General features: G+C 63.3%; 55 protein-coding genes and 1 tRNA gene (1 of these 56 cut by a window edge). 23 read left to right on the top strand and 33 right to left on the bottom strand.

Going from position 1 to position 55,034, the window contains the following annotated elements:
• Together BMI88_RS18270 and cysQ are read right to left on the bottom strand one after the other, a co-directional pair.
• On the bottom strand, positions 1–464 hold the 5' portion of the coding sequence (locus BMI88_RS18270; RefSeq protein WP_078550962.1) for a manno-octulosonate cytidylyltransferase. Its footprint begins 337 nt before the window's first position; 464 of the gene's 801 nt are visible here — the first part of the coding sequence; its start codon is at positions 462–464; its stop codon lies off the left edge, out of view.
• Positions 464–1,258 (bottom strand): 3'(2'),5'-bisphosphate nucleotidase CysQ, encoded by a 795-nt coding sequence (gene cysQ / locus BMI88_RS18265; protein WP_078522200.1) that lies wholly within the window; start codon positions 1,256–1,258, stop codon positions 464–466. Before cysQ ends, BMI88_RS18270 begins: the two co-directional genes overlap by 1 nt.
• 131 nt (positions 1,259–1,389) lie before the next feature.
• Here cysQ and BMI88_RS18260 point away from each other — a divergent pair, with 131 nt between their 5' ends.
• Positions 1,390–2,211, top strand: a complete 822-nt coding sequence (locus BMI88_RS18260; RefSeq protein ID WP_078550961.1) for an ABC transporter permease — start codon at positions 1,390–1,392, stop codon at positions 2,209–2,211.
• 33 nt (positions 2,212–2,244) lie between these two features.
• Here BMI88_RS18260 and BMI88_RS18255 read toward each other — a convergent pair whose 3' ends face one another.
• Positions 2,245–3,273 carry a LacI family DNA-binding transcriptional regulator gene (locus tag BMI88_RS18255; protein ID WP_256376242.1) on the bottom strand — a complete coding sequence of 343 codons (1,029 nt, stop codon included), beginning with the start codon at positions 3,271–3,273 and terminating at the stop codon, positions 2,245–2,247.
• 329 nt (positions 3,274–3,602) lie between these two features.
• On the opposite strand from BMI88_RS18255, the gene BMI88_RS18250 reads away from it, so the two are divergent.
• Positions 3,603–3,679 (top strand) — tRNA-Arg (locus tag BMI88_RS18250).
• A gap of 56 nt (positions 3,680–3,735) precedes the next feature.
• Here BMI88_RS18250 and BMI88_RS18245 read toward each other — a convergent pair.
• From BMI88_RS18245 to BMI88_RS18230, 4 genes are all read right to left on the bottom strand, one after another.
• Positions 3,736–4,983: a saccharopine dehydrogenase family protein gene (locus tag BMI88_RS18245; RefSeq protein ID WP_078550960.1), complete on the bottom strand. Its 1,248-nt coding sequence runs from the start codon at positions 4,981–4,983 to the stop codon at positions 3,736–3,738.
• 51 nt (positions 4,984–5,034) lie between these two features.
• Positions 5,035–6,129 (bottom strand): carboxynorspermidine decarboxylase, encoded by a 1,095-nt coding sequence (nspC, locus tag BMI88_RS18240; protein ID WP_078550959.1) that lies wholly within the window; start codon positions 6,127–6,129, stop codon positions 5,035–5,037.
• A 62-nt stretch (positions 6,130–6,191) separates the two neighbouring features.
• Positions 6,192–6,896, bottom strand: a complete 705-nt coding sequence (locus tag BMI88_RS18235) for a hypothetical protein (RefSeq protein ID WP_078550958.1) — start codon at positions 6,894–6,896, stop codon at positions 6,192–6,194.
• Positions 6,868–7,149 (bottom strand): hypothetical protein, encoded by a 282-nt coding sequence (locus BMI88_RS18230; protein WP_078551126.1) that lies wholly within the window; start codon positions 7,147–7,149, stop codon positions 6,868–6,870. The genes BMI88_RS18235 and BMI88_RS18230 overlap by 29 nt, the downstream gene beginning before the upstream one ends.
• Before the next feature lie 169 nt (positions 7,150–7,318).
• Between BMI88_RS18230 and BMI88_RS18225 the strand changes: the two genes are divergently transcribed.
• The 3 genes from BMI88_RS18225 (at position 7,319) to BMI88_RS18215 (ending at position 9,826) form a co-directional block, all read left to right on the top strand.
• Entirely contained in the window at positions 7,319–7,870 is a 552-nt protein-coding gene (locus BMI88_RS18225; protein WP_078522204.1) for a hypothetical protein, read from the top strand.
• Positions 7,871–7,973: 103 nt separating this feature from the next.
• Positions 7,974–8,609 (top strand): ribonuclease HII, encoded by a 636-nt coding sequence (locus tag BMI88_RS18220; protein ID WP_078550957.1) that lies wholly within the window; start codon positions 7,974–7,976, stop codon positions 8,607–8,609.
• 113 nt (positions 8,610–8,722) lie between these two features.
• Entirely contained in the window at positions 8,723–9,826 is a 1,104-nt protein-coding gene (locus BMI88_RS18215; protein ID WP_078550956.1) for a site-specific DNA-methyltransferase, read from the top strand.
• A 240-nt stretch (positions 9,827–10,066) separates the two neighbouring features.
• Here the strand turns inward: BMI88_RS18215 and BMI88_RS18210 are convergent, their stop codons facing one another.
• Genes BMI88_RS18210 through BMI88_RS18195 form a run of 4 tightly spaced genes read right to left on the bottom strand, consistent with a single transcriptional unit; the run spans position 10,067 to position 12,393 of the window.
• Positions 10,067–10,456, bottom strand: coding sequence for a MarR family transcriptional regulator (locus BMI88_RS18210; RefSeq protein WP_078541755.1), 390 nt, complete (start codon positions 10,454–10,456; stop codon positions 10,067–10,069).
• Positions 10,457–10,509: 53 nt separating this feature from the next.
• Positions 10,510–11,337: a carbon-nitrogen hydrolase family protein gene (locus BMI88_RS18205; RefSeq protein WP_078550955.1), complete on the bottom strand. Its 828-nt coding sequence runs from the start codon at positions 11,335–11,337 to the stop codon at positions 10,510–10,512.
• 4 nt (positions 11,338–11,341) lie between these two features.
• Complete coding sequence (gene grxC / locus BMI88_RS18200; RefSeq protein ID WP_078550954.1) at positions 11,342–11,599, bottom strand: glutaredoxin 3; 258 nt, start codon at positions 11,597–11,599, stop codon at positions 11,342–11,344.
• A 35-nt stretch (positions 11,600–11,634) separates the two neighbouring features.
• Positions 11,635–12,393: a ComF family protein gene (locus tag BMI88_RS18195; RefSeq protein WP_246831928.1), complete on the bottom strand. Its 759-nt coding sequence runs from the start codon at positions 12,391–12,393 to the stop codon at positions 11,635–11,637.
• Between BMI88_RS18195 and BMI88_RS18190 the strand changes: the two genes are divergently transcribed.
• Positions 12,392–13,228 carry a methyltransferase domain-containing protein gene (locus tag BMI88_RS18190; RefSeq protein ID WP_078550952.1) on the top strand — a complete coding sequence of 279 codons (837 nt, stop codon included), beginning with the start codon at positions 12,392–12,394 and terminating at the stop codon, positions 13,226–13,228. The genes BMI88_RS18195 and BMI88_RS18190 overlap by 2 nt on opposite strands.
• Here BMI88_RS18190 and BMI88_RS18185 read toward each other — a convergent pair.
• Both BMI88_RS18185 and otsB read right to left on the bottom strand, forming a co-directional pair.
• Positions 13,220–14,566, bottom strand: coding sequence for a trehalose-6-phosphate synthase (locus tag BMI88_RS18185; RefSeq protein ID WP_078550951.1), 1,347 nt, complete (start codon positions 14,564–14,566; stop codon positions 13,220–13,222). The genes BMI88_RS18190 and BMI88_RS18185 overlap by 9 nt on opposite strands.
• Before the next feature lie 14 nt (positions 14,567–14,580).
• Positions 14,581–15,312, bottom strand: a complete 732-nt coding sequence (otsB, locus tag BMI88_RS18180; protein WP_281480477.1) for a trehalose-phosphatase — start codon at positions 15,310–15,312, stop codon at positions 14,581–14,583.
• Between the two features lie 128 nt (positions 15,313–15,440).
• On the opposite strand from otsB, the gene hemH reads away from it, so the two are divergent.
• Positions 15,441–16,496, top strand: coding sequence for a ferrochelatase (gene hemH / locus BMI88_RS18175; protein ID WP_078550949.1), 1,056 nt, complete (start codon positions 15,441–15,443; stop codon positions 16,494–16,496).
• A gap of 147 nt (positions 16,497–16,643) precedes the next feature.
• A complete protein-coding gene (locus BMI88_RS18170; RefSeq protein WP_078550948.1) occupies positions 16,644–16,952 on the top strand; it encodes a hypothetical protein in 309 nt (102 codons plus the stop codon).
• Between the two features lie 77 nt (positions 16,953–17,029).
• Here the strand turns inward: BMI88_RS18170 and BMI88_RS18165 are convergent, their stop codons facing one another.
• Complete coding sequence (locus BMI88_RS18165) at positions 17,030–17,635, bottom strand: L,D-transpeptidase (protein ID WP_078550947.1); 606 nt, start codon at positions 17,633–17,635, stop codon at positions 17,030–17,032.
• Between the two features lie 168 nt (positions 17,636–17,803).
• On the opposite strand from BMI88_RS18165, the gene BMI88_RS18160 reads away from it, so the two are divergent.
• On the top strand, positions 17,804–18,319 hold the full coding sequence (locus BMI88_RS18160) for a CAP domain-containing protein (protein ID WP_078522216.1): 516 nt from the start codon (positions 17,804–17,806) through the stop codon (positions 18,317–18,319).
• A gap of 70 nt (positions 18,320–18,389) precedes the next feature.
• Here BMI88_RS18160 and BMI88_RS18155 read toward each other — a convergent pair whose 3' ends face one another.
• The 6 genes from BMI88_RS18155 to BMI88_RS18130 form a co-directional block, all read right to left on the bottom strand.
• Complete coding sequence (locus BMI88_RS18155; RefSeq protein WP_078522217.1) at positions 18,390–18,890, bottom strand: L,D-transpeptidase family protein; 501 nt, start codon at positions 18,888–18,890, stop codon at positions 18,390–18,392.
• A gap of 62 nt (positions 18,891–18,952) precedes the next feature.
• Positions 18,953–20,173 carry a class I SAM-dependent RNA methyltransferase gene (locus tag BMI88_RS18150; RefSeq protein WP_078550946.1) on the bottom strand — a complete coding sequence of 407 codons (1,221 nt, stop codon included), beginning with the start codon at positions 20,171–20,173 and terminating at the stop codon, positions 18,953–18,955.
• Between the two features lie 39 nt (positions 20,174–20,212).
• Positions 20,213–22,039, bottom strand: a complete 1,827-nt coding sequence (locus BMI88_RS18145; protein ID WP_078522219.1) for an ABC transporter ATP-binding protein — start codon at positions 22,037–22,039, stop codon at positions 20,213–20,215.
• Between the two features lie 43 nt (positions 22,040–22,082).
• Positions 22,083–23,222 carry a CCA tRNA nucleotidyltransferase gene (locus tag BMI88_RS18140; RefSeq protein WP_078550945.1) on the bottom strand — a complete coding sequence of 380 codons (1,140 nt, stop codon included), beginning with the start codon at positions 23,220–23,222 and terminating at the stop codon, positions 22,083–22,085.
• Positions 23,219–23,812 (bottom strand): CoA pyrophosphatase, encoded by a 594-nt coding sequence (locus BMI88_RS18135; RefSeq protein ID WP_078550944.1) that lies wholly within the window; start codon positions 23,810–23,812, stop codon positions 23,219–23,221. The genes BMI88_RS18140 and BMI88_RS18135 overlap by 4 nt, the downstream gene beginning before the upstream one ends.
• Entirely contained in the window at positions 23,805–24,833 is a 1,029-nt protein-coding gene (locus BMI88_RS18130) for an Hsp33 family molecular chaperone HslO (RefSeq protein ID WP_078550943.1), read from the bottom strand. The genes BMI88_RS18135 and BMI88_RS18130 overlap by 8 nt, the downstream gene beginning before the upstream one ends.
• A 97-nt stretch (positions 24,834–24,930) precedes the next feature.
• Here BMI88_RS18130 and BMI88_RS18125 point away from each other — a divergent pair, with 97 nt between their 5' ends.
• Positions 24,931–25,371 carry an NUDIX hydrolase gene (locus BMI88_RS18125; protein ID WP_078550942.1) on the top strand — a complete coding sequence of 147 codons (441 nt, stop codon included), beginning with the start codon at positions 24,931–24,933 and terminating at the stop codon, positions 25,369–25,371.
• A 55-nt stretch (positions 25,372–25,426) separates the two neighbouring features.
• Here the strand turns inward: BMI88_RS18125 and BMI88_RS18120 are convergent, their stop codons facing one another.
• The gene (locus BMI88_RS18120; RefSeq protein WP_348638899.1) at positions 25,427–26,746 is read right to left on the bottom strand and encodes a SpoIIE family protein phosphatase; all 1,320 of its coding nucleotides are present in this window, start codon (positions 26,744–26,746) and stop codon (positions 25,427–25,429) included.
• Between the two features lie 141 nt (positions 26,747–26,887).
• On the opposite strand from BMI88_RS18120, the gene BMI88_RS18115 reads away from it, so the two are divergent.
• Complete coding sequence (locus BMI88_RS18115) at positions 26,888–27,217, top strand: histidine kinase (protein ID WP_078550941.1); 330 nt, start codon at positions 26,888–26,890, stop codon at positions 27,215–27,217.
• A 214-nt stretch (positions 27,218–27,431) separates the two neighbouring features.
• On the opposite strand, the gene ilvA is transcribed toward BMI88_RS18115, so the two are convergent.
• Positions 27,432–28,679: a threonine ammonia-lyase IlvA gene (gene ilvA / locus BMI88_RS18110; RefSeq protein WP_078550940.1), complete on the bottom strand. Its 1,248-nt coding sequence runs from the start codon at positions 28,677–28,679 to the stop codon at positions 27,432–27,434.
• Positions 28,680–28,717: 38 nt separating this feature from the next.
• Positions 28,718–29,521 (bottom strand): hypothetical protein, encoded by an 804-nt coding sequence (locus BMI88_RS18105; RefSeq protein WP_078550939.1) that lies wholly within the window; start codon positions 29,519–29,521, stop codon positions 28,718–28,720.
• Between the two features lie 224 nt (positions 29,522–29,745).
• On the opposite strand from BMI88_RS18105, the gene BMI88_RS18095 reads away from it, so the two are divergent.
• The 3 genes from BMI88_RS18095 to mog all read left to right on the top strand — a co-directional run bounded on the left by BMI88_RS18095 (position 29,746) and on the right by mog (position 32,717).
• The gene (locus BMI88_RS18095) at positions 29,746–30,849 is read left to right on the top strand and encodes a hypothetical protein (protein WP_146673625.1); all 1,104 of its coding nucleotides are present in this window, start codon (positions 29,746–29,748) and stop codon (positions 30,847–30,849) included.
• Between the two features lie 105 nt (positions 30,850–30,954).
• Entirely contained in the window at positions 30,955–32,184 is a 1,230-nt protein-coding gene (locus BMI88_RS18090) for an argininosuccinate synthase (protein WP_078550936.1), read from the top strand.
• Positions 32,181–32,717 carry a molybdopterin adenylyltransferase gene (gene mog / locus BMI88_RS18085; RefSeq protein WP_078550935.1) on the top strand — a complete coding sequence of 179 codons (537 nt, stop codon included), beginning with the start codon at positions 32,181–32,183 and terminating at the stop codon, positions 32,715–32,717. Before BMI88_RS18090 ends, mog begins: the two co-directional genes overlap by 4 nt.
• A 130-nt stretch (positions 32,718–32,847) precedes the next feature.
• Here the strand turns inward: mog and ubiG are convergent, their stop codons facing one another.
• Entirely contained in the window at positions 32,848–33,591 is a 744-nt protein-coding gene (ubiG, locus tag BMI88_RS18080; protein ID WP_078550934.1) for a bifunctional 2-polyprenyl-6-hydroxyphenol methylase/3-demethylubiquinol 3-O-methyltransferase UbiG, read from the bottom strand.
• Between the two features lie 67 nt (positions 33,592–33,658).
• On the opposite strand from ubiG, the gene pip reads away from it, so the two are divergent.
• The 6 genes from pip (at position 33,659) to infB (ending at position 40,641) form a co-directional block, all read left to right on the top strand.
• Positions 33,659–34,630, top strand: coding sequence for a prolyl aminopeptidase (gene pip, locus BMI88_RS18075; protein ID WP_078550933.1), 972 nt, complete (start codon positions 33,659–33,661; stop codon positions 34,628–34,630).
• Between the two features lie 29 nt (positions 34,631–34,659).
• A complete protein-coding gene (locus BMI88_RS18070) occupies positions 34,660–35,127 on the top strand; it encodes a TspO/MBR family protein (protein WP_078550932.1) in 468 nt (155 codons plus the stop codon).
• Positions 35,128–35,266: 139 nt separating this feature from the next.
• The gene (gene rimP, locus BMI88_RS18065; RefSeq protein ID WP_078541597.1) at positions 35,267–35,848 is read left to right on the top strand and encodes a ribosome maturation factor RimP; all 582 of its coding nucleotides are present in this window, start codon (positions 35,267–35,269) and stop codon (positions 35,846–35,848) included.
• Position 35,849: 1 nt separating this feature from the next.
• On the top strand, positions 35,850–37,469 hold the full coding sequence (gene nusA / locus BMI88_RS18060; RefSeq protein WP_078522235.1) for a transcription termination factor NusA: 1,620 nt from the start codon (positions 35,850–35,852) through the stop codon (positions 37,467–37,469).
• A gap of 29 nt (positions 37,470–37,498) precedes the next feature.
• Entirely contained in the window at positions 37,499–38,128 is a 630-nt protein-coding gene (locus BMI88_RS18055; RefSeq protein ID WP_078522236.1) for an RNA-binding protein, read from the top strand.
• Positions 38,125–40,641: a translation initiation factor IF-2 gene (gene infB, locus BMI88_RS18050; RefSeq protein WP_078541599.1), complete on the top strand. Its 2,517-nt coding sequence runs from the start codon at positions 38,125–38,127 to the stop codon at positions 40,639–40,641. The genes BMI88_RS18055 and infB overlap by 4 nt, the downstream gene beginning before the upstream one ends.
• A gap of 80 nt (positions 40,642–40,721) precedes the next feature.
• On the opposite strand, the gene BMI88_RS19945 is transcribed toward infB, so the two are convergent.
• The 4 genes from BMI88_RS19945 to BMI88_RS18035 all read right to left on the bottom strand — a co-directional run bounded on the left by BMI88_RS19945 (position 40,722) and on the right by BMI88_RS18035 (position 43,709).
• Positions 40,722–40,850 carry a hypothetical protein gene (locus BMI88_RS19945; protein ID WP_281480475.1) on the bottom strand — a complete coding sequence of 43 codons (129 nt, stop codon included), beginning with the start codon at positions 40,848–40,850 and terminating at the stop codon, positions 40,722–40,724.
• A gap of 149 nt (positions 40,851–40,999) precedes the next feature.
• Positions 41,000–41,398 carry an 8-oxo-dGTP diphosphatase MutT gene (gene mutT, locus BMI88_RS18045; RefSeq protein ID WP_078522238.1) on the bottom strand — a complete coding sequence of 133 codons (399 nt, stop codon included), beginning with the start codon at positions 41,396–41,398 and terminating at the stop codon, positions 41,000–41,002.
• Positions 41,395–42,774 carry a bifunctional glutamate N-acetyltransferase/amino-acid acetyltransferase ArgJ gene (gene argJ / locus BMI88_RS18040; RefSeq protein ID WP_078550931.1) on the bottom strand — a complete coding sequence of 460 codons (1,380 nt, stop codon included), beginning with the start codon at positions 42,772–42,774 and terminating at the stop codon, positions 41,395–41,397. The genes mutT and argJ overlap by 4 nt, the downstream gene beginning before the upstream one ends.
• Positions 42,775–42,794: 20 nt before the next feature.
• On the bottom strand, positions 42,795–43,709 hold the full coding sequence (locus BMI88_RS18035) for a peptidylprolyl isomerase (RefSeq protein WP_078550930.1): 915 nt from the start codon (positions 43,707–43,709) through the stop codon (positions 42,795–42,797).
• A 181-nt stretch (positions 43,710–43,890) separates the two neighbouring features.
• Here BMI88_RS18035 and secA point away from each other — a divergent pair, with 181 nt between their 5' ends.
• Both secA and BMI88_RS18025 read left to right on the top strand, forming a co-directional pair.
• Entirely contained in the window at positions 43,891–46,602 is a 2,712-nt protein-coding gene (secA, locus tag BMI88_RS18030) for a preprotein translocase subunit SecA (protein ID WP_078550929.1), read from the top strand.
• A gap of 234 nt (positions 46,603–46,836) precedes the next feature.
• Positions 46,837–47,799, top strand: a complete 963-nt coding sequence (locus BMI88_RS18025; protein WP_078550928.1) for a hypothetical protein — start codon at positions 46,837–46,839, stop codon at positions 47,797–47,799.
• Here BMI88_RS18025 and radC read toward each other — a convergent pair.
• The 3 genes from radC to dnaK form a co-directional block, all read right to left on the bottom strand.
• A complete protein-coding gene (radC, locus tag BMI88_RS18020) occupies positions 47,790–48,530 on the bottom strand; it encodes a DNA repair protein RadC (protein ID WP_246831927.1) in 741 nt (246 codons plus the stop codon). The two genes, BMI88_RS18025 and radC, sit on opposite strands and share 10 nt — an antisense overlap.
• A 115-nt stretch (positions 48,531–48,645) precedes the next feature.
• Positions 48,646–49,809: a molecular chaperone DnaJ gene (dnaJ, locus tag BMI88_RS18015; RefSeq protein WP_078550927.1), complete on the bottom strand. Its 1,164-nt coding sequence runs from the start codon at positions 49,807–49,809 to the stop codon at positions 48,646–48,648.
• A 74-nt stretch (positions 49,810–49,883) separates the two neighbouring features.
• Entirely contained in the window at positions 49,884–51,800 is a 1,917-nt protein-coding gene (gene dnaK / locus BMI88_RS18010) for a molecular chaperone DnaK (RefSeq protein ID WP_078550926.1), read from the bottom strand.
• Between the two features lie 182 nt (positions 51,801–51,982).
• Here dnaK and BMI88_RS18005 point away from each other — a divergent pair, with 182 nt between their 5' ends.
• Positions 51,983–52,618 (top strand): alpha-ketoglutarate-dependent dioxygenase AlkB, encoded by a 636-nt coding sequence (locus BMI88_RS18005; protein WP_078550925.1) that lies wholly within the window; start codon positions 51,983–51,985, stop codon positions 52,616–52,618.
• Between the two features lie 122 nt (positions 52,619–52,740).
• On the opposite strand, the gene BMI88_RS18000 is transcribed toward BMI88_RS18005, so the two are convergent.
• Complete coding sequence (locus tag BMI88_RS18000) at positions 52,741–53,883, bottom strand: alkane 1-monooxygenase (protein WP_078550924.1); 1,143 nt, start codon at positions 53,881–53,883, stop codon at positions 52,741–52,743.
• A 58-nt stretch (positions 53,884–53,941) separates the two neighbouring features.
• Positions 53,942–54,994, bottom strand: coding sequence for an A/G-specific adenine glycosylase (gene mutY, locus BMI88_RS17995; protein WP_078550923.1), 1,053 nt, complete (start codon positions 54,992–54,994; stop codon positions 53,942–53,944).
• Positions 54,995–55,034 lie beyond the last annotated feature (40 nt).

The following is a 55,034-nucleotide window of genomic DNA, read 5'->3' as shown; positions in this document are numbered from 1 at the left end:
CCGCCGACGCGCCCGTTCTGGCGATCTTCCAGCAGGCTGTTGAGCATCGCGCCTTCGCAGCGCAGCACCGGGGTGGCCAGCTCGGCCCAGTCATTCGCGCGCAGGCCTGCAACGAGGTCTTCGATGAACCACGCGGGGGTCAGCGGCGCGTCGCCCTGAAGGTTCACGACGATGTCGAAATCACCGCCAAGGGTCGCGGCCGCTTCGGCGCAGCGCTCGGTCCCGTTGCGGCAGCTCTCGGAGGTCATCACCACCTCGGCGCCGAAGGCTTCGCAGGCCTCGCGGATACGGGAGTCATCGGTCGCTACCACGACCCGGTCGACGCCGCCGACCTGCGTCGCGGCCTCCCAGCTGCGCTGGATCAGGGTCTTTTTCTCGCCCGTGGCGCCGGTCAGTTCGACCAGAGGCTTTCCGGGATAGCGGCTCGACGCGTAGCGCGCCGGGATGACGATCAGGACCGACATTACTTCACCAAGAGAACGCCGGGGGCATAGGCGATGAAGAACGGGTTCTCGAAGCCCGGCTTGCCATAGGTGAAGGGCGCGTGATCGTCGAAGCGGATCATTTCGCCGCCCGCGCCGCGCAGAACCGCGTCACCGGCTGCCGTATCCCATTCCATCGTGCGCCCGAGGCGCGGATAGAGATCGGCCTCGCCGGTCGCGACAAGGCAGAACTTCAGCGACGACCCGGCCGAAGCCATGTCCTTCACCGCGTATTTGCCGATGTAATCGTCGGTCGCCTGATCGCGATGCGATTTCGACGCGACGACCATCAGGCCGCGATTGTCGGGCATCGAGACGGTGATCGGATGCTGCTTGCCGGGGCGTTCCTTGTCGAAGGGGCCATCCTCTTCGACCGCGCGGCCCTCGGCAAGCGTGTAGAACAGACGTCCCTTGGCGGGGGCGTAGACCACGCCGCGCACGGGCTTGCCATTCTCGACATAGGCGATGTTCACCGTGAAATCGCCGCGGCGCTTGACGAATTCCTTCGTGCCATCGAGCGGATCGACGATGAGGAAGGTCGATACCTCCTGCGAATGGCTCGCGGCCTGCTCTTCGGTGACGAGCGGCATATCGGGAAATTCTGCGCGCAACCCTGCGGAAATCAGCGCGTCGGCGGCCTCGTCGGCCTCGGTCACCGGCGAGTTATCCGACTTCGACTTCACCTCGAAATCGGGCGAGTCGTAGATCTCCATGATCTTGTCGCCTGCTTCGAGCGCCAGCCGCCGCATCACTCGCATCAGATGTTCGAAATCCATCGTCACGCCTCTCCCGGCCTTGTTCTGGCCCAATTGCTATGCTCCAACTCCCCCCTTATGATGCGGCGATAAGGGTTGAGCAAGCAATCCGACCTAGCTTGGGCCGCAACGATGCCCGAATCGGCAGGGACATGTTCAGACCAGAGACGAAATCGACCAAGCTCGGCACGACCTTCAGCCTGCTGGAGCTGATCTATCACGCCACCGTGCGCAATCTGCGCAAGAACCACGGGAATGCGTTGATCGGTCTGTTGCTGAATATGTTTCAGACGATGCTGCTGGTTATCTCTTTCTACATCATGTTCAGCGTGCTCGGGATGCGGTCGAGCTCGGTGCGGGGCGATTTCCTGCTCTACATCATGACGGGCATCTTCCTTTACATGACCCACACCAAGACCCTTGGCGCGGTCTTCGGGTCGGAAGGGCCCACATCGGCGATGATGAAACACGCGCCGATGACCACGGCGATCTCGATCGCGTCGGCGGCGCTGAGCGCGCTCTATATTCAGGTGCTGTCGATGGTGACGGTGCTCTACGTCTACCACGCGGCCTTCAAACCGATCGAGATCTACGACTGGGTCGGCGCGTTCGCGATGGTGTTGCTGGCGTGGTTCACGGGGCTCGCGGTCGGAGTCGTGCTGCTCGCCGCGAAGCCATGGGCGCCCGAAGTGGTGAGCGTGATCCAGCAGGTCTATACCCGCGCCAACATGATCGCCTCGGGCAAGATGTTTCTCGCCAATAATCTGCCGCACAAGATGCTGATCCTGTTCAACTGGAACCCGCTGTTTCACACGATCGATCAGGCGCGGGGCTACACCTTCATCAACTACAATCCGCATTTCTCGAACTGGGAATATCCGCTCTATGTCGGGCTTGCGATCCTGATGATCGGCCTTCTGGGCGAGTTCTACACGCGGCAATACGCGTCGCTTAGCTGGGGCGCGCGGCGCTAAAAGGCAGGCGGTGCTTGCGCTGCCGCCTTGGGATCAACGTTTACGGATCGTGTCGCCCGGATCGAGGGTCGGCTCCAGCTCGATCACTTCGCCGCCGATCATCCCGCTTTGCGAGCGCCCCGAAATGATCTGCGCCGCCTTGCGGCCGATTTCAGCCCGGCAGGCATTCATCGTGGCGAGTCGCACCGACAACCCGTCGAGCAGTTCCAGCCCGTTGAACCCGGCCAGACCCATCTTGTTCGGCACGTCGATGCCGTTATCGAGGCACCAAAGCAGGCCGCCCGCGCCGATCATGTCGTTGGAGTAATAAAGGAAATCGAGATCGGGCGAGCGCTTGAGCATCGTCTCCGTCATCTCGCGCCCTTTCGCGAGCGCAGAACCGCCCGCGTAGAACTCGGTATCGGCCAGTTCGATCCCCGCCTTGGCGAGCCCTTCCTTGAACCCTTCGAGCCGTTTGCGCGCCCGATGATCCTCGGGCATTTTCGTGCCGAGGAACCCGATCTTGCGATAGCCCGCGGCGATGATCGCCTCGGCCATATGCAGCCCGGCGCGGCGATGCGAAATACCCACGACCGAGTCGATCCCCTCGCCATCGACATCCATGATCTCGACCACCGGAATGCCTGCATTCTGCAGCATCGCGCGCGAGGCGGGCGTGTGCTCGACCCCCGCGATAATTACCCCCGAGGGGCGCCACGAGAGCATCTCATAAAGAACCTGCTCTTCTTTCTCGGGCGAGTAATTCGTCACGCCGACGACCGGTTGCAGCCCGGTATCCTCGAGCTCGTCGGACACGCTCGACAGCACTTTCGGGAAGACGAGGTTCGACAGTGACGGGATGATCACGGCCACGAGGTTCACCCGCTGAGAGGCCAGCGCGCCCGCGATCTTGTTGGGCACATAGCCAAGCGCTTTCGCGGCTTGCAGGACTTTTTCCCGTGTCGCATCAGACACATCGCCGCGATTGCGCAGCACGCGGCTGACGGTCATCTCCGAGACGCCGGAGGCTTCGGAGACATCGCGCAGGGTCAATGGACGGCGGGTTTCGATAGGGCGAGACAAGGGCGGTTCCTCAAGGTTCTCCTCTTGTTAGCGCCAAACATTTCCCTTGCGCAAGCGAATGATGCCAAGTATGTTAGCGTTAACGGTCGTAGGGTCGGATAATCTCCGCCCGATACCTGGAACGACCCGCGCCGGTGTCGGATTCGTCACGGCGAGGGATGCGAAAGGGGGCGCAGTGGGCCAATTTGCGCTCCCTTTTCTTTCCTTCCCCCCGAAATCCTGAAATTTCTGCACGACCCGCATGCATAGGAATATGCGCGCGGTTTTCTGTTGCAGCGCAGCGATGGACTTGCGCCACAAGCTCTTTGGCGGCATCAAAGGCGCAGCGCGGTCCCGTGGCTCAACTGGATAGAGCAGCCCCCTCCTAAGGGGCAGGTTGCAGGTTCGAATCCTGCCGGGATCGCCAATCAGACATGAAAAAGGCCCGCGCGATGCGGGCCTTTCGTGTTTCTGGCAAGTCGATCAAACTTCGGTCCAGGCCTTGTCCTCGCCCTTGAGCCCACCGACCATCACGCGGGTCGGAAGGCCGATGCGGTCGAGTTCGGTGAAGAAGGGCTTGGGGTCCATCTCTTCGACGTTCTTCATCGTCTTCGCATCCCAGTCGCCCTGCGCGATCAGGATCGCGGCGGCGACCGGCGGCACGCCCGCGGTGTAGGAGATGCCCTGCGAGCCGACCTCTTCATAGGCCTCTTTGTGATCGGCGACGTTATAGACGAAATATTCTACGTCCTTTCCGTCCTTCGTACCTTTCACCAGATCGCCGATGCAGGTTTTGCCGGTGTAGTTCGGCGCGAGGCTCGACGGATCGGGCAGCACGGCCTTCACCACTTTCAGCGGCACGACTTCCAGACCTTCCGCGGTTTTCACCGGCTGCTCGGAGAGAAGGCCGAGGTTCTTCAGCACGGTGAAGACGTTGATGTAGTGATCGCCGAAGCCCATCCAGAAGCGCACATCGGCCTGCGGATAGTTGGTCGCCAGCGAATGCACCTCGTCATGGCCCGACTGATAGGCCTGCGACGGACCGACGACGGGCAGATCCCACTTGTGGCCCGAGGCGAACATGCTCGTCTCTTTCCACTGCTGGTCTTCCCAGTAATAGACGACGCCGGTGAATTCGCGGAAGTTGATCTCGGGATCGAAATTGGTCGCGAAATACTTGCCGTGCGAGCCCGCGTTGATGTCGACGATGTCGATGGATTTCACCTCGTCCATCTGGTCGATGGCGAAACGCGCATAGGCATTCACCACGCCCGGATCGAAGCCCGCGCCGAGGATCGCGGTCACGCCATGCTCGGTGCACAGGTCGCGCTTCTTCCACTCGTAATTGGCATACCACGGCGGGGTTTCGCAGATCTTGTCGGGCTCTTCGTGGATCGCGGTGTCGATATAGGCGGCGCCCGTCGAGATGCAGCCGTCGAGCACGTGCATATTCACGAAAGCGGTGCCGACGTTGATCACGATCTGCGCGCCGGTCTCGCGGATCAGCGCTGCGACGGCCTCGGAATCGGTCGCATCCACCTCATGCGCCTCGAACGTGCCGTCCACTTTCATCGCGCCCTTTTCGCGCACGCTGTCGATGATCGCGTCGCATTTCGATTTGGTGCGCGAGGCGATATGCAGGTCGCCAAGGATGTCGTTATTCTGCGCGCATTTATGCGCCACGACCTGGGCGACGCCGCCCGCTCCGATGATGAGCACGTTCTTTTTCACTTCGGCTGTCTCCTTTTTCTGCGGACAGGGGAAGGGGGCTCTTGTGGGCCCTCAGGACAATGAGGCGCGATAATCCTCATAGGTGAAGTCGCGAATCCGGTCGATGTTCCCATTTTCGCGGCGGATGGCGATGGCGGGCATCGCCACGCCGTTGAACCAGTTCTTCTTGACCATCGTGTAACCGGCGGCATCGGCAATCGAGATACGGTCGCCGATTTCGAGCGGTTTGTCGAACCGCGCCTCGCCGAAGATGTCACCCGCGAGGCAGGTCTTGCCCGCGATCTGGTACTCAAACTCGCCCTGCTGCGGCAGCTTGGCGGTCTCGCGATAGATCAGCAGATCGAGCATATGCGCCTCGATGCTGCTGTCGACGATGGCGATCTTCTTGCCGTTATCGAGAATGTCGAGAACCGTCACCTCGAGCGAGGCTGTCTGCGTGATCGAGGCCTCACCGGGCTCTAGATAGACCTGCACGTCGAAATCCTCGGAGAATTTCTTCAGCCGGTCGGCGAGCGCGTCCAGCGGGTAATCGTCGCCGGTGAAATGGATGCCGCCGCCGAGGCTCACCCATTTCAGACGCTTCAGGATATCGCCGAACTCCGCCTCGATCCGGGAAAGCTGATGATCGAACAGCGCGAAATCCGCGTTCTCGCAATTGTAGTGGATCATCACGCCCGAGATGCGGTCCATCGCCGCTTCCAGCCGCTCGGCATCCCATTCGCCCAGACGCGAGAACGGCCGCGCCGGGTCCGCGAGATCGAAGCCGGAGGTCGAAAACCGCGGGTTCAGGCGCAGGCCACGTTCGATATGCGCGGCCTTGTCGCCAAAGCGATCCAGCTGGCTCAGCGAGTTGAAGATGATCTTGTCGGCATAGCCGATAGCCTCGTCGATCTCGTGATCGGCCCAGGCGACCGAATAGGCATGGGTTTCCTTGCCGAATTTCTCACGACCCAGATGCAGCTCGAACAGCGAGCTGGAGGTCGTGCCATCCATGTAGGGCTTCATGATGTCGAAGGCCGACCAGGTCGCGAAACATTTCAGCGCCAGCAGGGCTTTCGCGCCGGACCGCTCGCGCAGACGCTCGATCTTGCGCATGTTCTCGCGCAGGCGCGCCTCGTCGATCAGGTAGAAGGGCGTGTCGGACATGGCTCTCCCTCGGGTCAACAGACCCTGCGATATAGGGCGCATGTGACAGTGGCGCAACCGGATCAGTCGACTCGGATCGCATCCTTGGCCACGCTAAGTGCATAGCCTTTGCGGGAAATGTTGCGCACGAGAAGCTCGCTGACGAGCTGATTTCCGAGACTGTCGCGCAGGCGTTTGATCCGCGTGGCGCCCGCCGCCTCGTCGCAATCGGCCTCGTCCCGGCCCGAGATCATCGCCTCGATCTGCACGCCGGTGAGGATGTCGTCGTCCATCCGCGCCTCGGCCAGCACCGACAGCGTCTCGATCGCCGCCGGGGTCAGGGTGAAGCCCATATCGTTGAGCATCACCGCGTTTTCGCCCCGCAGGATGCGTAAGGACTGCACTTCGATCCCGGCGCGGCGAATCTCGGTCATCCGCTTGTTCAGCGCGATCAGCAGCAGAAGGAAGACGATCGTAGCGATCAGAAGGGCGGCGGCGAAGATCAGCAGGATGAAGATGATCACCCGGTAGTTCGCCAGAACGTCCGAGAACGCCGTGCCCGATTGCGCCAGAACCTCCAGCAGCTTGATCTCGGCTTGCGAGGTCAGATTGTCGTTCTGCACGAAGATCTGCTCGACCCGGGCATTGAACGCATCCGCGTTCGGCAGATTCGCGAACAGCAGCACCGCGGCCACGGCGAGAATCGCGACCACGGCCACGATGCCGCCCACGACCGCGCGCGAGCCGAGTCGTAAACTATCAGTAACGGAGGAAATATTGTCCGGCACTGGCCTTCCTTTGCTCCAAGCCTTCCGCGCCGAATGTGGAGAGAACCGTCAGCAAGGTCCACCCATCGGCTTTCAGCTTCGGCGCCAATTCGCGCGCCGCCGCCTTTTTCGAACAGGCCGAGTCCGAGACCTGCGCTACCCCGTATTGCAGCTGCAACGGGTTGTCGCGCTTGGCCTTGTAATCGGCATAGCACTCGGCCTGCGCGGCCGAGGCAGAGGCGAGAAACGCCAATATGAGGACTACGTGTTTCATGTGGAACACGCTGCGCCCAACGCCCGTGTTATTCAATAGCCAAAGGGGGTTGGCCCGCCTGTTATCCGATAGCAGGGGGCCGTTATTGCCTGACTTTCGCCCCTCGGCCCAATCTCGCTTCATCGACGTCATGCGGCCTTCCGGGCTGCCGAGTGAAAGGACCGAAGCCATGAGCCTCAAGACCAAGGCCACCGCCGCCATCACCGCCCTCGCCCTCGCGTTGGGCTCCGTCGCGATCAGTGCTACGCCCGCCGCCGCGCTGGGCAAGAAGGACCGTCAGGCGCTGAGCATCCTGCTTGGGGTCGGTGCCGCCGCGCTGCTCCTCGACGGGATGAACAAGAAGGATCACAAAGCGAAGAAGGCGCAGCCGCGCTACGAGAGCTGGCAGGACCGCCAGCGTCGTCTGGAACGTGAACGCCGCGAGCGCGAGCGCCGCGAAGCCGAGGCCCGCCGCCAGCGCGCGCAGGAGCGTTACGACCGCGACCACCGCCGCTATAGCCATGACCGCGACCGCATCCGTCTGCCCGCGCAATGCGTGCAGCGCGTGAAGACCGGCCGGGGCTGGGGCGAGGTGGTTTCCGCCTCCTGCCTCGATCGCCGCACCGAACGCCGCCTGCCCGCCAATTGCGCCTTCACGATGAAGACCGGCCGTCACGGCGTCGAGAAAGTCTATGGCAGCAACTGCCTCGAGGATCGCGGGATCCGTCTCAGCCGGCGTTAAGCCATGCGGCAGACGCCATAAGAGCGTCGTCGAGCAGTGCGGGGGCCTTCGGGTCCCCGCTTTTTCATTGAATAGACCTGCCGTTCCGGGGCATTTCGAAGAAATGGCACAGAACCCCGATTTCTCTTTCGAAGAAGCCGCCTTCGCGCGCGGCCTGACCATCGTTGCAGGCGTGGACGAGGTGGGCCGCGGTCCGCTTTGCGGTCCGGTGACGTCAGCGGCGGTCATTCTCGATCCCGCCCGCATTCCCGAAGGTCTCAACGACTCGAAGAAGCTCACCGCAAAGCGCCGCGCCGATCTGGCCGCGCAGATCATGGACTGCGCCGAGTTCTGCGTGGCCCATGCCAGCGTCGAGGAAATCGACGAACTCAATATCTACCACGCCTCGCATCTCGCGATGTGCCGCGCGGTCGACGGGCTGGCCCGGACCGCCGATCATGTGCTTGTCGACGGTAACCGCGTGCCGCGCGACCTGAAGTTGTCCAGCGAACCGATCGTGAAGGGCGATGCCCGCTCTTTGTCGATCGCGGCGGCCTCGATCCTCGCGAAAGAGGCCCGCGATTTGCTCATGGTGGATTTGGCGCAACAGTATCCGGGCTACGGCTGGGAGCGGAATGCGGGCTACCCGACCAAGGACCATCTGCAGGCGCTTCTAGATTTAGGGGTCACCCCCGTTCATAGACGAAGCTTCAAGCCGGTCCACAATATCTTGTGCCAAGCGAATTATATAACCCCTTGATTCAAAAAAGAAATTGACGATGAATCGCCTTTGACTCATTTTTATAGCCATAGATCGGCACAAAGCCGGCTCCCAGATATTGGGCCCTGAGGCGGGCAGTTAAGAGGCTAAAAATGGCAAAGACCAAGACTCCGGTGGTGCGCAATGCACTGCCCCTGAACGAAATTCTGGATGGCGATTGCATCGAGATGATGAACTCGCTGCCCGAGGACAGTGTGGACCTGATCTTCGCCGATCCGCCCTACAATCTACAGTTGCGCGGTGACCTGCACCGCCCCGATAATTCCAAGGTCGACGCGGTCGATGACGCGTGGGACCAGTTCGGCTCCTTCGCGCATTACGACAATTTCACCCGAGACTGGCTGAAAGCCGCGCGCCGCATCCTCAAGCCGAACGGCGCGATGTGGGTGATCGGCTCCTATCACAACGTGTTCCGCATGGGCGCAGAGCTGCAGAACCAGGGCTTCTGGATTCTCAACGACGTCGTGTGGCGCAAATCGAACCCGATGCCGAACTTCCGCGGCAAACGCCTGACCAACGCGCATGAGACGCTGATCTGGGCGTCGAAATCCGAAGGCGCGAAATACACCTTCAACTACGAGGCGCTGAAATCGCTCAATGAAGGCGTGCAGATGCGCTCCGACTGGGTGATCCCGATCTGCAATGGCGGCGAGCGTCTGAAGGATTCGAACGGCGAGAAAGCCCACCCGACCCAAAAGCCCGAGGCGCTGCTGCACCGTGTCCTCGTCGGTACCACCAATCCCGGCGACGTGATCCTCGACCCGTTCTTCGGCACCGGCACGACCGGCGCCGTGGCGAAGATGCTCGGCCGCGATTTCATCGGTATCGAGCGCGAGGAAGCGTATCGCGAAGTCGCGCTCAAGCGCCTCGCCAAGATCCGCAAATTCGACAAGGAAGCCCTTGAAGTTTCCACGTCGAAACGCGCCGAGCCGCGCGTGCCCTTCGGCCAGCTGGTCGAACGCGGGATGCTGCGCCCGGGCGAGGAGCTGTATTCGCTCAACGGTCGCCACAAGGCCAAGGTCCGCGCCGATGGCACGCTGATCGGCGACGACGTGAAAGGCTCGATCCATCAGGTCGGCGCCCATCTCGAAGGCGCGCCGAGCTGCAATGGCTGGACCTACTGGACGTTCAAGCGCGATGGCAAACAGGTCCCGATCGACCTGCTGCGCCAGCAAATCCGCGCCGAGATGAACTGAGGCTCGGCCCTCTCTCAAGAATTAGAAGTTACCGCCGGTGCCGAGGGCCGCTCCTCGGCACGCGCCTTGCCCCGCCGTGCGAAACGGCGGGGTCTTTTCGTTTGTGCTGACGATGAAAAGGGGCCTGCCCCACCGCGCCCCCGGGGATATTTGAACAAGAACAAAGAGCCGGATTTCGGCTTGGCGGAAATATCCCGGGGTGAATGGCCGCAGGCCAGAGGGGCAGCGCCCCTGCCGCATTCAGGCCTGGCCGAGGCGAGCGCGCAATTCGCGCAGCACCGGCAGGGTGGCGCGGACCTTATCGGGGCCGAGATCGCGCACGATCCCTCCGATGATCGGCATCAGCGAGGCCAGAGCCGCATCGCGCGCCCGCCGACCGGAGGGCGAGAGCGACACCCATTTGCGCCGCGCATCGTCCCAGTCGGGCCGGATATGCACATGCCCCGCCCATTCCAGCTTGGCGAGCGTGTTGGTCATCGCACCGCGGGTCACATGCAGCGCCTCGGCCAGTTGGGCGGGCGTGCGCTCTTCGTTGATATGGGCTAGCAGGTTGAGCACCGAGAAATGCGAGATTTCCATGCCCTTCGGCAGGGCACGGCTCACCACGTTGCGCGCCAGCTGATCGGCCATGAAGACCTCGGCGAACAGCGTCGCGGCAAGCGGATCGTTCTCGGGCGGGGTGCTCACGGCGCTTCGAAGCTCCGGTCATGGAAGAGGGACCGCAGGCGCGAGCGCACCGCGTCCACCTGATCGAGATCGAGTTCGACGTGCGTCACGCCTGGCTCGGTTCCGCCATCGGCCAGCACCTTGCCCCACGGATCGACCGCCAGCGAATGGCCCCAGGTCCGGCGCGGCCGACCGCCATGCGCGGCATGGGTGCCGCATTGCGCGGGGGCCAGCACGAAGCAGGTATTCTCGATCGCGCGGGCACGCACCAGAACCTCCCAATGGGCGGCCCCGGTCGTGTCGTTGAACGCCGCCGGGATCGTCAACACCTGCGCCCCGGCCTGCGCCAGCGTCCGGTAGAGATGCGGGAAGCGCAGGTCGTAGCAGACCGACAGGCCGAGCTGGGCGTATTTCGTGGCGCCCAGAACCGCCTCGCGCCCGGGGCGGTAGGCTTCGGATTCGCGGTAGCGTTCGGTCTCGGACACGTCCACGTCGAACATGTGGATCTTGTCGTAGCGGGCTTTGATATTGCCCTTGCGCCCGATCAGGAAGGAGCGATTGGCGAAGCGCGCATCGTCTCCGGATTTCAGGCAGAGCGAGCCGATCAGGATATAGACGCCAAGGCGCTCTGCCTCGTTGCAAAGCGCCTCAAGCGTCGGGTCGTGATGCTCGTGATGCAGGACCGCGTTCTGATGGGCGCGATCCGACGAGATCAGGTTGGTGCATTCCGGCGTCGCGATCAGCTGCGCACCTTTCGACGCGGCATCGCGGATGAAGTCGAGCGTGACCGGCAGGTTCTGTGCCGGATCATCCGTGACCGAAAGCTGAACGAGCGCCGCCTTCATCGCGTCAGCTCGCCAGCATCTGATCGAGCTTGCCCGAATGTTCGAGCGCATGCAGCTCGTCGCAGCCGCCGATCGGCTCGTCGCCGATGAAGATCTGCGGGACGGTCCGGCGGCCATTGGCGCGCTGGGTCATCGCGGCGCGCAGTTGCGGTTCGCGCCCGACATCGGTTTCCTCGTAGGAGATGCCCTTCTTGTCTAACAGGCGCTTGGCCATGATGCAGAAGGGGCAGGTTCTGGTGACGTAGATTTCGACGCGTTTCATTCTCAATTCCCTTTGGTCTGCGAGACTATAGGGATTTAGGGTGCCTTCGCAACGCGTGCCAGTGTCACAGTGCAGATCGGCTCTGCGCCTGCGCTCAACGCCGCCTCCGTCGCGGCGGAAAGCGTCGCCCCCGAGGTCATCACGTCATCGACGATCAGGAGCGGACGCCCGTGCAGCAGCGCGGCGCGGCGCGGCGTGACGGTGATCGCGCCGTCGAGGTTGGCGTGCCGCTCATCGCGAGTTTTGCCCTTCTGGCTCGACGTCGGGCGGGCGCGGGTGAAGAGATCGGCGCAATAGGCGTGCCCGGTGCGGCGGGCCAGCGCGCGGGCCAGCTCCGCCGCCTGATTGAAGCGCCGTCGCAGCAGCCGCAGCCGATGCAGCGGGATCGGCGCGATCAGCGTGTCGGGCGTCAGGAGCGGTCCGGCCGCCCGCGCCATCCAGTCGGCCAGCGGCGGCACCAGATCGAGCCGGTCGCCATGTTTCAGCGCTAGCACAAGATCGCGCCCGGTGCCCGAGTAATGCATCACCGTGCGGCCCTGCGCCCAGGGTCGCGGATGGGCGAGGCAGTCGTCACACAGAATGGCCGTGTCGCTTTCGCCGGGGAGCGGCGTGCCGCAGGCGTCGCAGACCGTGCCGCGCGCGAAAGTGGTCTCGGACCAACAGGCGCCGCAAAGGCCGAAATCCGTGCCGACCGCGTCGCCGCAGGCGATGCAGCGCGGCGGAAAGAGAGCGCGCAATCCCAGACGTCCCGCCGCTAGCATCCGGCTTCGAACCTCGTTAAGGGTTTCTGCCATGGATACGCCGCCCCTTCTGACCGACCGCGCCGCGCTCGAGCGCCATAGACTTCGCGCCGCCCGTGCGCCCGAACTGTTTCTGCACGAGGACGCGGCGGCTGAACTTGAGGAAAGGCTGCAAGAGGTTAACAGAACCTTTACGGCCCCCGCGCTGATCGCCGCTTTTCCCGAGCCGTGGCGCGAAATTCTTCCCGACGCGAAGGTGGTCGCGGATACCGATGTGCTCGATCTGGAGGAAGGCGCGCATGATCTGGTGGTCCACGCGCTCTGTCTGCATTGGGCGAATGATCCGGTCGGGCAACTGGTGCAGGCGTCGCGCGCGCTGAAACCCGACGGGCTGTTCATCGGCGTGATGTTCGGGGGCCAGACGCTGAGTGAGCTGCGCGCGGCGCTGGCGCAGGCCGAAGCTGCGATTACGGGAGGCTTGAGCCCGCGGATCGTGCCGATGGGTGAAATTCGTGACCTCGGGGCGCTGATCCAGCGGGCGGGGCTGGCGCTGCCGGTCGCCGATGCGGTGACGCGCAAGGTGACCTACGAGACGCCGCTGCGGCTGCTGTCGGACCTGCGCGCGATGGGCGAGACCAATGCGCTCGCCGCCCGCGATCGTCGCTTCCTGCGCCGCGATGTGCTGACCGAGGCTCTGCGCCTTTACATGGAGACCTATCAGGAGCCCGATGGCCGGGTGCGCGCAACCTTCGACATGGTCTGGCTCACCGGCTGGAAGCCGCATCCCGATCAGCAGAAACCGTTGCGTCCGGGATCCGCGGCACAGCGGCTCGCCGATGCGCTGGGCACCACCGAGCACCCGAGCGGCGACAAGCCCGGCTCAGCCTAGCGCGTCGAGGAAGGACTTCGACCACCAATGCACGTCATAGGTGGTCAGCCCCGTCATCAGCGACCGATAGCGTTCCCGCCGTTCGCCGCGCGACATCATCAGAGCGGTCAGCATCGAAGTCGCGACCTGTTCCGGATCGTGCGGGTTCACCATCAGCGCCGCATCCATCTGCTCGGCCGCGCCCGCGAATTGCGACAGCATCAGAACGCCGGGATCGTCGGGGTTCTGCGCCGCGATGAATTCCTTCGCGACGAGGTTCATCCCATCCATCAGCGGCGTCACCAGCGCCACATGTGAGGCGCGATAAAGCCCCGCCAGCACTTCGCGCGGTACCGAACGGTTGATGAAGCGGATCGGGACCCACTGGATGTCGGCGAATTGCCCGTTGATCCGGCCCGAGAGATGCTCGGTCTCTTCGCGGATATCGTCATAGGCCTGCACGCCCTCGCGGGTCGGTGGCGAGATCTGCAAGAGCGAGACGTAGCGATGCCAATCCTCGTGCCGCTCGAGAAACTCGCCGAAGGCGCGGAAGCGATGCGGCACGCCTTTGGAATAATCCAGCCGGTCGACGCCGATCATCAGGCGGCGATGATCCTTCACGATCCCAGCGGGCAGTTTGTCGAACTCGGTCTCCGCCAGTTCCTGAAACTCCCGCGCATCGATCGAAATCGGGAACGCGGCGATCCGGCATTGGCGGGGTGAGAGATGCACATAGCCCGCGCCCAGATTGGAGGCGTCGGCGATCTCGATCATCGAGTGGAGACAGGCGCGCACGTCGCGCTCTGCCTGAAGGCCCACGAGGTCGTAATTCGCGATCCACTGGCAGACCTCGCGCCCGTTGGGCAGGGCCTGCATCGCGGTCGGGCCGGGGAAGGGCGTGTGCAGGAAGAAGCCGATCGGATTGGTCACGCCCATCAGGCGCAGCTCGTAGGCCAGCGGCAGCAGATGGTAATCCTGCACCCAGATCCGGTCGTCGGGTTTCAGGAACGGGGCCACGAGCTTCGCGATCCGCCGGTTCACCTGCTTGTAGACGCCCAGATATTCCTGATGAATATCCATCAGATCGGCGCGGCCGTGGAACAGCGGCCAGAGCACCGAATTCGAATAGCCCGCGTAATAGTTGTCCTGCTCGTCCTGAGTCAGATCGAAGCAGTAGCGCCTGAACGGCCCGCCCTCGATCTCGCGCAACTCTGCGGCAGGCGTGTCGGCAATCTCGCCCGAGGTGCCGATCCAGATGCCGCCGGTTTCCTCCAGCACATCGCCAAGCGCCACGACCAGCCCGCCCGAGGGGTTGGCCCCGGTGGGAATGCGGTTCGAGATGCAGATCAGGCGGCCCATTCGTCGTTCCTCATTCAGCGTGCCACGGCAGAGGCGAGCCAGGCGCGCACATCCATCGGTTCGTCAAGGTGATAGCGCGCGACGCTCTCTCCGTCACCGACCTTGATGCCGAAGCCGCCATGCGCCTCGGCCCAGGCCAGCGCGGGCTCGTCGGTCGTGTCGTCGCCGGCATAGACCGGATTGCGCCCGCCGAACTGCACGAGGTCTGAAAGGATCGCCAGAGCGCCATCCTTCGAGAAGCCCTCGGGACGAATTTCGACCGCCATTTTCGCAGGTTGGATCGTGAAGCCGTCATAGCGCGCGGTCAGCTCTTCGGTGAAGGCTTCGACCTGACCTTGCTTGTCGGGGTTGGAGCGGAAATGGACCGCGGCGCCGTGGCTCTTATCCTCGAAGATGAGATCATGATCCTGCGCGAACCCGGCCATATCCTCTTTCAGCGCGCTCAAATGTCGGGGCGTCTCGGCCATCGGCGGCTCCATGCCGCGCGCCTCCGAGCCGTGCGAGCCGACCATCAAACCGTCAAAGCCGTCCAGGAAACGTTCCAGCTCGTGCAGGGATCGCCCCGAGACAACCGCGAGCGCCCCGTTGAGCGCCTCCGAGAGTTGTTCGAGCAAACGCGGCAGATTTTGCGGCACGATCACCGCATCCGGGCGGGGCGCTATGTCCACCAGACATCCGTCGAAATCTAGGAACAACGCGTCTCGCGACGGGTCGAGAGCGGGCGGGGCCGGTTTTTTCCCGGTCATGTCATCCATTGCCATGTGAAGACCGTAAGTGATCCTGTCCCGGTTGAATAGGCCGCATTGGCACAGATCGGGAAACCCGTTAAGTCGGGTGGAAGTTCCGCGATAAATGACGACAGGACAGTGACACGATGACCAACGCCGCAAATACGCGCCTTGCCCATGCCCCCGCCGATCACCCGCCCGTCAAGGAAGCGAAGATCGGCCTGCTCGTCGCCAATCTTGGAACCCCGGACAACACCGATTACTGGTCGATGCGTCGCTATCTGAACGAGTTCCTCTCGGACCGGCGCGTGATCGATTACCCGGCATGGAAATGGCAGCCGCTGCTGCAACTCATCATCCTGTCGAAGCGGCCCTTCACCTCGGGCGCGAACTACAAGACGATCTGGAACAACGAGGCGGGCGAGAGCCCCCTGATGACGATCACCAAGCAGCAGGTCGCAAAGCTGCGCGAGGCTGTCTCGGCGCGCTACGGTCAGGAGGTCGTCGTCGATTATTGCATGCGCTACGGCAATCCCTCGACCCAGTCCGTCGTCGACCGGATGGTCGAACAGGGCTGCGAGAAGATCCTGTTCCTGCCGCTTTACCCCCAATACGCGGGCGCCACCTCGGCCACCGCGAACGATCAGTTCTTCCGCGCGCTGATGAAGCAAAAGCGCCAGCCCGCCGCGCGCGTGGCGCCGGAATATTTCGACAAGCCCTCCTATATCGACGCGCTCGCGCAATCGGTGGAGCGGGTCTATGCCACGCTCGACGAGAAGCCCGACGTGCTGGTCGCCTCCTATCACGGGATGCCCAAGCGCTATCTGATGGAAGGCGACCCCTACCATTGCCAGTGCCAGAAGACCTCGCGCCTGCTGCGCGAACGGCTCGGCTGGGACAAGGACGGGATCGACACGACCTTCCAGTCGGTCTTCGGCACCGAGGAATGGCTCAAGCCCTACACGGTCGAGCATGTCGCGGAGCTGGCGAAGCAGGGCAAGAAGAACATCGCGGTGATCTCGCCCGCCTTCAGCGCGGATTGCATCGAGACGCTCGAAGAGATCAACGGCGAAATCCGCGAGGCGTTCGAGCACGCGGGTGGTGAGAAATTCACCTATGTCCCCTGCCTCAACGACGACGATCTGCACATCAAGGCGCTGATGGAGGTGGTCGGAGAAAACCTCGCCGGTTGGATCGACTGATAAAACTGTCGCGATCTGCGACGTCCTGCCTCACAGATTCGTGAGTGTCTTTTCTTATAAGTTCTGACGCGGGGGCAAGGGATCGCCGTGAAGGCGTACCCTGCGGACCGGCAACGACCGGGCCGCTCAGAGCAGAAAGGAAAGAGAATGCTCAAGACTATGGGACTGGTCGCCTTGGCGGCTCTCTATGCTGGCGCTTCCTGGGCCGGGCACGCAAATCCGTGGGCGACCGAGGATGACGTGATTTACAACCAAGAGCACGAGGACAACCTCGTGAAATCCATCGATACGCCCGGCGAAGACGAGATGCTCGGCGTCATGGTGCGAAGCGCCCATGGCAAGCTCGACGGCTTGACGGGCGGTTCGGGATCGGGCGGCGGCACGGGTTCGGGCAGCGGCGCTGGTGGTTCGGGCGGCGGGTCCGGCCATGGCGGCGGCAAAGGTGGTAACCACTGATCGCTGTCCCATGAATTGAAAACCCCCGGGGCTGCGCAGTCCCCGGGGGTTTTACTTTGTCCGATCGGCGGCGCGGCTCAGATCAGCAGCACCTGCGTGCCGATCTTCGCGAAGCCGAACAGCTCCTGGATATGTTCGTTGTAAAGACCAATGCAGCCGTTCGAGCTTTTGCGGCCGATCTTGCGCGTGTCATGCGTGCCGTGGATGCGGTAATAGCGCCACGACAGATAGAGCGCATGGGTGCCCAGCGGGTTATCGGGGCCCGGCGGGACGTAATCGGGCCATTCCGGATTGCGCTTCTTCATCGAGGGGGTCGGCGCCCAGCTCGGCCCTTCGACCTTGCGGATCACCGAGGTCCGGCCCCGCCGCGTCAGCTCTTCCGAGACCGGTACCGAGGTCGGATAGAGACGGTAGATCGACTGATCCGCCGACCAGTAATGCAGCGCCCGCGAATGGGTATCCACAAGGATCGCCCCACCGCGGAGGTTCGAGAAATAGGGCTGCCAGTCGCGGTTCTGGAAGCTCGAAATATTGCGGCGCTGGTTCGTATAGGCGTTCGTTTCGAACTGCTCCTGACCGTAATCGGGTGTCTGCGCGCGGGCGGGAAGCGCGAGCCCCGCACCAAGGCAGGCGGCGGCGCCGAGGAAGGCGCGGCGATCGAAAGGCTTGCGCGTATGGGACATCTCAGGCTCCGGGTTCGCGACGGGGTCAATTGCGATAAATATAATGTGATCGCGCGGCGGCGGCAAATCAAACTGGCGGGGATGTGCCCGCAAAGCGACAGAGGGGTTTGCGCGGCTGGGGACAAGCGTGTAATGCAGATTGACGTTTTAACGAGGGACGGACCAAAGATGTTGCGCGCTTCTGTATTTGCGGTCTCCGCGATTGTGGCTCTGGCGGCTTGCCAGCCGACCGACACGCAGCCCAAGCTCGGGCCCGATGGCCTGCCGCTGCCGAAAGTCTACAACATCACTGCGAGCGATCGCTCGGTGATCCCGCAGCGCGTGCTGGAATCGGTGAACAGCCTGCGTTCGGCGCGCGGCGCCGCGCCGCTGGTGCTGAACGACGCGCTGACCACGGCGGCGCTCGCGCATTCCAAGGACATGGCCGTGCAGAACCGCCCGTGGCACTGGGGCTCCGACGGCTCCTCGCCGCTGAGCCGGGCGCAGCGCGCCGGCTATCCGGGGCAGGTGCTGGGCGAGAATATCTCCGAGACCTACGAGACCGAGATGGAGACCCTCTCGGCCTGGATGAAGGTCGCCGATACGCGCGACGTGATCCTGAACCCGGCGGCGACGCAGATGGGCTTCTCCTGGTATCAGGAGCCGTCCGGCAAGATCTGGTGGACGATGGTCACCGGCAACTGAGCCGAAGACCCGCCGCAAGCAAAAAGGGCCCCACGTGGGGCCCTTTGTCATTTCCGGGGGGACGCTGCGATCAGGGGAAGATGAAGATCGGCGTGCCGTCGCGGACCATCGCGTAGATGTCGCGGATTTCCTTGTCCTTCACCGCGATGCAGCCCGCGGTCCAGTCGCGACCCTTGCCTTTGTTCTTCCCGTCGCGGCCATGGATGAAGATGTCGCCGCCCGCCTTTTTGCCCTGCGATTCCGCGAAGGCCACCTGCTGCGGATTCGGATAGCTGATGCCGATCGACAGGTAATAGGCCGAGTTCGGATTGCGCCGATTGATGTAATAGAGCCCTTCCGGGGTCTTGCCGTCGCCCTCGAACCGCTTTGGCCCGACCGGATCGCCGCCCAGGCCGATCTTGTACTTCTCCAGCACCTCGTCGCCATGCAGCAGATACATCATCCGCTGCGACTTGAAGATCTGGATCTGGGTCACGGCGGGGCCGTTATAGGATTTGAATTTGCTGGAATCGCCACAGGCGGCCAGCGTGGCAAGGGCGCATCCGCCCAAGAGGAGGGTTCGACGGTTCATGTTCGGCCTGTATTCGGAGACTGCTGTTTTGCAGCCTTTCTACCCGATTTTCGCCGTCGCATCTAGCGGGTGAAAAGGGCCGCAAGCTCCACATGAGCGGAAAACCGGAATTGATCCACCACCAGCAGCTTGTCGAGCGTGAAGCCCGCCGCGATCAGCGTCTCGGCGTCGCGTGCGAAGGTGACCGGGTTGCAGGAGACATGGACCAGCCGCTTGAGCTTCGACGCCGCGATCTCGGCGATCTGGGCCTGCGCGCCAGCCCGCGGCGGGTCGATCACCACCGCGTCGAACTTCGCCAGCTCGTCGGGCAGAAGCGGACGGCGGAACAGGTCGCGCGCCTCGGTGGAGACCCGGTGCAGACCCTGCGACTGACGCCAGCCCTGATCGAGCGCCTCGGTCATCGCCGCGACCCCTTCGACCGCGTGGACCTCGGCCAGTTCGGCCAGCGGCAGCGAGAAGGTGCCGCAGCCTGCGAAGAGATCGGCCACCTTTTTCGCATTGCCGATCGCCGCTTTCGCGAAGGCGGTCAGCACCGCTTCGCCGTGATGGGTCGCTTGCAGGAAAGCGCCCGGTGGCGGCACGACTTTCGCTTTTCCGAATTGCTGGATCGCCGGGCGGCGGCCCGCGATGACCTGTCCGTTCCAGCTGAGCCGGGCGAGATCGTGGCTGCGCGCCAGACCCGACAAAGCCTCGAATTGGGCCGTATCAGGGTCTTTTCCGCCCTGTGCGGCCAGTTCCAGCCCGGCCTCCGACAGGGTCAGGGTGAAGGCGATTTCGCCTTTGCGCGAGCCTGCGATCGCGGTGGCCTCGTGCAGCATCGGGATCGCGGCCAGCAGTTCGGGCCGCAGGATCAGACAGTTCGGGATCTCGACGACCGTGTCCGAGGCGCGGGCGTGAAACCCGACCAAGGTGCCCTTCTTCGTGCGCCGTCCCGAAAGCGTCGCCCGCCTGCGGGAATTGCGCGGCGAGGTCGCGATGGTCATCTCCGGCACGGGCAGGTTGCGCGCGGCCAGTGCCTGACGCACCACGTCCATCTTCCATTCGGCGGTGAACGCCTCGGATGCGTGCTGCATCGAACAGGCCCCGCAGGAGCGGTAATGCGGGCAGGGCGCTTTGACGCGGTCGGGCGAGGGCGTCACGATCTTCGGCTGCGCGATGCGGCCGTCGATCACCTCGCCCTCGACCACTTCACCGGGAAGCGCCATGGCGACATGCACGGTCCCCTCGGGGCCATGGGTCACGCCGTCGGCATGCAGGGACAGTCGCTCGATTTCGTAGGTCATGCGCCTTCTCTAGCTGCGCGGCGCGGGTCAGAAAAGACCCTATTCCGCCGCATCCTCCGCGTCGTCGCAGGTCAAGAAGCCGCCGGACTGACGTGCCCAGTAGCGTGCGTAGAGCCCGTTCATCGCCAGCAACTCGTCATGGCTGCCCTGCTCGACGATCCGGCCCTCCTCCAGCACGACGATCCGGTCCATCTCGGCGATGGTGCTGAGGCGGTGGGCGATCGCCAGCACGGTCTTGCCTGCCATCACCCGGTGCAGGGCGCTTTGGATTTGCGCCTCGACTTCCGAGTCGAGCGCCGACGTCGCCTCGTCCAGCACAAGGATCGGCGCGTTCTTCAGAAAGGCGCGGGCAAGGGCGATCCGCTGGCGCTGACCACCCGACAGCTTCACCCCACGCTCGCCCAGCTTGGCGTCATAACCGCGATTACCCTCGTGATCGGCGAGGCCGCGGATAAAGTGGTCCGCCTCGGCCTGCTTCGCGGCGGCGATCATTTCTTCCTCGGTGGCGTCGGGCTTGCCGTAGAGGATGTTCTCCCGCGCCGAGCGATTGAACATCGCGGTCTCCTGCGTGACCATCGCGATGTTGCGACGCAGGCTTTCCTGCGTGACCTCGCGAATGTTCTGCCCGTCGATCAGAATAGACCCTTTTTCGGGGTCATAGAGCCTGAGCAGCAGCGCCACGAGCGTCGATTTCCCCGCGCCCGAGGCCCCGACGATCCCGATCCGCTCGCCATCCGCGATGGTCAGATTGATATCCGCGATGCCACCGCTGCGGCGCCCATAGGCGAAATCGACATTGTCGAACTGGATCTCACCTTCCACGTGGCGCAGCGTGCGGGCATCGGGCGCATCGGTCAGGTCGTGCATATGCGCGAGCGTCCGCATCCCGTCCTCGGCCTCGCCGATATGGGTCCAGACGGACATCAGCGCCTGGCTCACCCAGCCCGACATCTGAGACAGCCGGATCGCGATGGCGCCCGAGGTGGCGATGGCCCCCGCAGTCGCCTCGCCCTGCGACCAGAGCCAGATCGCGCCGCCGACCAGCATCACCGGAACGATCCCGGCATAGGCCATCTGCACCACGCGATAGAGGCTTTGGACCATGCCGAAGGAATAGGTCTTCTGGCGGAACTTCTGCATCGCCTCCAGCGCCGCGCGATCTTCGTGCTCGGCATGGGCAAACAGCTTCACCGTTTTGATATTGGTGACCGTGTCGACGACCTGCCCCGTCACCATCGCTCGCGCCGAAGCCCGCTCGCGCGAGCGTCCGCGGATATGCGGTAAGAAGAGGCGGATGATCAGGTAAAGCCCGAAGGTCCAGAACACGAGGCCCACGGCGCCCCAACGATCGATCTGGGCCAGAACGATCAGAGAGCCGACGATCGAGGCGAGCGCGAAGAGGCCGGTATTGATGATCTCCGTGACCGTGTCGGTGACGGCGCGGGCGGTCTGCATTTGCTTTTGTGCGATGCGCCCGGCGAAGTCGTTGTCGAAGAAGGTGACCGATTGGCCCATCGTCCAGCGATGCAGCCGCGACAGCACCAGCGGCATCACATTGGGGCTGATCAGCAGGTTGTTGGTGGCGGAGCTGATGCCGAAGGTCAGGGGGCGGATCAGCAGGAAGAACGCGACGAACAGGACCAGCAGGCCGACATTGGCCCCGATCACAGCGGCGCGTTCGCTGTTGAGCGCCGCGTCGATCACCTGTCCCAGAAGCCAGGCGGAGACGACCTCCATCACGCCGGCGATGGTCGTCCCGAAGCTGGCCACGGCAATCGCGCCCCAGCTGCCCTTGAGGCACCAGCGGAAGAAGGCGCCAAGCTGGCGCGGCGGGGCGCCTTCGGCGGGGGAGAAGGGGTCGAACATGAGTCTCTCTTTCCCCTCCCGATATAGTCGATTGCGGCGCGGTTCAAAGTGCGGCGAGCAGATCCTCGCGCGTCAGCGTGAAACCGGAGGCGATCCAGCGCGCTTCGAGCGCCTTCAGCGTATCTCCCAATGCCTTGCCTTCATAGCGGGGCATCAGGTCTCGCGCTTGCAGCGGAAATTGCTGTTTTGCGCCGAAATAGACCCTGTTTTGCCAGCCTTCCGGCATTTCCTGCCCCATCAGCGCATGGCGCAAAAGTAGCGCATCGGCTCCGGTTTCGGCACCCAGACGATACCCGAGAACCGCAGCGTCATCACCGTTGGACAGCGAGGCGCGTAGGGCCTCAAGCTGCCGTGTGTCCTTCTTCGACAGGCGCAGCCGCTCGGCCACGTCTTCGCCGCCAATCGCCGCCAGCCTGCGGATCGGGTCGGCGGGGCGATCTTCGAGATGGACGAGCGGACCGAGCGCGGTCGCATCCGCGCCGGGCAGCACCGCCGTGAGAACTCCGCATTGCGCCATCGCCGCCACTGCGTGCACGGGATCGGGCGCGGCCAGCAATTTGCGCATCTCGCCGCCGAGGCGTTCGCGCGAAAGCGTCTCTATTCCGGCGATATTCTCGGCACAGGCGGCCAGCCCTTCAGGGTCGAGATCGTGCCCATACCAAGCGGTAAAGCGGAAGAAGCGCAGGATACGCAGGTAGTCCTCGCGGATACGTTCCTCCGCCTCGCCGACGAAGCGCACATGATGCGCCGCCAAATCCTCCAGCCCCGTGCCGAGCGGGTCGAGAACCGTGCCGTCCGAGCGGGAATAGAGCGCGTTCATCGTGAAATCGCGCCGCGCCGCGTCCTCGGCGATATCGTCGGAAAACGCGACGGTGGCATGCCGCCCATGCGTCTCCACATCGCGACGAAAGGTGGTGACCTCATGCGGATGACCCTCCGCGACGACCGTGACCGTGCCGTGATCGACCCCGGTCGGCACCGGTTTCAGCCCGGCCGCCTTCGCAAGTTCGATCACCCGTTCGGGACGTGCATCGCTGGCGATGTCGATATCGTTGACCGGCGCGCCCAAGGCGCTGTTGCGCACGCAGCCGCCCACCAGAAGCGCCTGATGCCCACCCTCTTCGAGCATCTTCAGCACGCGTTGGGTCGGCTCTGCCTCGATCCAGTCTCCGGTCAGTCTCATTCCGCCATCCGGTCCGCCAATGAGCGCAATATACGCGCGGTGGCGCCCCAGATGTAATAGGGCCCGTAAGGCGCCACGAAATAGCTGCGCCGGGAGCCGCGCCAGCGGCGCGATTCGACGCGGAAATTCCCGGGCGTGATATGCGAGAGCGGCACGGTGAACGCCTCGGCCACCTCGCCTGCTTCGGGGATGACCTCGAACGGCGTGTGAATACGCGCCAGCACCGGCGTCACCAGAAAGGACGTCACGGTCTCATGCGGATCGAGCGTGCCCAGCACCTCGACATGGGCATGGGGCAGGCCGATCTCTTCCTGCGCCTCGCGCAGCGCCGCGCCGACCGGGCCTTCGTCATCGGGATCGACCTTGCCGCCGGGAAAGGCGATCTGGCCGGGGTGATGGCGCAGATGCGAGCTGCGCTTCGTCAGATGCAGGCGCGGCTCCGGCCCGAACGTATCGAAGGCGACGAGAACGCCCGCGGGCCGCAGCTTGCGGCCTTCGGGCAGGATCACTTCCGGGTTCAGATCGTAATCCGAAGAGGGCCGCCCCGGTCGCGCCAAGGCGTCGAGAACCGGGGCGAGAGGATCACTCATTCGATCCCTCATCCCCCGCTTCGCGCAGCGATCCGTCGGGGTTCTTCTGCGCCTCGAAGCCGAGTGTCAGCGGATCGAAAATGTAATGCGCGCCGCAGAACTGGCAGTCCGCGGTGACCGTGCCCTCATCGGTAGTCATATGCGCGATATCGCGCGCCGAGTAGATCGAGAGCGACTGACGCACGCGATCGGCCGAACAGGTGCAGCCGAACTCCACCCGCTGCGGATCGAAGACGCGCGGCCGCTCTTCGTGGAAGAGGCGCACCAGCAGCTCGGTCGGCTGCACAGTCGGGCCGATCAGCTCCATATCCTCGACCGTGTCGAGCAAGATATTGGCGCGCGCCCAGTTCTCACCTTCCTCGCCTTCGAGGATGTCATCGGCGGTCAGCAGCCCCTGATCGCCCGACCCTTCCTGAGCGGCGAAGGGCGAGGCCGGGGGCATATGCTGCAGCATCACGCCGCCTGCGCGCCAGCTTTCGCCCTGACCCGGCAGGATCGAGCGCCCGAAGGACAGCGAGAACCGCGTGGGTAGCTGCTCGGACTGTGCGAAATAGGCCTCGGCGCAGGCGCGCAGCGAGCCCTCGGACAGCGGCGTGATGCCCTGATAGGGGGTCGTGCCTTTGCCCTGGTCGATCAGGATCGCAAAGTAACCCTGCCCGATCTGTTCGAACGGGTCGGCCTTGGGATCGAGCTTCTCTTCATCGAAGCTCGCCCAGGCGCGAATGCGGGCGGGCGCGCCCTCCTTCTCGGGGGCGTAGTAATCGGTTGCGATGATGCGGATCGGGCCGTTGCCGCGGATTTGCAGCGACAGCTTCCAGCGCAGCTTGACGGTCTGGCCGATCAACGCGGTCAGAAGGGCGGCTTCGGCCACCAGCATTTCGACCGCGCGGGGGTAATCATGTTGCGAAAGGACGGTGTCGAGCACGCCGTCGAGGCGGGCAACCCGGCCGCGGATGTCAGAGCGGTCGAGCTGAAACGGCAGAACTGTATCGTCCCATGCGATTTGGGATAGCTTGGACATGGTGCTCCTGAGGGGCTCAGAGGGGTTTTCGGGCAGCGCGGAGCCTGCCATACAGCCCCAATATAGGCGCGGCAACCGCAGACCCAAGGGAGAGCACATGATCGCGAGGTTCGGAGAGCGGGTGAAATCCGGTCAGCAGTATCGTTTGCGCCCCGGTGCCTATGCGATCCTGATCCGCGACGGGCGGGTGCTGCTGACCCATCAGGCCCATCCCATACCGGAGTTTCAATTGCCCGGCGGCGGGATCGATCCGGGCGAGGGGCCGATCGAGGCGCTGCATCGCGAGGTCTTCGAGGAGACCGGCTGGGCGATTACGGGGCTGCGCCGTCTCGGAGCCTATCGGCGTTTCACCTATATGCCCGAATACGAGTTCTGGGCGGAAAAGCTCTGCTCCGTCTGGCTCGCGCGCCCGGTGCTGAAGCGCGGTCTGCCGCCGGAGCCGCATCACACTGCGCATTGGGCCGATCCCGAAGAAGCGCTCGAACTGCTCGCGAATGAAGGCGAGCGCGCGTTTTTCCAACGGTTCGTCCGTCGCTGAGAAGGCGCAGGCGTTTTGTTCGCCTAAGATGTAGCTGAGCTGGTGCGTTCTCCTCTCAAGTCTGCTCGGAGGGATGGTCACTGCTTTCCGACCCAAGCTCCGAACGTCGCTCGGTGTTGCCGGGGCCGTGAAATTCCAAAACGCCAGCCGAGACATCGTCCCCGATCTCGCCCTCCGCGAATTCCTCGGTGGCCCAATAGAGCGCATCCAGAAGCCCGGGCCCCGGCATCTGGGAAAACTTGCGAAGCATCCGGGCCAGCCGGGTCTGATCGATCATCTCGCCGCTGCGGTCGCTGGCTTCGGTAATCCCGTCCGAGACAAGCACCAGCCGATCGCCTGGGGTCAGTTGAACCGTAAGCGTCTCGTATTCGGCGCCCTCGATCAGGCCGATGGGCAGCCCGCCCTCGCCGAAAAACTCGACCGTGCCGTTCTGTCTTTGTAGAACCGGGTAGGGGTGGCCCGCCTGAACCAATTCCGCCTTGCCGGTGCGCAGGTCGACATCGGCGTAGATAAGGGTGAAATAGCTCTCGGTGCTCATTTCACTTAGCACGAGATCGTTGAGGCGCTGCGCGAGCTCTGCCGGGCGTCGTCCGCGCAATTCGCCCTTTGCGTTGCGGTAAATCGCGAGGTTCTGGCTGGGCGTGGTGCCGGAGAAATAGCCCGCGATCCGCGCCATCATCAGGGCCGAGGTGATCCCATGCCCCGACACGTCGATGCCGTATATGCCCACCCGGCGTTCATTGATCGGAAAGAACCCGACGAGGTCGCCGCCGACATGGCCTGCGGGCCGCAAGAGCAGCGAGACATCCGCCGCCTCGAACCGCGCGTGTCGTGTCCGCACGAGGCTTTGCTGCAGTTTGCGGGCCTCTTGCAGGTCGCGGTCGATCACCTCTTGTGCCTCTCGCAGCAGGCGGTTCTTTTCGCTCAACTCCTCTTGCATGGTCAGGATGCGGGCGCCCGCGCTCAGTCGCGCCCGAAGCTCCGCTCCGTTGACCGGTTTCGACAGGAAATCATCGGCGCCGCTTTCCAATCCACGCGTAACGTCCGTCTTCTCGGCCTTGGAGGTCAGAAGGATGAAATACCCGTAGCTTCGCCGCGGTAGGCCCCGAAAGACGCGGCAGAATTCAGGGCCGCTCATCCCCGCCATCATCCAATCCGAGATTACGATATCGGGCTCGCATTGGGCGCAGATCGCGATCGCCTCTTCTGCGCTTTCTGCTTCGCTCACCTGATAGCCGGAGCGAGACAACTGCGCCGAGAGGATGCGGCGCTGCATGCGGCTGTCGTCCACGACAAGAACGTGCCGCGCAGCGCCCGCCAATGGTCGTCTGCCCGCATCTGCGGGGGCCTCTTGTCTTTGCACCATCTGCATCATCCGAAACCTCTGCCCTCACGAAACCGCAAACTCCCTAAGATTCGGTGAAAACCAGCCCGGATCAGACGTTAAGAAAATCGAAAGGGTGCGGCGCTACGGTTAGTCTCGGGTGGAGTCGGATCGAGTGGCCTGGAGGGCGTAATGATTGATTGGGAACGGGTGCAGGAGTTGCGCTCGGAAATTGGCGCCGATGGCTTTGCCGAGGTCGTGGACCTTTTTCTCGACGAGGTCGAGGCCGTGGTGATGGGGCTTGGCGGACGTCCCGACCGGGTCGAAGAAGATTTGCACTTCTTGAAAGGGTCCGCCTGGAATCTCGGGTTCCGCGATTTCGGCGGCGCCTGTCAGCAGGGAGAACGAATGGCCGCCGCCGGACGCGCCGTGGAGGTCGATCTGGGCGCGATCCGCGAAACCTATAGCCTGTCCAAAACGCAATTCCTGGGGCGGCTATCGGAGTTCACTCCGGCGGCTTAGGGCGAGGTGCTGAGCAGATTGAACTGCGCCGAGCACATATTGCACGCAGTCGCACCCATTGGGCACGGGTGCGGCCAAACTTTGGTTAACTGGCGTGCCTATCGCGGGCCGTGAGCGCAGGAGTTGAGGATGTAGAAAAGGCTCCACAGTCCAAAAGCGGCGAAGGACCAGTTTGTTTCGTCCGTCTGGAGGTCGCTCTATCGAATTGAAGGCCTCAGATAAGAAACTCAGCCAAGGTTTCGTCTTCGGTGATGTCGCGCCAGACGAAGCCCTCGGCGTCGAGCTTCGCGAAGAGCTCTGTGAAGTTCTCGGCGCGTTTCGTTTCGATCCCGATCAGGACCGAGCCGAAGTTCCGCGCCGATTTCTTCAGATACTCGAAGCGCGCGATATCGTCGTCAGGGCCAAGCATCTGCAGGAAGTCCTTCAGGGCGCCGGGGCGCTGCGGCAGGCGGAGGATGAAATACTTCTTCAGACCCGAATAGCGCTGGGCGCGTTCGCGCACCTCCGGCAACCGCTCGAAATCGAAATTACCGCCTGAAGTCACGCAGACCACGCGCTTGCCGCGGATCGTCTCGGCCAGCTCGGGCAGGATGTCGACGGACATCGCGCCAGCGGGTTCCAGCACGACGCCTTCGACGTTCAGCATCTCAAGCATCGTGATGCAGATGCGATCCTCCGGTGCGAGATGAACTTGTTCGGGCGTGACCCACCCAAGCTCCGCGAAGGGGCGCGCGCCGATCCGGGCAACCGCGGCGCCATCGACGAAACTGTTCACCTGCGAGATCGTCACGGGCTCATGCGCCTTGACCGCAGCGGTGAGGCTCGCGCCGCCCAACGGCTCGACGAAGCGAAATTCCGTATCGGGGGCGGTCGCGCGCAGATAGCCGGTGACGCCCGCAGCCAAGCCGCCGCCGCCGACCGGAAGGATGACCATATCCGGCGTGCCGCCCAACTGGTCGAGGATCTCCACCCCGACCGACGCCTGCCCCTCGATCACATCCGGATCGTCGAAAGGCGCTAGGAAATGCGCCCCGGCCTCACGGCAAAACTCCTGCGCCGAAGCCAGCGTGTCGTCGAAATAATCGCCCGTGAGAACGATCTCGACCGCGTCGCCGCCAAAGGTCTTGGTCTTGTCGATCTTCTGCTGCGGCGTGGTCACCGGCATGAAGATCGTCCCCTTCACCCCGAAATGCCGACAGGCGAAGGCCACGCCCTGCGCGTGGTTCCCGGCGCTCGCGCAGACGAAATGCGCCGCCGACGGATCGCGCTCGCGCAGTTTGCGCATCGCGGTGAAGGCGCCGCGGATTTTGTAGGAGCGCACCGGCGTCAGGTCCTCGCGCTTGAGCCAGACCTCGGCGTCGAAGCGTTTCGACAGGTGGGCATTGAGCTGCAGCGGCGTCGGCTCGAAGAGCGCACGCAGCGCGCGGGTGGCGGCTTGGGCGGAAAGGGCGAACTCACTCATACCGCCAGATGTGACGCGCGCCGCCCGCTTTGGCAAGCTCAGACGAGGGCGCGTTGCTCGACAAAATGACCGTAGAGCGTCGTTACGATCGACAGCAGCAGCATCACGGTGGGCACAGCGAAAAGCAGCTTGAGCGCGACCACGACCATATCATCCGCGAGGTCATGTGGCGCTTGTATCGAAAGCATGTTCACCGCAACGAAAGGGAGTACCACGAGAAATGCCAGCAGAGTGAGCAAAGCGAAGCCACGCCACTGGCCGCGAGTCGCGCGCCAACTGTCGCGGATCGTGGCGCCGCCGATCGCGGCCCCGGGCAGGGATACTCCGAGACGGAGCATGAAGGCATACAGGGCAATGAAGAATGCCAGCCCCACCACGGCAAGTAGAACGGCTTCAGCGGTCTGGTTCGGAATGATTTCCTGCGCCGCGAGGGCGAAAAGAAAAACAATCGCGGCGCCCAGAACCATGATCGCCATGGCACAGAGCGTGATCACTATGCCACGCCAGAAATAGCTCACGTCGCGGCGCAGATGAATCCGCGGCAGCCAGCCGACGCGCTCGCCGAGCAGGATGAACCTGTGCCAGTTCACTGCCGCGATGATCATCGGGATCGGCAGGATGAACGTGTTGAAAACCAACATGAACAGTGATTTTTCGAAACTCTGGTGTTGTGATGCTCCGGCCTGCATCACGCTCTCGATAAGCCATTGCTGCCCGATAATCATGATCAAGAGAAGAAGCGCCGAGATCCGAAGGGTCTGCCGCCAATTTCCAAAGACCTGCCGGAACGAGTGTCCGAAAACCCCCAATACATTCATCACTTTGCCCCCAAAGAATGTCATTTAACAATTCACCGTTGGGGCTCGATCTCACCGCAGTCAAAGCACGTTCGGCGCGCCTTGGTTGAATTCTCCGTGTGATCGAGGTGGAAAAGAGCGAGTCACCGCTGGTTCACCTTCGCTTTGAGCGAAGCCTTGCGCATTTTGCAAAGGCTGCCGCTTTTTTGCCCACTTTCGACGCTAATCGTGCTGAAACTGTGTTGCGAGCAACAAAAGAGGAGGGCCGCATGCGCCTGAGAAAAACTTCGATTGTCGCCCTTGTCGCGGCGAGCTTCGTCGTCGCCCCGGTGGCGACCAGCCATTTCACCGGCGCGGATGCCGCCTTTGCCAAGAACGGCAACGGTGGCGGTAATGGCGGTGGAAACGGTGGCGGCAACGGCGGCGGAAATAGTGGCGGCAATGGCGGAGGCAAAAGCAACGCAGGCGGCAATTCCGGCACGGCGGGCAAATCCGCATCGGCCGGGCGTGCAACGAGCCCCGGAAATTCCGGCAAGGCTGCTGCGCATGGCGGCGGCCCCGCGAAATTCCTCGACGATCTGTTCTCGGGTAAGCGGCAGGCGAAATCGCAGCATACGACCCGCTCCAGTGTGAAAACGGCGTCGCGCGGCACCACCGCGACGAAGACGCGCTCGACCACCCCAACCAAATATGCGGTCAACGAGTCGCCGCGCCCGAACGGCAAGCCGAGCCTGAGCGAAGATGAGCTGCGCAATCACGGCGCACTGGCCTCCGAGCTGAAGGGTCTGAACGCGGCCCATGCAAGCGCGACCGCGCTCGCCAACGCCTCGCCGAACAGTCAGGTGGGCCGGATCGCGACCTATCGCGACTCTGTCGTCGGGGCGGCGCAAGCAGAAGAAGATCTCGCGACCGCGCAGCAGACCCTCTCGGATCTCGAGGCGCAGGATGTTCGCACGCCCGAAGCGATACAGTCTGACATCGACAATCTCGATCCCGAGGCAGAGGACTACCAAAGCCAGCTCGACACGCTCGAAGCTGAAAAGCAGGCGGCGGAGACCTATCAGACGGATCTCGCGACGGCTCAGGATCAGGTCACCGAGCTTGAGAAACAGGTCGCGGAAGCCGATCAGATGCAGGCGGACTCCCTTCTCGCCGCATCCAACGGGCGCGATCTTTCGCCCGAGGCCAAAGCCTATCTGCACGAACTGCTCGACCTGCCGCCGCCGGAAACGGCAACGGAAGAGCCTCCTGCGGATGGCGATGTGGCGACCGGCGACGGCACGACGGGCGACGGGACCACGGTCGATGGCGATCTCGCCTCGAGCGGGGACACCACGACCGATCCGCTCGTGGACCCGTCCACCGAGAGCTGATCTCGCGCAGAGCACATTCGAAAGGGCCGTCCTTCGGGGCGGCCCTTGTTCATTGGAAAAAAAGCTTCTATTCCGTCGCGGAACAAGAAAACCGGGAGATGCCGCATGTCCGCGCCCAAGAAAGTCGTGCTTGCCTATTCGGGCGGCCTCGATACCTCGATCATCCTGAAATGGCTGCAGACCGAATACGGTTGCGAGGTCATCACCTACACCGCCGATCTCGGCCAAGGCGAGGAGCTCGAGCCGGCGCGCAAGAAGGCCGAGATGCTCGGCATCAAGCCGGAGAATATCCATATTCTCGACGCGCGTGAAGAATTCGTCCGCGATTTCGTCTTCCCGATGTTCCGCGCCAATGCGGTCTATGAAGGGCTCTATCTGCTGGGCACCTCGATCGCGCGGCCGCTGATCTCGAAGCACCTCGTCGAGATCGCGCATAAGCATGGCGCCGATGCGGTGGCGCATGGCGCGACCGGCAAGGGCAACGATCAGGTCCGCTTCGAGCTCTCGGCCTATGCGCTCGACCCGTCGATCAAGGTGATCGCGCCGTGGCGGGAATGGGACCTGTCCTCGCGCACCAAGCTTCTGGAATTTGCCGAGGCGAACCAAATCCCGATCGCCAAGGACAAGCGTGGCGAAGCGCCGTTCTCTGTCGATGCGAACCTGCTGCACACCTCGTCGGAGGGCAAGGTTCTGGAAGATCCGGCCGACATGGCGCCCGATTACGTCTACCAGCGCACCGACGATCCGATCACGCAGGCCCCGAACGAGCCGGAATTCATCGAGATCGGCTTCGAGAAGGGCGACGCGGTGTCGATCAACGGCGAGGCGATGAGCCCCGCGACGATCCTCACCAAGCTCAACGAATACGGCAAAAAGCACGGCATCGGCCGTCTCGACTTCGTCGAGAACCGCTTCGTGGGCATGAAGTCGCGCGGCATCTACGAGACCCCCGGCGGCACGATCCTGCTGGAAGCGCACCGTGGCATCGAGCAGATCACGCTCGATAGCGGCGCGGGCCACCTGAAGGATTCGATCATGCCGCGCTATGCCGAGCTGATCTATAACGGCTTCTGGTTTAGCCCTGAGCGCGAGGCGCTGCAGGCGCTGATCGACAAGACGCAGGAATATGTCACCGGTACGGTGAAGCTGATGCTCTTCAAGGGCGCGGCCCGGACCGTGGCGCGCTGGTCGGATTACTCGCTCTATTCCGAGGCCCATGTGACCTTCGAGGAAGACGCAGGCGCCTACGATCAGAAAGACGCGGCGGGCTTCATCCAGCTCAACGCGCTGCGCCTGAAGCTGATCGCGACCCGCAACGCGCGAGTGAAGAAATGAGCTTTTCGCAGCCCAAGGCTGCCATCGTCACCGTCTCCGACCGCGCGTCGCGCGGCGAATACGAGGACAAGGGCGGTCCGGGCTGCGAAGACTACCTCCGCGGCGTGGTCACCTCGCCGCTGGAGATCGAGCGTCACATCATCCCCGATGGGCGCGAGTCGGTCGCCGCGAAACTCCGCGAACTGGTCGATGCGGAAGCCGATCTGATCCTGATCACCGGCGGCACCGGCCCCGCGCCGCGCGACGAGACGCCCGAAGGCTGCTTCGACGTGATCGAGAAGGAACTTGCGGGCTTCGGCGAAGAAATGCGCCGCGCGAGCCTTTTGGAAGTGCCGACCGCCATCCTGTCGCGCCAATCGGCGGGGATCGCGGGCAAATCGCTGATCATCATGGTGCCGGGCAAACCCTCGGCCATCGCGACCTGCCTCGATGCGGTTTTCGCCGCCGTGCCCTATTGCCTCGATCTGATCGGCGCGGGCTATATCGAGACCGATCCCGCCCGGATCAAAGCCTTCCGTCCGAAGAAAAAGTAAGAGGGGGCGCTGCCCCCGTCTCTTTCAGAGACTCCCCCGGGATATTTGACCCAAGGCGAAAATCGCCTCTCTTCGTGTTGGCGGAAATATCCCGGGGTGAATTCGCGCAGGCGAAGAGGGGCAGCGCCCCTTACCGCTTCACCGCTGCGATGGCGTAATTCACCGAAAGATCGCGCTCCGAGAGCGACCAGGTCCAGCTGAGCGGATTGAACACCATGCCGCGGCGATCGACCGGGTCGAGCCCCGCGTTGCGCGACAACTCATAAAGCTCGTCGGGGGTGACGAATTTCGACCATTCATGCGTGCCAACGGGCAGCCAGCGCATCACCCGCTCGGCGCCGATGATCGCGACCATGTAGCTTTTCGGATTGCGGTTCAGCGTCGAGCAGATCATCAGCCCGCCCGGTTTCATCAGGCTCTGGATCGTGTTCACGAAGCCCTGCGGGTCGGCGACATGTTCGATGATCTCCATCGCGAGGACGACATCGAACTGCTCACCCTTCGTGGCCAGATCTTCCGCCGCGCAATGGCGGTAATCGATTTCGAGCCCCGATTGTTCGGCGTGCAGCCGCGCCACGGGGATGTTCCCTTCCGCCGCATCCGCGCCCACGACCGTGGCGCCAAGTCGCGCCATCGGCTCGGACAGAAGCCCGCCGCCGCAGCCGATATCCAGCAGGCGCAGCCCCTCAAAGGGGCGCGGCGCTTTCAGGTCGCGGCCGAACTGCGTGGCGATCTGCGTGGTGATGTAATCGAGCCGGCAGGGGTTGAGCATATGCAGCGGTTTGAACTTGCCGTTCGGGTCCCACCATTCGGCGGCCATCGCCTCGAATTTGGCGACTTCGGACGGGTCGATGCTGTTTGCCGGATCTGCCATTGCTCTCCTCGCATTGATTTTAGGGCAGCCCATGGCGGGCGCGCCTTTTGCTCTATATAGTCCAGACATGGACAGAACTGCAGGGCAAAAGCGCGCATCGGGCGCCCATCTTTACCCGCCGATCGAACCCTTCGATCAGCGCCGGATCGACGTGGGCGATGGCCATGTTCTTTACGTCGAACAATCGGGTCATCCCGAGGGCCAGCCGGTCGTCGTGTGTCATGGCGGGCCGGGGGGCGGCTGTTCACCCACGATGCGGCGATTCTTCGATCCGCAGCATTACCGGGTCATCCTGTTCGATCAGCGCGGCTGCGGTCTGTCGCGCCCGCATGCCAGCGTCGCGGATAACACGACGTGGCATCTGATCGCGGATATGGAACAGATCCGCCGAACACTCGGCATCGACAGCTGGATGGTCTTCGGCGGCAGTTGGGGGGCGACGCTGGCGCTGCTTTACGCGCAGGCACATCCCGACCGGGCGTCGAACCTGATTCTTCGCGGTGTCTTTCTTGCGACGCAGGCCGAGCTCGAGTGGTTCTATGGCGGCGGCGCGGGGAATTTCTATCCAGACCTCTGGGCGAATTTCCGGCGTCCGATTCCGGAAGACGAGCAGCACGATCTGATCGGGGCCTATCATAAGCGGCTGTTCTCTGGCGACTACATGGCCGAGGCGCGCTACGCGCGGCACTGGGCGATGTGGGAAAACGCGCTGGCTTCGGTGCGCTATGACGGCCCGCCCGGCGAAGCCTCGCCCGATTACGCGCGTGCCTTCGCGCGGCTCGAGAACCACTATTTCCAGAACGCGGCCTTCCTCGAAGAGGACGAACAGATCCTGCGCGACCGTCACAAGATCGAGCATATCCCGACGACCATCGTGCAGGGGCGGCTCGACATGATCTGCCCGCCGACCTCGGCCTACAGGCTGGCGCAGGGCTGGGCGATGGCGAAGCTGCAGCTGGTGCCGATGGCCGGGCATGCGCTTTCCGAGCCGGGGATCACCGCCGGGCTTGTCCGCGCGATGGATGAGCTTAGATCCTGATCTAGCGAAAGATTTCGATCGGGGTCGCCATGACGCTTACCTATTTCCTGCTGTTTCTTGTGGCCTCCGCGGCCGCCGCTGCGACGGGCATCATCTTCAAGCCCGGCGAATGGTATGTCGGTTTGAAAAAGCCCGGCTTCACGCCGCCCAACTGGGTCTTCCCGGTTGCCTGGACCTATCTCTACGTCTCGGTCGCCTATGCTGCGGCGCGCATCGCCCCCGAGGCGGGCAGCCAGATCGCGCTCGCCCTCTTCGCGGTGCAGATCGCGCTGAACACGCTCTGGACGCCGGTCTTCTTCGGGGCGCATCGGCTGTGGCTCGGGCTGCTTGTCCTGATCTGCCTCTGGGTCGCCGTTGCGGCGATGATGCTGGCCTTCCTGCAGCTCGATATGTTGGCCGGATTGCTGGTCTTTCCCTATCTCGTTTGGTTGACTCTGGCGGGTGCGCTGAACTTCCGGGTCTGGCGCGACAACCCGCGGGCGGGGGCCCAAACCTGATTCCACTTGCGGAATCTGCGATACAGGACTATATCGCCTTCAACAGCGGCGCGCCGGGGTCCAAACCTGACGCCCACCGGAAACGTGTGACGGGCCGCAACGGCCCGTTTTTTGTTTTTGTAGGATCGGAAAGAGAGACATGACCGACCTGATCGCCAAGACCGCCATCGACCGGCGTCTGGCCGAGATCGTGACCCCCGTGATCGAGGGGCTTGGCTTCGAGCTCGTGCGGCTGCGGCTGCAGGGCGGCAAGACGGCCACGCTTCAGATCATGGCAGACCGCCCCAATGGCGGGATCATCGTGGACGATTGCGCCGCGATCTCGACCGCCGTGTCCGCGGCTCTCGATGTGGAAGACCCGATCGAGGACAAATATACGCTGGAAGTGTCGTCGCCCGGGATCGACCGGCCGCTGACGCGCTTTAAGGATTTCGACATCTGGGAAGGCTACGAGGCGAAGATCGAGACCTCCGAGCAGATCGACGGACGCAAGCGCTTCAAGGGTATCCTGCGCGGCACCGAAGGCTCGGAAATCCTGATCGAGCTGGACGAGAACGGCGAAGACGTCGTGATCGGCCTCCAGTTCGACTGGCTCGCGGATGCGAAGCTGGTGCTGACCGATGAGCTGATCGACGAGATGCTGCGCCAGAAGAAGGCGACCGAAGGCGTCGACGAAGCTGAATTTGACGAGATTGACGATTCCCCCGAGGAGGAGAACTGAGATGGCCATCACGGCAGCCAACCAGCTTGAGCTTCTGCAGACCGCCGAGGCGGTGGCGCGCGAAAAGATGATCGACCCGGATCTGGTGATCCAGGCGATGGAAGAGAGCCTCGCGCGTGCGGCGAAGTCGCGTTACGGCGCGGAGATGGACATCCGTGTCTCGATCGATCGCAAGACCGGCAAGGCGACCTTCACCCGCGTCCGCACCGTCGTCGAAGACGAAGAGCTGGAGAACTATCAGGCCGAGCTGACCGTCGAGCAGGCGAAGCAGTATCTCGACAACCCCTCGGTCGGCGATCAGATCGTCGACGAGGTGCCGCCGGTCGATCTGGGCCGCATCGCCGCGCAATCGGCCAAGCAGGTCATCCTGCAGAAGGTCCGCGAAGCCGAGCGTGATCGCCAGTACGAAGAGTTCAAGGACCGCGTCGGCACGATCATCAACGGCATCGTCAAGCGCGAGGAATACGGCAACATCATCGTCGATGTGGGCCGTGGCGAAGCGATCCTGCGCCGCAACGAGAAGATCGGCCGCGAGAGCTATCGCCCGAACGACCGCATCCGCGCCTATGTGAAAGACGTGCGCCGCGAGACCCGCGGCCCGCAGATCTTCCTCAGCCGCACCGCGCCGGAATTCATGGCCGAGCTGTTCAAGATGGAAGTGCCGGAAATCTACGACGGCATCATCGAGATCAAGGCCGTGGCCCGCGATCCCGGTTCGCGCGCGAAGATCGGCGTCATCTCCTATGACAACTCGATCGACCCGGTCGGCGCCTGTGTCGGTATGCGCGGTTCGCGCGTGCAGGCCGTCGTCGGCGAGCTTCAGGGCGAGAAGATCGACATCATCCCGTGGAACGAAGATCAGGCGACCTTCCTCGTGAACGCGCTGCAGCCGGCCGAAGTGTCGAAAGTGGTGATCGACGAGGAAGCGCAGAAGATCGAAGTCGTGGTCCCGGACGAGCAACTGTCGCTCGCCATCGGCCGTCGCGGTCAGAACGTGCGTCTGGCTTCGCAGCTGACCGGTCTCGACATCGACATCCTGACCGAGGCCGAGGAATCGGCGCGTCGTCAGGCCGAATTCGCCGAGCGCACCAAGCTCTTCGTCGACGCGCTGGACCTCGACGAGTTCTTCGCGCAACTGCTCGTGGCCGAGGGCTTTACCTCGCTCGAGGAAGTGGCCTATGTCGACATGGACGAGCTGCTGTCGATCGAAGGCGTGGACGAGGACACCGCAGGCGAACTGCAGGCCCGTGCCCGCGACGTGATCGAAGAGCAGAACCGCAAGGCGCTCGAAGCGGCGAAGGAAATGGGTGTCGAGCAGTCGCTGTTCGACTTCGAAGGCCTGACCCCGCAGATGATCGAGGCGCTCGCGAAAGACGACGTCAAGACGCTGGAAGATTTCGCGACCTGCGCCGACTGGGAACTGGCCGGTGGCTGGACCACGGTCGACGGTCAGCGCGTGAAGGATGACGGTCTGCTCGAGAAATTCGACGTGAGCCTCGAAGAGGCGCAGAACCTGATCATGACCGCGCGTATTCAGCTGGGCTGGGTCGACCCGTCCGAGCTGGAAAGCGACGCGGAAGACGAAGGCGAAGAGGAAACCGAGGAGGAGGCCGAGGCGTAAGCCTCGGTCCCGACCGGAGAGGAGCTTAGATGAGTCGCGGCGGAAAGCCGAAAACCAACGACGACCCCGAACGGCGCTGCATCGTCACCGGCGATGTTCAGCCGAAGGCGGGGCTTGTCCGCTTCGTGCTCGGACCCGATGGGATGATCTACCCGGACGTGGCAGGCAAACTGCCCGGCCGCGGCATCTGGGTCACCTCCGAACGCAGCGTCATCGAGACGGCGATGAAAAAGGGATTGTTTGCTCGCGCAGCGAAGCAGGCAGCCAAAACCCCAGAAAATCTGGTGGAATTGGTGGAACTGGCCCTTGCCTCTCGCGTTGTGGAGCTTATTTCTCTGGAGCGGAAGGCCGGCAAAGCGGTTGTCGGCTTCGAAAAGGTCAAGGGCTGGCTGGCCGAGGGGCGCGCGAAAGTGCTGCTACAGGCAAGCGACGGCTCGGACAGGGGCAAGGGCAAGCTGTGGACGCCCGAAGGCGGGCGCTGGTTCGGCTGCCTCACCTCTCAGGAATTGGGTTTGGCATTCGGCCGCGATCGTGCGATACACGGCGCGCTTGCAGCCGGTGGCCTCACCCGGCGCGTAATTGAAGACGCATCGAGGCTTGCGGGCGTACGCAAGCAGGACGGCGGCAAGACCGCCATGAAGGATACGAAGACGGCATGAGCGATACGGACGGCAAAAAGACTCTCGGACTGGGCGGTGGGCGCCCCGGGCAGGTGAAGCAAAGCTTCTCGCACGGGCGCACCAAGAACGTCGTGGTCGAGACGAAAGGCAAGAAGCGGGTGCTGAACAAACCGGCGGCAGGCGCTGGTAAGGGAGGGGGTAACAAAACTTCCCTTGGCGATCCGTCGAAGCGCCCCGCCGGGATTTCCGACGCCGAGATGGAGCGTCGCCTGAAGGCGCTTCAGGCCGCGAAGGCGCGTGAGGTCGAAGAGGCCGCCGCCCGCGAGGCCGAGGAAAAAGCCCGCGAAGAAGAACGTGAGCGTCGTCGCGCCGAGGCTGAGGCCAAGGAGCGCGAGGAGCGTGAACGCGAAGCGGCCCTTAAAGCCAAGGCTGAAGAGGACGAGCGCAAGAAGCGCGAGGCCGAACTTCGCGACAAGAAGAAAGAAGAGATCCGCAAGGGCGGACCGAAGAAGGACACTCCGGTCGATCAGGCTGCCGTGGAGGTTGCTGCCGCCCGCGCCGAGACCAAGGGTGTGTCCGCTTCGGGTCCGCGCAAGACGGATCGTGAGCGTGACACGCGCAACGATCGCAACAACAAGGGCAACGACCGCGGCAACCGCCGTTCGGGCAAGCTCTCGCTGAGCGATGCGCTCTCGGGTGGCGAAGGCCGCCAGCGTTCGCTTGCTGCGATGAAGCGCAAGCAGGAGAAGGCCCGTCAGAAGGCGATGGGCGGCTCGCAGCGTGCTGAAAAGCAGTCGCGCGAAGTGCAGCTTCCCGAGACGATCATCGTGTCGGAACTCGCCAACCGTATGGCAGAGCGCGCGGCCGATGTGGTCAAAACGCTCATGAAGATGGGCATGATGGTCACCGCGAACCAGACGCTCGACGCCGATACTGCGGAACTCGTGATCGAGGAATTCGGTCACCGGTCCGTGCGCGTCTCGGATGCGGATGTCGAACAGGTCATCGATCAGGTCGACGACAAAGAAGAAGATCTTCAGCCGCGTCCGCCGATCGTCACGATCATGGGCCACGTCGACCACGGCAAGACCTCGCTGCTCGACGCGATCCGCAAGGCGAACGTCGTCTCCGGCGAGGCTGGCGGGATCACGCAGCATATCGGCGCCTATCAGGTGCAGACCGAGAGCGGGGCGACCCTGTCCTTCCTGGACACGCCCGGCCACGCGGCCTTTACCTCGATGCGCGCACGCGGTGCCAATGTCACCGATATCGTGGTGCTCGTGGTGGCAGCCGATGACTCGGTGATGCCGCAGACCATCGAAGCGATCAATCACTCGAAGGCCGCTGGCGTTCCGATGATCGTTGCGATCAACAAGTGCGATAAACCCGATGCGAACGCCCAGAAGGTCCGCACCGAGCTTCTGCAGCACGAAGTCGTCGTCGAAGAGATGTCGGGCGACGTGCAGGACGTGGAAGTGTCGGCCAAGACCGGCAAGGGTCTCGACCAGCTGCTCGAAGCCATCGCGCTTCAGGCCGAACTGCTCGAACTCAAGGCCAACCCCGATCGCGCCGCGCAAGGTGCGGTGATCGAAGCCAAGCTCGACGTGGGCCGTGGTCCGGTCGCGACGGTTCTGGTGCAGAACGGCACGCTGCGCAAAGGCGACATCTTCGTCGTCGGCGAGCAGTGGGGTAAGGTCCGCGCGCTGATCAACGACAAGGGCGACCGCGTCGATGAGGCCGGTCCGTCGGTTCCTGTCGAGGTGCTTGGCATCAACGGCACGCCCGAGGCTGGCGACGTTCTCAACGTCGTCGAGACCGAGGCGCAGGCCCGCGAGATCGCCGAATACCGCGAGCAGGCCGCCAAGGACAAACGCGCCGCTGCCGGTGCCGCGACGACGCTGGAGCAGCTGATGGCGAAAGCCAAGGCCGATGAAAGCGTCACCGAACTGCCCGTGCTGGTGAAGGCCGACGTGCAGGGCTCGGCGGAAGCGATCGTTCAGGCGCTCGAGAAGGTCGGCAACGAAGAGGTGCGCGTGCGCGTGCTGCATTCGGGCGTCGGTGCAATCACCGAATCCGACATCACGCTGGCCGAGGCGTCCAACGCACCGGTCATCGGCTTCAACGTTCGTGCCAATGCGCCTGCGCGCAACGCCGCGAACCAGAAGGGCGTCGAGATCCGCTACTACTCGATCATCTACGATCTGGTGGACGACATCAAAGCCGCCGCTTCGGGCCTCCTGTCGGCCGAGATCCGCGAGCACTTCATCGGCTACGCCGAGATCAAGGAAGTGTTCAAGGTCACCGGCGTCGGCAAGGTCGCGGGTTGTATCGTCACCGAGGGCGTGGCCCGTCGTTCGGCTGGCGTCCGCCTGCTGCGCGACAACGTGGTGATCCACGAAGGTACGCTGAAGACGCTCAAGCGCTTCAAGGACGAGGTCAAGGAAGTGCCCTCCGGTCAGGAATGCGGCATGGCCTTCGAGAGATACGACGATATCCGCCCCGGCGATGTCATCGAGATCTTCGAGCGCGAAGAGGTCGAGCGGACGCTCTGATCCTTCGGGACCGAGTTGCGAATATAGAAACGGGGGCCTTCGGGCCCCCGTTTTGCATCTGTGGCTGTCATCCGGCTGAGTCAGCGATTGACGGGGCGCCCGGCAAAGAGCGCATCGCCGACACGCACGAGGATGCGCCCGCAATCCAGCGTCCGTTCGTAAGCTCCCTGAACGAAGACGCTGCTGCCGATCTGAATGGTTCTGAGCATGAGGTTCCTCCCTTGAGCGCTCATTAGAAGCTCAAGGTCTTAAGGAACGGCAAATGGAAACGGCTATCCCTCCGCGTTAGGCACGAGAACTGGGAGAAAAGGTCACGAAGGTTAATCGCGCGGTAACCCCGGTCAGAGACTAACCCCGGTCAGAGCCAATCGCGCAGGATCGGGATCAGGGGGATATCCGCGGGCGGCATCTCGTAGTCGCGCAGGTCCCGCGCCCGCGCCCAGGCGAGGGTCTGCCCCTCTTGCGGGCTGACGATCCCCTCCCACTTCCGGCAGGCGAACAGCGGCATCAGCAGGTGGAAGTCGTCATAGGCGTGGCTGGCGAAGGTCAGAGGCGCGAGGCAGCTTTGGTGCGTCTGAATGCCCAGCTCCTCGTCCAGTTCGCGGATCAGCGCGGCCTCGGGCGTCTCGCCCGCCTCCACCTTGCCGCCGGGAAACTCCCACAGTCCTGCCATCGACTTGCCCTCGGGGCGCTGTGCCAGAAGCACGCGCCCGTCAGCGTCGATCAGGGCGACGGCGGATACCAGAACCATCTTCACGAACGATAATCCGCGTTAATGTCGATGTAGCGGTGGGTCAGATCGCAGGTCCAGACCGATTTCGAGGCGCGACCAAGGCCGAGATCGACGCCGATCACGAGTTCATCATTCTTCATATAGGCGCTCGCGGCTTCCTCGGAGTAATCCGGTACCCGCCAGCCTTTCTCGGCAACGACCATGTCCCCGAAGGAAATCTTGAGCTTGTCGCGATCGGCCTCGGCCCCGGACTTGCCGACAGCCGCGACCACGCGGCCCCAATTCGCGTCCTCGCCCGCAATCGCGGTCTTCACCAACGGCGAATTCGCAATCGACATCGCGATCTTATGGGCGTCCTCGATCGAGCGTGCCCGCGTCACGCGGATCTCAACGAATTTGGTGGCCCCTTCGCCGTCTTTGACGACCTGATGCGCCAGATCCATCATCACCTCGCGCAGCCCGGCCTCGAACGCCTTCGCGGGGTCCGAGCGCAGATCGGCGATTTCGGCGGCGTCGGATTTCCCGGTCGCCGCGACGATCAGCGCATCCGAGGTCGAGGTGTCGCTGTCCACGGTGATCGCGTTGAACGTGTCGTCGACCTGACGCGACAGCATCTTCTGCAGCCGCGCAGGCGCGATTTTCGCGTCGGTGAAGATGTAGACCAGCATCGTCGCCATATTCGGCGCGATCATCCCCGAGCCTTTCGCGATCCCGGCGATCTTGATCTTGCCGCCTTCGCCCTGAACTTCGGCAAAGGCGCCTTTGGGATAGGTATCGGTCGTCATGATCGCGCGCGCGGCATCCTCGATCCCGGCAGGGGAGAGGCGCTGCGTCAGGCCGTCGATCACCGCGACGATCTTGTCATGCGGCAGCGGCTCGCCAATGACGCCGGTGGAGGACGAGAAGACGCGGCTGATCGGCATGTCGAGCGCCTGAGCCACTGCGCCGGTCACCTTGTCGACGCTCTCCTGACCGCTTTTCCCGGTGAAGGCGTTGGCGTTGCCGGAATTGACGATGATCGCGGCGCCCGTCTCGGAAGGCGCGCGCATCGCGAGCTTTTCCTGACAATCGAGAACGCAGGCAGCACGGGTGGAGGAGGTGGTGAACACGCCTGCGATCGAAGCGCCCGGCGCGACCCGCGCCAGCATCACATCGGTGCGGCCGGCATATTTGACCCCCGCTGCGGCGGAGGCGAATTCGACCCCCGCGATTTCCGGAAGATCGGGAAATTTCGCGGGGGCGAGCGGCGAAATCGTCACCGATTTCGCCTCTGTTTGCGCCGCAGAAGCGGCAGGGGCGGGCGCGGCGGAAAGGTCGGACTTCAACGCCTTAACCTTGGCGCGGAGCTTCTTGACCTTGGTCTTCAACTCCTTGGTGTCCTTCGACTTTTTCTTCGCCATCGCGCCCGCCTTTTGATCGATCAGTTGCTACCCAAGATGGACTGATCTTTCAGAACGCTCGGATCAATCCCGTCGGTCATCTTGTCGATTTTGGCTTCGTCCACAACAGCCTTTACGCGGTTTTGGACAGCCTCTTGGCGAATATCGCCTTCGAGCTTCTTGCGCACATCGGCCAGTTTCGGCGCATCGACCATCTTCGTGCCGAGCAGCTTCACGACATGCCAGCCGTACTGGGTCTGGATCGGACCGGCGACTTCGCCGTCCTTCATGCCTGCAACCTCATCGGCGAAGGGCTTGACCATCGCATCGAGCTTGAACCAGCCCAGATCGCCGCCATTGGCCGCAGCACCGTCGGTCGAGTTCTTCTTCGCCAGTTCAGCGAAGTCGGCGCCGTTATCGATCTCTTTCTTGATCTTCTCGGCCTCTTCCTTGGTTTTCACGATGATATGGGCCGCGTGATATTCCTTGGTCGGCTCGGCCTTGGCGTATTTCGCGTCATAGGCTTTCTGCACGGCCTCGTCGGTCACGGCCTTGTCGGCGGTGTAGTTCAGCATCGCACCCGAAAGATACGCGCGCTTCTGCACTTCGAGAGCGATCTTGTCTCGCTGCGTGATGCGCTTCTCTTCCAGTTGCGAAAGCGCGGTCTGCTGGATCAGCTGCTGCAGGACGCCTTCGAACAGCTTGTCATCGGGCAGCTGCTGGTACTGCGCGGGCAGGCCGTCACGCACGGTCATCATCATGCCCAGCGTGATGTCCTGACCGTTCACGGTGGCGACCACGGTGTCGGCGCTCACGTCGCTGCGCGGCTTGGCTGCGGTTTCCGATTTCGCGGCATCCGCAGCGGCTGCAGGCGCTTTCGCGTCCTCGGCCTGTGCAATCCCGGCAGTCATCGCGCAGATCGCGACGCTCGCGAGCAGTTTCGTCAGATTCGGCATCCTTGCCACTTCCTTTCTGCCGCGTCTCTAGGCGGCGTTGACAGTCTGGCAGCCGCCCCTTACATCGCCTAGGGCCTGTAAGAGCCTTTTCGGCCTTGTTTCGCTAGCTCTTCTAGGCAAGCAAACCCTATGCGACAAGGCACAGGGAATAACGATCTGGTCAGCTACCCTCGGAGATTACATGCTCGGCATCGGAACACTCGCGAAGAAGGTCTTCGGCACGTCGAATGATCGTAAGGTGAAATCGGTGCGCCCGCTGGTGGCCAAGATCAACGCGCTGGAGGAGGAGTTCGCAGCCCTCTCCGACGAACAGATCATCGAAAAGACGCGCGAGTTTCAGCGCCGCGTGCAGGAAGAGGGCGAAAGCCTCGACAAGATCCTGCCCGAAGCCTTCGCCAACTGTCGCGAAGCCGCGAAGCGTGCACTCGGCCTGCGGGCCTTCGACGTGCAGCTCGTCGGCGGCATCTTCCTGCATCAGGGCAATATCGCCGAGATGAAGACGGGCGAAGGGAAAACCCTCGTCGCGACCTTCCCGGCCTATCTGAACGCGCTCGCGGGCAAGGGCGTGCATGTCGTCACCGTGAACGACTATCTCGCGCGGCGTGACGCGGAATGGATGAGCAAGGTCTATGGCGCGCTGGGTCTGACCACCGGCGTCGTCGTGCCCTTCCAGGCCGAGCCCGAGAAGAAGCAGGCCTACGCCGCCGACATCACCTATTCGACGAATAACGAGCTTGGCTTCGATTATCTGCGCGACAACATGAAGACGTCGGTCGACCAGATGATGCAGCGCGGCCATTTCTACGCGATCATCGATGAGGTCGACTCGATCCTGATCGACGAGGCGCGCACGCCGCTGATCATTTCTGGCCCGTCCGATGACCGCTCGGAGCTGTATATCACGCTCGACAAGTTCATCCCGAGCCTGAGCGAAGAGCATTACACCATCGACGAGAAGGCCCGCACCGCGACCTTCACCGAAGAGGGCAACGACTTCCTCGAGAACCTCCTGCTGGAGGCGGGCGTGCTCCCCGAGGGTCAGTCGCTCTACGATCCGGAAAGCACGACCATCGTGCACCACGTCAACCAGGCCCTGCGCGCCCATAAGCTGTTCTTCAAGGATCAGAACTATGTCGTGCAGTCGGGCGAGATCGTGCTGGTCGACGAATTCACCGGCCGCATGATGAAGGGCCGCCGTCTGTCCGAAGGCCTGCATCAGGCGATCGAAGCCAAGGAAGGCGTCGAGATCCAGCCCGAGAACGTCACGCTGGCTTCGGTCACCTTCCAGAACTACTTCCGCCTCTACGACAAGCTCGGCGGCATGACCGGCACCGCAGCCACCGAGGCCGAGGAATTCGCCGAGATCTATTCGCTGGGCGTGGTCGAGATCCCGACCAACCGCCCGATCGCGCGGAAAGACGAACACGATCGTGTCTACCGGACTGCGCAGGAAAAATACGACGCCGTCGTCGAGGCGATCAAGAAGGCCAACGAGAAGGGCCAGCCGATGCTGGTCGGCACCACCTCGATCGAGAAGTCCGAGATGCTCTCGGACATGCTCAAGAAGGCCGGCATCAAGCACAACGTCCTGAACGCCCGCCAGCACGAGCAGGAAGCGACCATCGTCGCCGAGGCCGGTCGTCTGGGCGCGGTGACCATCGCGACCAACATGGCAGGCCGCGGCACCGACATTCAGCTTGGCGGCAATGTCGAGATGCGCGTGCAGGACGAACTCGCGGCGAATCCCGATGCCGATCCCGAAGAGGTCCGCAAGCGGATCGACGCGGCGACCGCCGAGGAAAAGGCGAAGGTTCTGGAAGCGGGCGGCCTGTTCGTTCTCGCGACCGAGCGCCACGAAAGCCGCCGCATCGACAACCAGCTGCGCGGCCGTTCGGGCCGTCAGGGCGACCCGGGCCGCTCGCTGTTCTTCCTCTCGCTGGAAGACGACCTGATGCGGATCTTCGGCTCCGACAAGCTCGATTCGGTCTTGTCCAAGCTGGGCATGAAAGAGGGCGAAGCAATCGTCCACCCGTGGGTGAACAAGTCGCTCGAGCGCGCGCAGGCGAAGGTCGAGGGCCGCAACTTCGACATTCGTAAGCAGCTTCTGAAATTCGATGACGTGATGAACGACCAGCGGAAAGCGGTCTTCTCGCAGCGTCGCGAAATCATGGAAACCGAAGAGGTCGGCGAGATCACCCGCGACATGCGCGTTCAGGTGATCGAGGACCTCGTGGACCGCTTCATGCCGCCGAAATCCTATGCCGATCAATGGGATGTCGAAGGCATGCATCAAGAGGTGATCGAACAGCTGAACCTCGACGTGCCGCTTGCGGAATGGGCCGAGGAAGAGGGCGTCGATCAGGAAGTCGTCGCCGAGCGACTCGAGGAAGCGACTGATACGCTGATGGCCGAGAAGGCCGAGGCGTTCGGCGCCGACACGATGCAGATGATTGAAAAGCAGGTCCTGCTGCAGATCATCGACGCGAAATGGCGCGAGCATCTGGTCACGCTCGATCAGCTGCGCCAGACCATCGGTTTCCGCGGCTATGCGCAGCGCGATCCGCTGTCGGAATTCAAGACCGAGGGCTTCCAGCTGTTCGAGATCATGCTCGACAGCCTGCGCTCGGACGTGACGCAGCAGCTGGCCCGCATCCGTCCGCTCACCGAAGAAGAGCAGGCGCAGATGATGCAGGCGCAACAGCAGCAGCCCGCACCGACCGAAGCGTCGGCGGAAGCCCCGACCGAGGCGATGCCCGAGGTCGAGGTGGTGGGCGAGCCGCTTCCGGGATTCGACGAGACGAATCCGGCAACTTGGGGCGAGCCGTCGCGCAACGATCCTTGCCCCTGCGGGTCGGGCAAGAAGTTCAAGCATTGCCACGGGCAATTGGTTTGACACAACTCTGACGCGAATGTGGCAAAGTTGAGGCGGCTTCGGCCGCCTTTTCCATATCTTGTTGGAGTCATTGACTCTCTTGGCAGGTCCACCCCCCACGCCAGCCGCGTGAAGGGCGCGATTTCCCAATTCGCGCCGCAGCTTCGCCGCTTTCGGTCATTAGAAAATTATTAAGCAGTTTTCTAAGACAGACCCCAGTTCGAGGCGGCGATGCGCACCATTCGCAAGATATCCATGATCGGAGCGACGTTCCTGCTCGCCGCCGCGACCGGTCATGTGATGCAAAGCGTGGGTCCGCGCCCGCAACTCGGTGCGTCTTTGGTGGCGAGCTCGGTCAGTCGCGAGACTTGGAGAAATCGGGTCGAGCCGCGCGAGGAACCGCGGGTTCAGCTCATTTCGAAAACCGTTCTTCGCAATCCTCCGGTCTATCATTTCGCGACCGATCCCGGCGTCGGCATCGTGCCTGCGACGGTGCGCACATCCGGCGACCAGTTCACGTCTTCGCTGCCGCAACCGATGCCGTTGAAAACCGGCGCTGCCGATTGCGGGCACGCCGTCCTGTCGGTCACCCCCGCAGGCGATGGGCTGACCAAGCTGGAGCTGAATGCGCCGTGCCACCCCGATACGAAACTGACGATCCGCGATGCGTCGCTCTCGATCGCCGGGCAAACCGATAAGTCGGGGGCTTTCTCGGCTATCCTGCCGTTGCTTGCGCCTATGACCTCGCTGGAAGTCACCACCGATGGATCGACGATCGCGCAGGTGGAGGCCGCGGCGTCGGGGCTCGATAAGATCAACCGCGCGATCTGGGTGACCGATGCACAAAGCCCGTTGCATCTGAACGCCTATGAAAACGGTGCGCAGTTCGACGATGCGGGCCATCTCGACGTGACTAAGCCGCGCACGCCGGACACCTCGCTGGGCGGCTATATGCAAAGCTTCACCTCCGCAGATGGCAAACGCATCGAAATCTATACCGCACCCAAGACGCTCACCGAGCTCAAGCTGCAACTCGAAGCGACGCTGTCCTCCGAAGATTGCGGCAGGTCGGTCGGCGGGCGGCTGATGCGGATGCATGGCACCGGGACTGCAGCGATGCCGATCACCCTCGATCTGCCCGCCTGTCCGTCCGATGGCGGCGCTGTGGTTTTGCCGCTTGATGGGTTCGAGTCCCAGGGCCTGACCGCTCAGAAGTAACCCTCCGACCGCAGGCTGATCTCGCAGTCCTTACCAAGGATCAGGTGATCGTGCAGCACGATGCCGAAGAGCTTCGCCGCCTCGTCGATCTGGCGCGTCAGAGCGATATCCGCCTCCGACGGGGTCGGATCTCCGGAGGGGTGATTATGCACCAGAATCAACGCTGAGGCATTGGCCTCCAGCGCACGCTTCATCACCTCGCGCGGATAGACGGGAACATGGTCCACCGTGCCGCGGCCCTGTTCCTCATCCGCAATCAGCGCGTTCTTCCGGTCCAGCAGCAGCAGACGAAACTGCTCCGTCTCGGCATGGGACATCGCCATGTGACAGTAATCGATGAGCGCCTGCCACGAGCTGAGCACCGGCCGATGCATCACCTTCGAGCGTGCGAGCCTTTGCGCCGAGGCCTCCACCAGCTTCAACTCGATCACCACGGCCTCGCCCACGCCGGTCACTTGGCGCAGGCGGTGAGGCGGGGCAGAGGCCACCCGCCCGAAATCGCCGAAGGTTTCGATCAGGCGACGGGCGAGAGGTTTGACGTCCTGCCGCGGGATCGCGCGAAACAGCACCAGTTCGAGCAGTTCGTAATCGGGCAGGGCCTGCGCGCCGCCTTCCATGAACCGCGTGCGCAGCCGTTGTCGATGATCGAACAGATAGGACGGCTTGGACGCGCCCGGCGGCGGACGGATCGCGGTGCCGCCGTTGAACAACGGCAGCGGAGGTTCCTGCATATGATGGGGCATCTGGTCCATGAAACAGACCATGAACGATTCGGATTGAAGAAAGCCTTAATCGATTGCGAGCCGGACAAGAAAAAAGGCGCCCGAAGGCGCCTTTTCCAAATGATCACTGGGTCATGCCATCCCAGAAGCTTTTGACTTTCTTGAAGAAACTCGCGCCTTCCGGGTTGTTCTCGGCTTCGATCCCCTGGAACTCCTTGAGGATTTCCTTCTGCCGTGGGGTCAGGTTCACCGGGGTTTCGACGGCCAGTTCGATGAACATGTCGCCGGCCCCGCCGCCGCGCAGCGCGGGCATCCCTTTGCCACGCAGGCGCATCTGCCGACCCGATTGGCTGCCGGCCGGGATTTTCACACGGCTTCGGCCGCCATCTATCGTCGGCACTTCGACCTCGCCCCCAAGGGCTGCGGTCGCCATGCTGACGGGCACGCGGCAATGCAGATCGGTGCCTTCGCGTTCGAAGATCGCGTGCGGCTGGACCTCGATGAAGATGTAGAGATCGCCCGACGGACCACCGCGCAGACCTGCCTCGCCTTCACCGGCGTGACGGATGCGGGTGCCGGTCTCGACCCCCGGAGGGATGTTGACCTGAAGCTGGCGATCGACCTCCACGCGGCCTGCACCATGGCAGACCTTGCAGGGGTTCTTCACCACCTGACCCTGGCCACCGCAGGTCGGGCAGGTCCGCTCGACCGTGAAGAAGCCGTTCTGCGCGCGCACCTTGCCCAGACCCGAACAGGTCGGACAGGTCTGCGGCTCGGAGCCGCCTTCCGCACCGGAGCCGTTACACTCGGTACAGGCGGCCGAGCTTGGCACGTTGATCGTCTTGTGGGTGCCGCGATACGCCTCTTCGAGCGTGACGCGCATGTTGTAGCGCAGATCGGAGCCCCGCTGTGCGCGCGAACGCCCACCGCCGGGACCGGCTCTGCCGCCGCCCATGAAATCACCGAACAGGTCTTCGAAGACGTCGGAGAAGGCCGAGGCGAAGTCGCCCTGACCGCCCGCGCCGCCGTAGCCGCCGCCCGGACGCCCGCCGCCCATGCCGCCTTCGAACGCCGCGTGACCGAACCGGTCGTACGCTGCTTTCTTCTCGGCGTCCTTGAGGACGTCGTAAGCCTCGTTCACTTCCTTGAACTGGGCCTCGGCATCGGGATTGTCGGAATTGCGATCGGGATGAAGCTCTTTCGCCTTCTTGCGATAGGCTTTCTTGATCTCTTCGGCCGAGGCGCCTTTGGCAGTTCCCAGAACGTCGTAATAGTCGCGTTTTGCCATTGGTTACCCCCTTGGCGGAACGCAGGCGGGCCCGCCCTTAGAAAAGGCAGGCCCGCCCGACATTCCATGCGCAATTACTTGCGCTCGTCCTCGCCCAGATCTTCGAAGTCAGCGTCGACGATATCTTCATCGACATCGCGCGGGCTGTCTTCGTCGTTCGAGCTCTCGCCCTGACCGGCTTTCTCCTGCTCGGCCTTGTAGATGGCCTCGCCGAGTTTCATCGCCGCATCCGTCAGGTTCTGGATCGCGCCTTTGATCTTGCCGGCTTCCTCGGTCTTGAGGGCTTCCTCAAGCGCGTTGGCCGCCAGTTCGATCGCTTCGACGGTCGAGGCATCGACCTTGTCGCCGTGGTCTTCGAGCGACTTGCGGGTCGAGTGCAGGAGCGATTCGCCCTGGTTCTTGGTTTCGACCAGTTCCTTGCGGGACTTGTCCGCGTCGGCATTCGCCTCGGCGTCCTGAACCATTTTCTCGATCTCGTCGTCGGTCAGACCGCCGGACGCCTGGATCGTGATCTTCTGCTCCTTGCCGGTGCCCTTGTCCTTCGCCGAAACGGACACGATGCCGTTTGCGTCGATGTCGAAGGTCACTTCGATCTGCGGCATGCCGCGCGGGGCCGGCGGGATGTCCTCGAGGTTGAACATGCCGAGCATCTTGTTGTCGGCAGCCATCTCGCGCTCACCCTGGAAGACCCGGATCGTCACCGCGTTCTGGTTGTCTTCCGCGGTGGAGAACACCTGGCTCTTCTTCGTCGGGATCGTCGTGTTGCGATCGATCAGGCGGGTGAATACGCCACCCAGCGTCTCGATGCCGAGCGACAGCGGGGTCACGTCGAGCAGGACGACGTCTTTCACGTCACCTTGCAGAACGCCGGCCTGAATGGCCGCGCCGAGCGCCACAACCTCATCCGGGTTCACACCCTTATGCGGCTCTTTGCCGAAGAAGCCGGTCACTTCTTCCACGACTTTCGGCATACGGGTCATACCGCCGACGAGCACGACTTCGTCGATCTCGTCCTTGGAGACGCCCGCATCCTTGAGCGCGGCGGCACAGGGCTTCAGCGAGGCCTTGATCAGGTCGCCCACGAGGCTTTCCAGCTTCGCACGGGTCAGTTTCATGACCATGTGCAGCGGCGTGCCGTCCTTGCCCATCGAGATGAAGGGCTGGTTGATCTCGGTCTGGCTCGAGCTCGACAGCTCGATCTTCGCTTTCTCGGCAGCTTCCTTCAGACGCTGAAGCGCCATCTTGTCTTTGGTGAGGTCGACGCCATGCTCTTTTTTGAACTCGTCAGCGAGGTAGTTGACGATGCGCATGTCGAAGTCTTCACCGCCGAGGAACGTGTCGCCGTTGGTCGATTTCACTTCGAAGAGACCGTCGTCGATCTCGAGGATGGTGATGTCGAAGGTACCGCCGCCAAGGTCATAGACCGCGATGGTTTTCGATTCTTTCTTGTCGAGGCCATAGGCCAGCGCAGCCGCGGTCGGCTCGTTGATGATGCGCAGCACTTCGAGGCCGGCGATCTTGCCGGCGTCCTTGGTGGCCTGACGCTGAGCGTCGTTGAAGTAGGCGGGCACGGTAATGACGGCCTGCGTGACTTCCTCACCCAGATAGCTTTCGGCGGTTTCCTTCATTTTCTGAAGAATCACGGCCGAAACCTGAGCCGGGGAGTACTTGTCGCCCTTCACTTCGACCCATGCGTCGCCATTGCCGCCGTCGACGATGTTGTAGGGGACGAGTTTCTTGTCCTTCTCGACTTCCGCATCGGTGGTGCGGCGACCGATCAGACGCTTAACAGCGAAAACGGTGTTCGAGGGGTTGGTGACCGCCTGACGTTTCGCCGGCTGGCCGACCAGACGTTCGTCGTCCGTATAGGCGACGATCGAGGGGGTGGTGCGCGCCCCTTCGGAGTTTTCAATCACTCGGGGCTGTGCGCCATCCATGATGGCGACGCAGGAGTTCGTAGTCCCGAGGTCGATACCAATGACTTTACCCATGATGTTACCTCTCTTGGCGATATGACGGGGAACGGGTCCATTCAGGCCCCCGGCCCCTATCCCTTGGGTTTCGGTTTCATGTTCTGCTATCCGGCGGTGTGGGCCGCCGTCGGCTTCGAAGCGTATATAAGGAGGGGAAAATCGGGCTGCAAGAAGGCTCCCCCGAGGAAGAGGGTGAGAAAATGACAGAAAATCCGAAACACGCAACATCTCGGCCCGATCCGCAGGAGATTCGCGGCTTCCGCCATTATCCCGGCTGGCTGGACCTCGACGAGCAGAAGGCGCTGATCGAGACGCTGCGCGGCGTCGTGGCGCAGGCGCCGCTGTTCTCGCCGATGACACCCTACGGCAAGCCGATGTCGGTGCGCATGACGTCGGCCGGGCGGTTCGGCTGGATCTCCGACCGACGCGGCTACCGCTATTCGGAGACCCATCCCGACGGTCAGCCCTGGCCCGCAATTCCGCAGCCGATCCTCGATATCTGGGAGGCGGTCGCGGGGACGCCGCGCGCCCCGGAATGCTGTCTCATCAATTTCTACGGCGAAGGCGCGAAGATGGGGATGCATCAGGACCGCGACGAGCAGGATTTCGATCAGCCCGTGGTCTCGGTCTCGCTGGGCGACGACGGGCTGTTCCGCATCGGCAACCGCACCCGTGGTGGCAAGACAGAGAGCATCTGGCTGCACTCGGGCGATGTGATGGTGATGGGGGGCGAGGCGCGGCTGCTTTATCATGGCATCGACCGCGTGAAGCCCGGCACTTCGCCGCTGATGCCGAAGGGCGGGCGGATCAATCTGACGATGCGCGTCGTGACCTGACGCCTGTGCTGGCGGCATCTGCGGGAGCCTCCGGCGGGGATATTTCTGCCAAGAGGAAGGGGCTTCTTCTTCTCGATCCAAATATCCCGCGGGGGTCCGGGGGCGCGAAGCCCCTGTGCCTCTCAGAAAGAGCCGCGCGGCAGCGGCGTCGTGCCCTTGTTATAGGGCGTCCAGTCCTCGACATCCGGGTAGTATTTCCGCCGCCACGCCCGCACGCGCGGGTTCATCCGGCGCCGCCAGAGCGGCGGGATCATCGCGAGCGCCGCCATGCCGGGATAGCCGAAGGGCAGCTGCGGGGCTTCCTCGGCGTCGTAGGTCTGCAGGAGCGGGAAGCGGCGGTCGGGCTTGTAATGGTGATCCGAATGGCGCTGCAGATTGATCAGCAGCCAGTTCGAGGCGGTGTGATCGGCGTTCCAGCTATGACGCGGCAGGACATGCTCATAGCGTCCCTCGCCCTTGTATCGCCGCGTTAGGCCGTAATGCTCGACATAGTTGGTCAGCTCCAGCTGCCAGACCGCGAAGAGCGCCTGCAGCAGGAACAGGCCGAGCCCCATCCAGCCACCCAGAAGCGCCGCGACGATCAGCGCCAGCGCCTGCAATCCGCTGTAGCGCCAGAACGGGTTGGAACGGTGCCAGACCGGGCGGCCCGCGCGGCTCAGTTTCAGCTTCTCCGCCTTCCATGCGGAGCGGGGGCACTCAAAAATCACCCGCCAGAAGAAGCGGTGAAACCCTTCGTTGTAGCGAGCCGAGACCGCATCGCGCGGCGTGCCGACCCAGAGGTGATGGACCAGAAGATGCTCGGTCCGGAAATGGGAGTAAAGGACGCTCGCCAGCAGCAGATCGCCCAGCCAGCGTTCCAGCTTGCTCTTCTGGTGCAGCAGCTCATGGGCATAGACGATGCCGATCGTGCCCGAGATCACGCCCACGCCGAACATCAGGGCGACGATCTCGAAGCCGTTCAGATGGGTCGTATGCGTCACCCACCAGATCGTGCCGAAGATCACGGCCGCCTGAATCGGGAACCAGATCAGCGTAATCGCGCGATACCAGAACAACTCGGCTTCGGGCGTTTCGGTGTCGGGCTGATCCTCGTTGTGCCCCAGAAGCTGGTCGAGCACGGTTGTCAGCCACCACGCATAGGCGGGCAGCAGGATCAGGGTCCAACCGCCGAACCACGCCTCTATCCCCGCCAGCGGCACGGTGCCGAGCGACAGCCAGAAGGGCAGGGCGTGAGAGGGGCGGCGGATTTCGTCGCGGCTGGACATCGGGTCCTCGTGAGCGATGCGGGCGCGGTCATACTAGCCGAACGCTAACCCGATACAATCACTCGGGTTGCGGCCATTCGGCGCTTTGGGCGGCATCCCAGACCTTGCGCATCAGCGTGGGCAAATCGCCGGGCCGGAAATCGGCGCGCGGGGTCATGGCATGGGCCTCCGTGCGGGTGACGTGGACCTGCAGGATCAGGTGGAAATGGGTGAAGGTGTGGCGCACCTCGACCGGGGAGAGCGTCCAGTCGGCCTGCATCGGCGGGGCCGGGCTCGGCGCGTCGGACCAGTCCGAGCCGGGAAAGCCCAGCGTGCCGCCCAGAAGCCCCTTGTCGGGGCGGCGTTCCAGCAGCACGTCGCCCTGACCGTTCATCGCGACATAGGCGAAGCCGCGGCGGGTGGGCTTTTCCTTCTTCGGGGCTTTGCGTGGCAGCGTCTCGGCGATCCCGGCAGCGCGGGCGGTGCAGGAAACAATGAGCGGGCAGATGCCACAGGCCGGATTGCGCGGCGTGCAGATCGTCGCGCCCAGATCCATCATCGCCTGCGCGAAATCTCCGGGTCGGTCCTCGGGCGTGATCTGTGCCGTCAATTCGGTCAGCTCCGCCTTCGCGCCGGGAAGCGGCGTGTCGACCGAGAAAAGCCGCGAGACGACGCGCTCCACATTGCCGTCGACCACGGCGACCGGCTCGTCATAGGCGATGGCGGCGATCGCGGCGGAGGTGTAGGGGCCGATGCCGGGCAGCTTTTGCAGCTCTGCCGCCGTCTCGGGGAAGCGCCCGTCCAGCTCACCCGCCACGACACGCGCGCATTTCAGCAGGTTGCGGGCGCGGGCGTAATAGCCAAGCCCGGCCCATTCGGCCATCACGTCGCCATCCTCGGCTGCTGCGAGTGCACCCACATCGGGCCAGCGCTCAGTGAAGCGGCGGAAATAATCGCGCACGGCGGCGACCGTGGTCTGCTGCAGCATCACCTCGGAGAGCCAGACGCGATAGGGATCGGGCCGTTCGCCCTCTGCACGATCCGCAGGCGACACGCGCCACGGCATGACGCGGGCATGTGTATCGTACCAGGTGAGCAGGGTTTCGCCGATTGCCCCTTTACCGTCACGCAATGTTTATGCTCCCCTCTTGCCGACCGGTTGGCCCGGCCCG

The organism is Thioclava sp. F36-6 (assembly GCF_002020305.1).
Taxonomy (GTDB): Bacteria; Pseudomonadota; Alphaproteobacteria; order Rhodobacterales; family Rhodobacteraceae; genus Thioclava; species Thioclava sediminum.
The sequence above is the reverse complement of the archived record's forward strand: the minus strand, read 5'-3'. Positions and strand labels throughout refer to the sequence as shown.

What these genes read in the sequence shown, in the direction of transcription:
- dnaK (WP_078550926.1), bottom strand. Translation starts at nt 51,800, where the DNA reads ATGGGTAAAGTCATTGGTATCGACCTCGGGACTACGAACTCCTGCGTC.
- BMI88_RS19945 (WP_281480475.1), bottom strand. Translation starts at nt 40,850, where the DNA reads ATGCTCAGAACCATTCAGATCGGCAGCAGCGTCTTCGTTCAGGGAGCT.
- BMI88_RS18225 (WP_078522204.1), top strand. Translation starts at nt 7,319, where the DNA reads ATGAGCCTCAAGACCAAGGCCACCGCCGCCATCACCGCCCTCGCCCTC.
- otsB (WP_281480477.1), bottom strand. Translation starts at nt 15,312, where the DNA reads ATGACCGGGAAAAAACCGGCCCCGCCCGCTCTCGACCCGTCGCGAGAC.
- BMI88_RS18210 (WP_078541755.1), bottom strand. Translation starts at nt 10,456, where the DNA reads ATGGCCGATCAGCTGGCGCGCAACGTGGTGAGCCGTGCCCTGCCGAAG.
- BMI88_RS18055 (WP_078522236.1), top strand. Translation starts at nt 37,499, where the DNA reads ATGAGTCGCGGCGGAAAGCCGAAAACCAACGACGACCCCGAACGGCGC.
- BMI88_RS18205 (WP_078550955.1), bottom strand. Translation starts at nt 11,337, where the DNA reads ATGAAGGCGGCGCTCGTTCAGCTTTCGGTCACGGATGATCCGGCACAG.
- BMI88_RS18145 (WP_078522219.1), bottom strand. Translation starts at nt 22,039, where the DNA reads ATGTTCGACCCCTTCTCCCCCGCCGAAGGCGCCCCGCCGCGCCAGCTT.
- BMI88_RS18190 (WP_078550952.1), top strand. Translation starts at nt 12,392, where the DNA reads ATGGATACGCCGCCCCTTCTGACCGACCGCGCCGCGCTCGAGCGCCAT.
- BMI88_RS18120 (WP_348638899.1), bottom strand. Translation starts at nt 26,746, where the DNA reads ATGATGCAGATGGTGCAAAGACAAGAGGCCCCCGCAGATGCGGGCAGA.
- BMI88_RS18160 (WP_078522216.1), top strand. Translation starts at nt 17,804, where the DNA reads ATGTTGCGCGCTTCTGTATTTGCGGTCTCCGCGATTGTGGCTCTGGCG.
- infB (WP_078541599.1), top strand. Translation starts at nt 38,125, where the DNA reads ATGAGCGATACGGACGGCAAAAAGACTCTCGGACTGGGCGGTGGGCGC.
- mog (WP_078550935.1), top strand. Translation starts at nt 32,181, where the DNA reads ATGAGCTTTTCGCAGCCCAAGGCTGCCATCGTCACCGTCTCCGACCGC.
- grxC (WP_078550954.1), bottom strand. Translation starts at nt 11,599, where the DNA reads ATGAAACGCGTCGAAATCTACGTCACCAGAACCTGCCCCTTCTGCATC.
- cysQ (WP_078522200.1), bottom strand. Translation starts at nt 1,258, where the DNA reads ATGGATTTCGAACATCTGATGCGAGTGATGCGGCGGCTGGCGCTCGAA.
- radC (WP_246831927.1), bottom strand. Translation starts at nt 48,530, where the DNA reads ATGCAGGAACCTCCGCTGCCGTTGTTCAACGGCGGCACCGCGATCCGT.
- BMI88_RS18170 (WP_078550948.1), top strand. Translation starts at nt 16,644, where the DNA reads ATGCTCAAGACTATGGGACTGGTCGCCTTGGCGGCTCTCTATGCTGGC.
- pip (WP_078550933.1), top strand. Translation starts at nt 33,659, where the DNA reads ATGGACAGAACTGCAGGGCAAAAGCGCGCATCGGGCGCCCATCTTTAC.
- dnaJ (WP_078550927.1), bottom strand. Translation starts at nt 49,809, where the DNA reads ATGGCAAAACGCGACTATTACGACGTTCTGGGAACTGCCAAAGGCGCC.
- BMI88_RS18005 (WP_078550925.1), top strand. Translation starts at nt 51,983, where the DNA reads ATGACAGAAAATCCGAAACACGCAACATCTCGGCCCGATCCGCAGGAG.
- BMI88_RS18070 (WP_078550932.1), top strand. Translation starts at nt 34,660, where the DNA reads ATGACGCTTACCTATTTCCTGCTGTTTCTTGTGGCCTCCGCGGCCGCC.
- BMI88_RS18185 (WP_078550951.1), bottom strand. Translation starts at nt 14,566, where the DNA reads ATGGGCCGCCTGATCTGCATCTCGAACCGCATTCCCACCGGGGCCAAC.
- ubiG (WP_078550934.1), bottom strand. Translation starts at nt 33,591, where the DNA reads ATGGCAGATCCGGCAAACAGCATCGACCCGTCCGAAGTCGCCAAATTC.
- nusA (WP_078522235.1), top strand. Translation starts at nt 35,850, where the DNA reads ATGGCCATCACGGCAGCCAACCAGCTTGAGCTTCTGCAGACCGCCGAG.
- BMI88_RS18105 (WP_078550939.1), bottom strand. Translation starts at nt 29,521, where the DNA reads ATGACATTCTTTGGGGGCAAAGTGATGAATGTATTGGGGGTTTTCGGA.
- BMI88_RS18155 (WP_078522217.1), bottom strand. Translation starts at nt 18,890, where the DNA reads ATGAACCGTCGAACCCTCCTCTTGGGCGGATGCGCCCTTGCCACGCTG.
- rimP (WP_078541597.1), top strand. Translation starts at nt 35,267, where the DNA reads ATGACCGACCTGATCGCCAAGACCGCCATCGACCGGCGTCTGGCCGAG.
- BMI88_RS18140 (WP_078550945.1), bottom strand. Translation starts at nt 23,222, where the DNA reads ATGAGACTGACCGGAGACTGGATCGAGGCAGAGCCGACCCAACGCGTG.
- BMI88_RS18125 (WP_078550942.1), top strand. Translation starts at nt 24,931, where the DNA reads ATGATCGCGAGGTTCGGAGAGCGGGTGAAATCCGGTCAGCAGTATCGT.
- hemH (WP_078550949.1), top strand. Translation starts at nt 15,441, where the DNA reads ATGACCAACGCCGCAAATACGCGCCTTGCCCATGCCCCCGCCGATCAC.
- BMI88_RS18130 (WP_078550943.1), bottom strand. Translation starts at nt 24,833, where the DNA reads ATGTCCAAGCTATCCCAAATCGCATGGGACGATACAGTTCTGCCGTTT.
- BMI88_RS18220 (WP_078550957.1), top strand. Translation starts at nt 7,974, where the DNA reads ATGGCACAGAACCCCGATTTCTCTTTCGAAGAAGCCGCCTTCGCGCGC.
- ilvA (WP_078550940.1), bottom strand. Translation starts at nt 28,679, where the DNA reads ATGAGTGAGTTCGCCCTTTCCGCCCAAGCCGCCACCCGCGCGCTGCGT.
- BMI88_RS18165 (WP_078550947.1), bottom strand. Translation starts at nt 17,635, where the DNA reads ATGTCCCATACGCGCAAGCCTTTCGATCGCCGCGCCTTCCTCGGCGCC.
- BMI88_RS18260 (WP_078550961.1), top strand. Translation starts at nt 1,390, where the DNA reads ATGTTCAGACCAGAGACGAAATCGACCAAGCTCGGCACGACCTTCAGC.
- BMI88_RS18230 (WP_078551126.1), bottom strand. Translation starts at nt 7,149, where the DNA reads ATGAAACACGTAGTCCTCATATTGGCGTTTCTCGCCTCTGCCTCGGCC.
- BMI88_RS18035 (WP_078550930.1), bottom strand. Translation starts at nt 43,709, where the DNA reads ATGCCGAATCTGACGAAACTGCTCGCGAGCGTCGCGATCTGCGCGATG.
- nspC (WP_078550959.1), bottom strand. Translation starts at nt 6,129, where the DNA reads ATGTCCGACACGCCCTTCTACCTGATCGACGAGGCGCGCCTGCGCGAG.
- BMI88_RS18025 (WP_078550928.1), top strand. Translation starts at nt 46,837, where the DNA reads ATGATCGGAGCGACGTTCCTGCTCGCCGCCGCGACCGGTCATGTGATG.
- BMI88_RS18150 (WP_078550946.1), bottom strand. Translation starts at nt 20,173, where the DNA reads ATGACCTACGAAATCGAGCGACTGTCCCTGCATGCCGACGGCGTGACC.
- BMI88_RS18095 (WP_146673625.1), top strand. Translation starts at nt 29,746, where the DNA reads ATGCGCCTGAGAAAAACTTCGATTGTCGCCCTTGTCGCGGCGAGCTTC.
- argJ (WP_078550931.1), bottom strand. Translation starts at nt 42,774, where the DNA reads ATGGCGAAGAAAAAGTCGAAGGACACCAAGGAGTTGAAGACCAAGGTC.
- BMI88_RS18115 (WP_078550941.1), top strand. Translation starts at nt 26,888, where the DNA reads ATGATTGATTGGGAACGGGTGCAGGAGTTGCGCTCGGAAATTGGCGCC.
- BMI88_RS18215 (WP_078550956.1), top strand. Translation starts at nt 8,723, where the DNA reads ATGGCAAAGACCAAGACTCCGGTGGTGCGCAATGCACTGCCCCTGAAC.
- secA (WP_078550929.1), top strand. Translation starts at nt 43,891, where the DNA reads ATGCTCGGCATCGGAACACTCGCGAAGAAGGTCTTCGGCACGTCGAAT.
- BMI88_RS18195 (WP_246831928.1), bottom strand. Translation starts at nt 12,393, where the DNA reads ATGGCAGAAACCCTTAACGAGGTTCGAAGCCGGATGCTAGCGGCGGGA.
- BMI88_RS18135 (WP_078550944.1), bottom strand. Translation starts at nt 23,812, where the DNA reads ATGAGTGATCCTCTCGCCCCGGTTCTCGACGCCTTGGCGCGACCGGGG.
- BMI88_RS18000 (WP_078550924.1), bottom strand. Translation starts at nt 53,883, where the DNA reads ATGTCCAGCCGCGACGAAATCCGCCGCCCCTCTCACGCCCTGCCCTTC.
- BMI88_RS18090 (WP_078550936.1), top strand. Translation starts at nt 30,955, where the DNA reads ATGTCCGCGCCCAAGAAAGTCGTGCTTGCCTATTCGGGCGGCCTCGAT.